Annotated in this window: 51 protein-coding genes and 2 pseudogenes (1 of these 53 running past the window's edge); 31 read left to right on the top strand and 22 right to left on the bottom strand. The window is 61.7% G+C overall.

Annotated elements, in window-relative coordinates; all coding sequences use genetic code 11:
* The coding region (locus VR71_RS04630) for a DUF1826 domain-containing protein (RefSeq protein ID WP_045681639.1) at positions 1 to 222 on the bottom strand (222 nt) is incomplete at its 3' end.
* A gap of 3 nt (positions 223 to 225) precedes the next feature.
* The gene (locus VR71_RS04635) at positions 226 to 1,443 is read right to left on the bottom strand and encodes a GTP-binding protein (RefSeq protein ID WP_045681720.1); all 1,218 of its coding nucleotides are present in this window, start codon (positions 1,441 to 1,443) and stop codon (positions 226 to 228) included.
* A 125-nt stretch (positions 1,444 to 1,568) separates the two neighbouring features.
* Between VR71_RS04635 and uvrB the strand changes: the two genes are divergently transcribed.
* On the top strand, positions 1,569 to 3,767 hold the full coding sequence (gene uvrB / locus VR71_RS04640; protein WP_045681723.1) for an excinuclease ABC subunit UvrB: 2,199 nt from the start codon (positions 1,569 to 1,571) through the stop codon (positions 3,765 to 3,767).
* Between the two features lie 231 nt (positions 3,768 to 3,998).
* On the top strand, positions 3,999 to 4,361 hold the full coding sequence (locus VR71_RS04645) for a DUF305 domain-containing protein (RefSeq protein WP_045681641.1): 363 nt from the start codon (positions 3,999 to 4,001) through the stop codon (positions 4,359 to 4,361).
* Between the two features lie 97 nt (positions 4,362 to 4,458).
* Here VR71_RS04645 and VR71_RS04650 read toward each other — a convergent pair whose 3' ends face one another.
* Positions 4,459 to 5,199 (bottom strand): YebC/PmpR family DNA-binding transcriptional regulator, encoded by a 741-nt coding sequence (locus VR71_RS04650; RefSeq protein WP_045681643.1) that lies wholly within the window; start codon positions 5,197 to 5,199, stop codon positions 4,459 to 4,461.
* A gap of 154 nt (positions 5,200 to 5,353) precedes the next feature.
* Here VR71_RS04650 and bchE point away from each other — a divergent pair, with 154 nt between their 5' ends.
* From bchE to VR71_RS04665, 3 genes are all read left to right on the top strand, one after another.
* Positions 5,354 to 7,015, top strand: a complete 1,662-nt coding sequence (bchE, locus tag VR71_RS04655) for a magnesium-protoporphyrin IX monomethyl ester anaerobic oxidative cyclase (protein ID WP_045681645.1) — start codon at positions 5,354 to 5,356, stop codon at positions 7,013 to 7,015.
* On the top strand, positions 7,008 to 7,601 hold the full coding sequence (gene bchJ, locus VR71_RS04660; protein ID WP_045681725.1) for a bacteriochlorophyll 4-vinyl reductase: 594 nt from the start codon (positions 7,008 to 7,010) through the stop codon (positions 7,599 to 7,601). Before bchE ends, bchJ begins: the two co-directional genes overlap by 8 nt.
* 87 nt (positions 7,602 to 7,688) lie before the next feature.
* Positions 7,689 to 7,886 (top strand): CsbD family protein, encoded by a 198-nt coding sequence (locus VR71_RS04665; protein WP_045681727.1) that lies wholly within the window; start codon positions 7,689 to 7,691, stop codon positions 7,884 to 7,886.
* Between the two features lie 152 nt (positions 7,887 to 8,038).
* Here the strand turns inward: VR71_RS04665 and VR71_RS04670 are convergent, their stop codons facing one another.
* The gene (locus tag VR71_RS04670; RefSeq protein ID WP_045681647.1) at positions 8,039 to 8,923 is read right to left on the bottom strand and encodes an HAD-IIA family hydrolase; all 885 of its coding nucleotides are present in this window, start codon (positions 8,921 to 8,923) and stop codon (positions 8,039 to 8,041) included.
* Between the two features lie 299 nt (positions 8,924 to 9,222).
* Here VR71_RS04670 and VR71_RS04675 point away from each other — a divergent pair, with 299 nt between their 5' ends.
* The 6 genes from VR71_RS04675 (at position 9,223) to VR71_RS04700 (ending at position 14,910) form a co-directional block, all read left to right on the top strand.
* Positions 9,223 to 9,999 carry a DeoR/GlpR family DNA-binding transcription regulator gene (locus VR71_RS04675; protein ID WP_045681730.1) on the top strand — a complete coding sequence of 259 codons (777 nt, stop codon included), beginning with the start codon at positions 9,223 to 9,225 and terminating at the stop codon, positions 9,997 to 9,999.
* Positions 9,996 to 11,033 (top strand): ABC transporter ATP-binding protein, encoded by a 1,038-nt coding sequence (locus tag VR71_RS04680; RefSeq protein ID WP_045681649.1) that lies wholly within the window; start codon positions 9,996 to 9,998, stop codon positions 11,031 to 11,033. The genes VR71_RS04675 and VR71_RS04680 overlap by 4 nt, the downstream gene beginning before the upstream one ends.
* Before the next feature lie 42 nt (positions 11,034 to 11,075).
* The gene (locus VR71_RS04685) at positions 11,076 to 12,332 is read left to right on the top strand and encodes an ABC transporter substrate-binding protein (protein ID WP_045681651.1); all 1,257 of its coding nucleotides are present in this window, start codon (positions 11,076 to 11,078) and stop codon (positions 12,330 to 12,332) included.
* 77 nt (positions 12,333 to 12,409) lie between these two features.
* The gene (locus VR71_RS04690) at positions 12,410 to 13,303 is read left to right on the top strand and encodes a carbohydrate ABC transporter permease (RefSeq protein WP_009818023.1); all 894 of its coding nucleotides are present in this window, start codon (positions 12,410 to 12,412) and stop codon (positions 13,301 to 13,303) included.
* Entirely contained in the window at positions 13,300 to 14,109 is an 810-nt protein-coding gene (locus VR71_RS04695; protein ID WP_045681653.1) for a carbohydrate ABC transporter permease, read from the top strand. The genes VR71_RS04690 and VR71_RS04695 overlap by 4 nt, the downstream gene beginning before the upstream one ends.
* Before the next feature lie 3 nt (positions 14,110 to 14,112).
* Entirely contained in the window at positions 14,113 to 14,910 is a 798-nt protein-coding gene (locus tag VR71_RS04700; protein ID WP_045681655.1) for a phosphodiesterase, read from the top strand.
* 184 nt (positions 14,911 to 15,094) lie between these two features.
* Here the strand turns inward: VR71_RS04700 and VR71_RS24635 are convergent, their stop codons facing one another.
* The 4 genes and pseudogenes from VR71_RS24635 to VR71_RS24640 all read right to left on the bottom strand — a co-directional run.
* Positions 15,095 to 19,771: a cadherin-like domain-containing protein gene (locus VR71_RS24635; protein ID WP_296429873.1), complete on the bottom strand. Its 4,677-nt coding sequence runs from the start codon at positions 19,769 to 19,771 to the stop codon at positions 15,095 to 15,097.
* Positions 19,772 to 20,261: 490 nt separating this feature from the next.
* Complete coding sequence (locus VR71_RS04710; protein WP_040651403.1) at positions 20,262 to 22,040, bottom strand: SLC13 family permease; 1,779 nt, start codon at positions 22,038 to 22,040, stop codon at positions 20,262 to 20,264.
* A 147-nt stretch (positions 22,041 to 22,187) separates the two neighbouring features.
* Positions 22,188 to 23,000, bottom strand: coding sequence for a TIGR00282 family metallophosphoesterase (locus VR71_RS04715; protein WP_040650563.1), 813 nt, complete (start codon positions 22,998 to 23,000; stop codon positions 22,188 to 22,190).
* Between the two features lie 53 nt (positions 23,001 to 23,053).
* Positions 23,054 to 23,137, bottom strand: a pseudogene (locus VR71_RS24640) (hydroxyisourate hydrolase); the annotation flags it as partial.
* Between VR71_RS24640 and VR71_RS24645 the strand changes: the two are divergent.
* Positions 23,125 to 23,280 (top strand): annotated as a pseudogene (locus tag VR71_RS24645) (ureidoglycolate lyase); the annotation flags it as partial. The pseudogenes VR71_RS24640 and VR71_RS24645 sit on opposite strands and share 13 nt — an antisense overlap.
* On the opposite strand, the gene VR71_RS04720 reads toward VR71_RS24645, so the two are convergent.
* The 4 genes from VR71_RS04720 to VR71_RS04735 form a co-directional block, all read right to left on the bottom strand.
* Positions 23,281 to 24,315, bottom strand: a complete 1,035-nt coding sequence (locus VR71_RS04720) for a hypothetical protein (protein ID WP_045681661.1) — start codon at positions 24,313 to 24,315, stop codon at positions 23,281 to 23,283. It abuts the pseudogene before it with no gap.
* Positions 24,316 to 24,392: 77 nt separating this feature from the next.
* Positions 24,393 to 25,946, bottom strand: coding sequence for a trimethylamine methyltransferase family protein (locus tag VR71_RS04725; RefSeq protein ID WP_045681663.1), 1,554 nt, complete (start codon positions 25,944 to 25,946; stop codon positions 24,393 to 24,395).
* A gap of 90 nt (positions 25,947 to 26,036) precedes the next feature.
* Positions 26,037 to 26,741 (bottom strand): GntR family transcriptional regulator, encoded by a 705-nt coding sequence (locus VR71_RS04730; RefSeq protein WP_296429874.1) that lies wholly within the window; start codon positions 26,739 to 26,741, stop codon positions 26,037 to 26,039.
* Positions 26,738 to 28,105 carry a formimidoylglutamate deiminase gene (locus tag VR71_RS04735; RefSeq protein ID WP_045681665.1) on the bottom strand — a complete coding sequence of 456 codons (1,368 nt, stop codon included), beginning with the start codon at positions 28,103 to 28,105 and terminating at the stop codon, positions 26,738 to 26,740. Before VR71_RS04735 ends, VR71_RS04730 begins: the two co-directional genes overlap by 4 nt.
* 112 nt (positions 28,106 to 28,217) lie before the next feature.
* On the opposite strand from VR71_RS04735, the gene hutG reads away from it, so the two are divergent.
* The 11 genes from hutG to VR71_RS04790 all read left to right on the top strand — a co-directional run bounded on the left by hutG (position 28,218) and on the right by VR71_RS04790 (position 40,095).
* A complete protein-coding gene (gene hutG, locus VR71_RS04740; RefSeq protein ID WP_045681738.1) occupies positions 28,218 to 29,015 on the top strand; it encodes an N-formylglutamate deformylase in 798 nt (265 codons plus the stop codon).
* Positions 29,016 to 29,034: 19 nt separating this feature from the next.
* On the top strand, positions 29,035 to 30,003 hold the full coding sequence (locus VR71_RS04745; protein ID WP_045681668.1) for a TAXI family TRAP transporter solute-binding subunit: 969 nt from the start codon (positions 29,035 to 29,037) through the stop codon (positions 30,001 to 30,003).
* Positions 30,000 to 30,467, top strand: coding sequence for a DUF1850 domain-containing protein (locus tag VR71_RS04750; RefSeq protein ID WP_296429875.1), 468 nt, complete (start codon positions 30,000 to 30,002; stop codon positions 30,465 to 30,467). Before VR71_RS04745 ends, VR71_RS04750 begins: the two co-directional genes overlap by 4 nt.
* Positions 30,468 to 30,469: 2 nt before the next feature.
* Positions 30,470 to 32,686, top strand: coding sequence for a TRAP transporter permease (locus tag VR71_RS04755; protein ID WP_045681672.1), 2,217 nt, complete (start codon positions 30,470 to 30,472; stop codon positions 32,684 to 32,686).
* A 143-nt stretch (positions 32,687 to 32,829) separates the two neighbouring features.
* Positions 32,830 to 33,843: a TAXI family TRAP transporter solute-binding subunit gene (locus tag VR71_RS04760; RefSeq protein WP_045681674.1), complete on the top strand. Its 1,014-nt coding sequence runs from the start codon at positions 32,830 to 32,832 to the stop codon at positions 33,841 to 33,843.
* A gap of 79 nt (positions 33,844 to 33,922) precedes the next feature.
* Positions 33,923 to 35,956, top strand: a complete 2,034-nt coding sequence (locus VR71_RS04765) for a TRAP transporter permease (RefSeq protein WP_045681676.1) — start codon at positions 33,923 to 33,925, stop codon at positions 35,954 to 35,956.
* Complete coding sequence (locus VR71_RS04770; RefSeq protein WP_296429876.1) at positions 35,953 to 36,624, top strand: class I SAM-dependent methyltransferase; 672 nt, start codon at positions 35,953 to 35,955, stop codon at positions 36,622 to 36,624. Before VR71_RS04765 ends, VR71_RS04770 begins: the two co-directional genes overlap by 4 nt.
* 83 nt (positions 36,625 to 36,707) lie before the next feature.
* Positions 36,708 to 37,415 (top strand): DUF484 family protein, encoded by a 708-nt coding sequence (locus VR71_RS04775; RefSeq protein WP_045681680.1) that lies wholly within the window; start codon positions 36,708 to 36,710, stop codon positions 37,413 to 37,415.
* Positions 37,412 to 38,332, top strand: a complete 921-nt coding sequence (locus VR71_RS04780) for a tyrosine recombinase XerC (protein ID WP_045681682.1) — start codon at positions 37,412 to 37,414, stop codon at positions 38,330 to 38,332. The genes VR71_RS04775 and VR71_RS04780 overlap by 4 nt, the downstream gene beginning before the upstream one ends.
* A 381-nt stretch (positions 38,333 to 38,713) precedes the next feature.
* On the top strand, positions 38,714 to 39,301 hold the full coding sequence (locus VR71_RS04785; RefSeq protein ID WP_009818003.1) for a cytochrome P460 family protein: 588 nt from the start codon (positions 38,714 to 38,716) through the stop codon (positions 39,299 to 39,301).
* Between the two features lie 86 nt (positions 39,302 to 39,387).
* Entirely contained in the window at positions 39,388 to 40,095 is a 708-nt protein-coding gene (locus tag VR71_RS04790) for a CDP-alcohol phosphatidyltransferase family protein (RefSeq protein WP_045681683.1), read from the top strand.
* 251 nt (positions 40,096 to 40,346) lie between these two features.
* Here the strand turns inward: VR71_RS04790 and VR71_RS04795 are convergent, their stop codons facing one another.
* From VR71_RS04795 to ilvD, 4 genes are all read right to left on the bottom strand, one after another.
* Positions 40,347 to 40,724, bottom strand: coding sequence for a hypothetical protein (locus VR71_RS04795; protein ID WP_045681686.1), 378 nt, complete (start codon positions 40,722 to 40,724; stop codon positions 40,347 to 40,349).
* A gap of 13 nt (positions 40,725 to 40,737) precedes the next feature.
* Positions 40,738 to 41,496, bottom strand: coding sequence for a DUF6478 family protein (locus tag VR71_RS04800; RefSeq protein ID WP_045681688.1), 759 nt, complete (start codon positions 41,494 to 41,496; stop codon positions 40,738 to 40,740).
* Positions 41,497 to 41,616: 120 nt separating this feature from the next.
* Positions 41,617 to 42,243: a hypothetical protein gene (locus tag VR71_RS04805; RefSeq protein WP_296429877.1), complete on the bottom strand. Its 627-nt coding sequence runs from the start codon at positions 42,241 to 42,243 to the stop codon at positions 41,617 to 41,619.
* Entirely contained in the window at positions 42,224 to 43,981 is a 1,758-nt protein-coding gene (ilvD, locus tag VR71_RS04810; RefSeq protein WP_009817998.1) for a dihydroxy-acid dehydratase, read from the bottom strand. The genes VR71_RS04805 and ilvD overlap by 20 nt, the downstream gene beginning before the upstream one ends.
* 97 nt (positions 43,982 to 44,078) lie before the next feature.
* Here ilvD and VR71_RS04815 point away from each other — a divergent pair, with 97 nt between their 5' ends.
* From VR71_RS04815 to VR71_RS04830, 4 genes are all read left to right on the top strand, one after another.
* Positions 44,079 to 44,966, top strand: coding sequence for a CPBP family intramembrane glutamic endopeptidase (locus VR71_RS04815; RefSeq protein WP_045681690.1), 888 nt, complete (start codon positions 44,079 to 44,081; stop codon positions 44,964 to 44,966).
* 62 nt (positions 44,967 to 45,028) lie between these two features.
* Positions 45,029 to 45,964, top strand: a complete 936-nt coding sequence (gene accD, locus VR71_RS04820) for an acetyl-CoA carboxylase, carboxyltransferase subunit beta (protein ID WP_045681692.1) — start codon at positions 45,029 to 45,031, stop codon at positions 45,962 to 45,964.
* On the top strand, positions 45,961 to 47,235 hold the full coding sequence (locus VR71_RS04825; protein WP_045681694.1) for a folylpolyglutamate synthase/dihydrofolate synthase family protein: 1,275 nt from the start codon (positions 45,961 to 45,963) through the stop codon (positions 47,233 to 47,235). Before accD ends, VR71_RS04825 begins: the two co-directional genes overlap by 4 nt.
* A 335-nt stretch (positions 47,236 to 47,570) precedes the next feature.
* On the top strand, positions 47,571 to 48,185 hold the full coding sequence (locus tag VR71_RS04830; protein WP_045681696.1) for a LysM peptidoglycan-binding domain-containing protein: 615 nt from the start codon (positions 47,571 to 47,573) through the stop codon (positions 48,183 to 48,185).
* An 82-nt stretch (positions 48,186 to 48,267) separates the two neighbouring features.
* On the opposite strand, the gene VR71_RS04835 is transcribed toward VR71_RS04830, so the two are convergent.
* Positions 48,268 to 48,711: an Lrp/AsnC family transcriptional regulator gene (locus VR71_RS04835; RefSeq protein WP_045681698.1), complete on the bottom strand. Its 444-nt coding sequence runs from the start codon at positions 48,709 to 48,711 to the stop codon at positions 48,268 to 48,270.
* An 81-nt stretch (positions 48,712 to 48,792) separates the two neighbouring features.
* Between VR71_RS04835 and VR71_RS04840 the strand changes: the two genes are divergently transcribed.
* Genes VR71_RS04840 through VR71_RS04850 form a run of 3 tightly spaced genes read left to right on the top strand, consistent with a single transcriptional unit; the run spans position 48,793 to position 51,026 of the window.
* Entirely contained in the window at positions 48,793 to 49,389 is a 597-nt protein-coding gene (locus tag VR71_RS04840) for a LysE family translocator (RefSeq protein WP_045681700.1), read from the top strand.
* The gene (locus VR71_RS04845; RefSeq protein WP_296429879.1) at positions 49,377 to 50,003 is read left to right on the top strand and encodes a hypothetical protein; all 627 of its coding nucleotides are present in this window, start codon (positions 49,377 to 49,379) and stop codon (positions 50,001 to 50,003) included. Before VR71_RS04840 ends, VR71_RS04845 begins: the two co-directional genes overlap by 13 nt.
* Before the next feature lie 60 nt (positions 50,004 to 50,063).
* Positions 50,064 to 51,026: an acetyl-CoA carboxylase carboxyltransferase subunit alpha gene (locus tag VR71_RS04850; protein WP_040650559.1), complete on the top strand. Its 963-nt coding sequence runs from the start codon at positions 50,064 to 50,066 to the stop codon at positions 51,024 to 51,026.
* A gap of 23 nt (positions 51,027 to 51,049) precedes the next feature.
* Here VR71_RS04850 and VR71_RS04855 read toward each other — a convergent pair whose 3' ends face one another.
* A complete protein-coding gene (locus tag VR71_RS04855) occupies positions 51,050 to 52,102 on the bottom strand; it encodes a ketopantoate reductase family protein (protein WP_009817989.1) in 1,053 nt (350 codons plus the stop codon).
* Between the two features lie 141 nt (positions 52,103 to 52,243).
* On the opposite strand from VR71_RS04855, the gene VR71_RS04860 reads away from it, so the two are divergent.
* On the top strand, positions 52,244 to 53,650 hold the full coding sequence (locus VR71_RS04860) for a short-chain fatty acyl-CoA regulator family protein (protein ID WP_045681703.1): 1,407 nt from the start codon (positions 52,244 to 52,246) through the stop codon (positions 53,648 to 53,650).
* Positions 53,651 to 53,697: 47 nt separating this feature from the next.
* Here the strand turns inward: VR71_RS04860 and VR71_RS04865 are convergent, their stop codons facing one another.
* From VR71_RS04865 to VR71_RS04880, 4 genes are all read right to left on the bottom strand, one after another.
* Entirely contained in the window at positions 53,698 to 55,209 is a 1,512-nt protein-coding gene (locus VR71_RS04865) for a tripartite tricarboxylate transporter permease (RefSeq protein ID WP_045681705.1), read from the bottom strand.
* A 39-nt stretch (positions 55,210 to 55,248) separates the two neighbouring features.
* Positions 55,249 to 55,752 (bottom strand): tripartite tricarboxylate transporter TctB family protein, encoded by a 504-nt coding sequence (locus tag VR71_RS04870; protein WP_045681713.1) that lies wholly within the window; start codon positions 55,750 to 55,752, stop codon positions 55,249 to 55,251.
* Positions 55,753 to 55,787: 35 nt separating this feature from the next.
* Positions 55,788 to 56,744 carry a tripartite tricarboxylate transporter substrate binding protein gene (locus VR71_RS04875; protein WP_045681714.1) on the bottom strand — a complete coding sequence of 319 codons (957 nt, stop codon included), beginning with the start codon at positions 56,742 to 56,744 and terminating at the stop codon, positions 55,788 to 55,790.
* 162 nt (positions 56,745 to 56,906) lie between these two features.
* Positions 56,907 to 57,671: the 3' portion of a universal stress protein gene (locus tag VR71_RS04880; protein ID WP_045681716.1), read on the bottom strand. Its footprint extends 99 nt past the window's final position; 765 of the gene's 864 nt are visible here — the last part of the coding sequence; the start codon falls outside the window, past its right edge; it ends in the stop codon at positions 56,907 to 56,909.

Consider the following 57,671-nt stretch of genomic DNA (forward strand, 5'->3'; position numbering starts at 1 on the left):
GCAGGCCGCCTGCGCCACCTCGCGGGCGCGCGCGGCGATGCAATAGCATCGCGTCTGCGGCAGGCTCTCCGGGGCCAGCCCGTCAATCCAGTCCGCAAATCCCGGATCACGCGGGCGCTGCCAGATCGCCGCCGCCTGTCCCGGCGCCGTCACATGATGCAGGATCGCAGGCCTGTCCCCCCGCGCCACTCCGCTGGCCAGCGTCATACCATGATCGCGCATCGCTCAGGCCGCCTCTGCCCGCCGCCACGCCGGAAAGGGATCGGGCAGATCGCGAAACGCCAGCGGATCGAATGCCGTCTCGCTCCCCACCAGCCCCGCATCAAGCGCCGCCGTGATCGCCGCCCGGTCCATGCCCGCGCCGATAAAAACCAGTTCCTGCCGACGATCGCCGAACGGCTCCGCCCAATGGCGTTTGACATAGTCGCGCGCCTGCGGATGACTGGGCCAGCGCGCCTCCGGCACCGAAGCCCACCATGTCCCCAACGGCCCGACCTTGCTCAGCGCCCCCGCAAGGCTGAATTCCGCCACCCATTCGGGCCGCGTCGCCAGCCAGAAATGCCCCTTGGCCCGGATCACACCGGGCAGAGGCCCATTCAGCACCGCATGCACCTTGGCCGGATCAAACGGCCTGCGCGCGCGATAGACAAAGGAACTGACGCCGTATTCCTCGGTCTCCGGCACATGATCGGCAAACCCGTAGAGTTCCTTGGCCCAGAGCGGATGCTCATGCGCGGTCTCGAAATCAAACAGCCCGGTGTCAAAGATCCGCATCGGATCGACCTGCGCATAATCCGTCTCGATCACCTGCGCATCCGGGTTGAGCGCGGCAATCACGCTGCCCGCGGCGTCCCGCCGGGTCGGCCCGGCATCGCTCACCTTGTTGAGCACGATCACATCGGCAAACTCGATCTGATCGACCAGCAAATCCACCAGCGTCCGGTCATCGCCCTGCCCGGCAACCTCACCCCGGTCCGACAGGAAATCATGGCTCGCATAATTCTCCAGCAGGTTGACGGCATCCACCACCGTGACCATCGTATCCAGCCGCGCGACATCCGACAGACTCGCCCCGCCCTCGTCGCGAAACTCAAAGGTCGTCGCCACCGGCAAAGGCTCTGACACGCCGGTCGATTCGATCAACAGATAGTCAAACCGCCCCTCTCCGGCCAACCTGCGCACCTCCTGCAAGAGATCGTCGCGCAGGGTGCAGCAGATGCAGCCATTCGACATCTCGACCAGCGTCTCATCGGTGTGGCTCAGATCCGCGCCACCTTCGCGCACCAGATCGGCATCAATATTCACTTCGGACATATCATTGACGATGACGGCCACCCGGCGGCCCTCGCGGTTGTTCAGCACGGCATTCAACAGCGTGGTCTTGCCCGCGCCGAGAAAGCCCGAGAGCACGGTCACAGGCAGGCGGGTATCGGTGGGGTGCATTTTGGCCTCCATGGTTTAATATGTTATATCATTACATCTACTGTTGACCCGCATGCAACCCGCTTTGGGGCTTGAACCCCGCGAAAAAGAGAACAAATGTGGACATCGAGCCAGAGGAACCGCCCATGCCCTATGCCCATTCCGACAAAACACCCTCGGTGCTGACCCATCCCGCGCCGGATGTGAAAAGCCGTGAGAAACTTGAAGGCGGCAGGCGGTTCACCCTCGCCACCACATTCGAGCCCGCAGGCGATCAGCCCACCGCCATTGCCGAACTGTCGCAAGGCATCACGGAAGGCGAGCGCAATCAGGTGCTCTTGGGTGCGACCGGCACCGGCAAGACCTTTACAATGGCCAAGATCATCGAGGCGACGCAGCGCCCCGCCATCATCCTTGCCCCCAATAAAACGCTGGCAGCGCAGCTTTACGGGGAATTCAAAGGATTTTTCCCCGAAAACGCGGTCGAATACTTCGTCAGCTACTATGACTACTATCAGCCCGAGGCCTATGTCGCCCGCTCCGACACCTATATCGAGAAGGAATCCCAGATCAACGAACAGATCGACCGGATGCGCCACTCGGCCACCCGCGCGCTTCTGGAACGGGACGACGTGATCATCGTGGCCTCTGTCTCGTGCATCTACGGGATCGGCTCGGTCGAGACCTATGGCGCGATGACCCAGGATCTCAAACTCGGCGAGAGCTATGACCAGCGCGCCATCATGGCCGATCTGGTGGCCCAGCAATACAAGCGCAACGATCACGCCTTCCAGAGAGGCAGCTTCCGGGTGCGCGGCGACAGCGTCGAAATCTTTCCCGCCCACCTCGAGGACCGCGCCTGGCGGCTGTCGTTCTTTGGCGAAGAGTTGGAGGCGATCACCGAATTCGACCCCCTCACCGGCGAGAAAACCGACACATTCGAGAAAATCCGCATCTACGCCAATTCGCATTACGTGACGCCCAAGCCCACGATGCAGCAGGCGATTATCGGCATCAAACGCGAATTGCGCCAACGGCTTGACCAGTTGGTGAACGACGGCAAGCTGCTGGAAGCGCAGCGGCTGGAACAACGGACCAACTTTGATCTCGAAATGCTCGAGGCCACCGGCGTCTGCAACGGCATCGAGAATTACTCCCGCTACCTCACCGGTCGCGCCCCCGGAGAGCCGCCCCCCACCCTCTTCGAATTCATCCCCGACAACGCCATCGTCTTTGCCGATGAATCCCACGTCTCGGTGCCCCAGATCGGCGGCATGTATAAAGGCGACTACCGGCGCAAGTTCACCCTCGCCGAACACGGCTTTCGCCTGCCCTCCTGCATGGACAACCGCCCTCTGAAGTTCGAGGAATGGGACGCCATGCGCCCGCAATCGGTCTTTGTCTCGGCCACTCCCGCCAAATGGGAGATCGAGCAGACCGGCGGCGTCTTTACCGAACAGGTGATCCGCCCCACCGGTCTCTTGGATCCGCAGGTCGAAATCCGACCCGTCGACATGCAGGTCGATGACCTGCTGGATGAGGTGCGCCGCGTTGCCGCCGATGGCTACCGCAGTCTCGTCACCACCCTGACCAAACGGATGGCCGAGGATCTGACCGAATACATGCACGAACAGGGCATCCGCGTGCGCTACATGCACAGCGACATCGACACGATCGAGCGCATCGAAATCCTGCGTGACCTGCGCCTTGGCGCCTTTGACGTGCTCATCGGCATCAACCTCTTGCGCGAGGGGTTGGACATTCCCGAATGTGGGCTGGTGGCCATTCTTGATGCCGACAAGGAAGGCTTCCTGCGCTCGGAAACCTCACTGATCCAGACCATCGGCCGCGCCGCCCGCAACGCCGAAGGCCGCGTGATCATGTATGCCGACCGCATCACCGGCTCGATGGAGCGGGCCTTGGGGGAAACCAACCGCCGCCGCGACAAGCAGATCGCCTATAATCAGGCACACGGCATCACCCCCGCGACGATCAAGAAGAATGTCGATGATATCCTGCAAGGGCTCTACAAGGGTGACGTCGACATGGCCCGCGTGACGGCCAAGGTGGACAAACCCCTCGCCGGGGCCAATCTCCAAGCGGTTCTGGACGGGTTGCGCCGCGACATGCGCAAGGCCGCCGAGAATCTGGAGTTCGAAGAGGCCGCCCGCCTGCGCGATGAGGTGAAGCGGCTGGAGGCGGTGGACCTGCTCATCTCCGACGACCCCTTGGCGCGGCAATCCGCAGTCGAAGCCGCGAGCGCCGAGGCCGTCAAAGGGCGCGGCCGCTCGACGGCGGGCAGGCCGGGACAAAGAGGCGGGAATGTGAAGCGAAAGGGACGGTAGGGTGCGCATTCATAGCGCACCAACCGACCTCACCCCCCGCCAAACCGGTGCGCCATAAATGCGCACCCTACGCCCCTGAACCACCCGCTCTCACCACCGTAGGGTGCGCATTCATCGCGCACCACCCGACCTCGCCCCCAACAAACCGCTGATCCGCTCGCATCTGCTCTTGCCTTCCAGCAGGGGGATGCTCGTATCTCACCCTCAGACACAACAACCGAGGATACGCCCATGCGTCTTGCCGCCCTGACCGCCGCTCTTATGGCCCTTGCCCTCTCGCCCGCCCTCGCCGACAGCCACGACCACAGCGGCCATACGATGCAGATGACCCACGACCTGCCCGCCTCGACGCAGGCCTATATGGAGGCGAACGCCGCCATGCATGGCGCGATGGATCTGGACTATACCGGCGACGCCGATGTCGATTTTCTGCGCGGCATGATCCCGCACCATGAGGGTGCCGTCGCCATGGCACGGATCGCCCTTGAACATGGCCAAGACCCAGAGGTCCGCAAACTGGCCGAAGCGGTGATTGCCGCGCAAGAGGCCGAAATCATCTGGATGCGCGAGCGCCTCACCCGAATGGGATACTGATCCCAGCCTATGAGAAAGAGGGCCAACCGGCCCTCTTTGCCGTAACCACGCTCTTGTGTCCCGAAACCGGGTACGGTTTGTACGCCCTGTACACAGCTCAGAGCTGCTCCATCACCGCATCCGAGGCCTCGAAATTGGTGGTGACGCGCTGCACGTCGTCATCATCCTCAAGCGCCTCGATCAGCTTCATCAGCTTTTGCATGCTCTCAAGGTCCATTTCGGTCGTGGTGGTCGGTTTCCACACCAGCTTGGTCGAGTTGCTCTCGCCCAAGGCCTCCTCCAGCGCCGAGGCGGCCTCACTCAGATCCGTGTCAGCACACCAGATAGTGTGGCCATCATCGCCCGACTCCACATCTTCTGCCCCTGCCTCAAGCGCGGCCATCATCACCGTATCCGCATCACCGACACTGGCGGGATAGGTAACCTCGCCCTTGCGCTCGAACATGAACGCAACGCTACCGGTCTCACCCAGATTGCCGCCGTTCTTGGTAAAGGTCGAGCGCACGTTGGACGCGGTGCGATTGCGGTTGTCGGTCATCGCCTCGACAATGATCGCCACCCCATTGGGGCCGTACCCTTCATAGCGGATTTCTTCATAATCCTCTGCATCGCCGCCCATCGCCTTTTTGATGGCGCGCTCGATATTGTCCTTGGGCATGGATTGCGCCTTGGCTTCCTTGATTGCCAGACGCAGACGCGGGTTCTTGTCCGGGTCCGGATCACCCATCTTGGCCGCGACCGTTATCTCTTTGGAAAACTTGGAAAATAACTTCGCCCGCACGGCATCCTGCCGTCCCTTGCGGTGTTGAATATTCGCCCATTTGGAATGGCCGGCCATGATGCCTTCTCCTGCATATCCGGGAATTTGACGCCTTTTATACGCTTGGCGCGCACAGGGCAACGCCCTGCCCCATCTCATCGCAGTTTGATTTACGTCAAGTTAAGTTGACACTTAGAAGTGTACATTAAATCATCAAACAGGGAGCCATATTATGCGCATCGTCTTGATCCACCCCAATTATCACTCTGGAGGGGCCGAGATTGCCGGAAGTTGGCCCCCCGCTTGGGTCGCCTATCTGGCGGGGCACCTGCGGAACGTGGGCTATACCGACGTCACCTTTATCGACGCCATGACCAACCATCTTGACGATGATAGCCTGCGCGACCGACTGCGCGACCTGAACCCCGATGTTGTGGGTGTCACCGCCATTACCCCATCGATCTATGTTGCTGAAAACATTCTCAAACTTGCGCAAGAGGTGGTGCCCGGTGCGCTCCGGGTGCTGGGCGGTGTGCACGCGACCTTCATGTACAAACAAGTCCTCTCCGAGGCGCCTTGGGTGGATGTCATCGTGCGCGGCGAGGGCGAGGAGATTTTCCTCAATCTGATCCGGGCTGCGGACAGTGGGAAATGGCTTGAAACACGTAAATCTATCAAGGGCTTGGCCTATTTCGACGGCGATACCATTACCGCCACCCCCGCCGCGCCAACGGTCAAGGATCTCGATGCGATCGACCCCGACTGGTCGCTTCTGGAATGGGAAAAGTACATCTACGTACCGCTCGGCAAACGGGTCGCCATCCCCAACATGGCGCGCGGCTGCCCGTTTACCTGTTCCTTTTGCAGCCAATGGAAATTCTGGCGCGATTACCGCGTGCGTGATCCAAAAAAAGTGGTGGATGAGATCGAGAATCTCGTCAACAACCACGGCGTCGGATTCTTCATCCTCACGGATGAGGAACCCACTATAAACAAAAAGAAATTCGTCCAGTTCTGCGAGGAACTGATCGCCCGCGACCTGCCGCGCCGGGTGCAATGGGGCATCAACACCCGCGTCACCGACATCTACCGCGACCGCGACCTCTTGAAATTTTACCGCAAGGCCGGTCTGGTGCATGTCTCCTTGGGCACCGAGGCGGCGGCGCAACTGAAACTCGATCAGTTCAACAAGGAAACCACCGTCGCCCAGAACAAGAAGGCGATTCAGCTTCTGCGCGAGGCGGATATCTTTACCGAGGCGCAGTTCATCGTGGGGCTCGACAACGAAACCCCCGAGACGCTTGAGGAAACCTTTCAGATGGCCTGGGACTGGCAACCAGATCTGGCCAATTGGGCGATGTATACGCCCTGGCCCTTTACGCCGCTCTTTCAAGACCTCCGCGATCAGGTCGAAGTCTTTGATTTCTCAAAATATAACTTTGTCACACCGATCATGAAACCCGCCGCCATGACGCGCGGCGAGCTGCTGGACGGGGTGATGAAGAACTACCGCCGCTTCTATATGCGCAAGGCGCTCTTTCACTATCCCTGGCGCGGCACCGGCTATCGGCGACGCTATCTGCTGGGCTGTCTCAAGGCGTTTCTCAAGGCCGGCTTTGCCCGCACCTTCTACGATCTGGGCAAGGCCGGGTATTGGGGGCCACAGACCAAGAACAAGGTGCATTTCGACTTTGACGAAACCCGCACTATCGCCGAGGCACAGATGGAGGATTGGGAGGCCAGCGCCGACCGTGCCGCCCGCGCGGCAGAGCGCCGTGAAGCGGTGCGCGCCCAGATGAAAGACCGCGCCATAGACCGCAACGAGGGCTTCAAGATGCCCAATGGCGCCGATGTCCGCGCCTGCGGCGGCAGCACGCAGCAGATGGATGCCTGACGGCAGTCATATGACCGCCCGCATCGGCCCCAATGCGGTGCTGCAACTGGCCCCCGCGATGGACCGTATCGCGGGTGAGGGCGCGCGCCGCGCGCTCTTTGCCCCCCTGGGATTTGACCCCCTGCCCGACCCGACGGCGATGATCGACGAGGCCCGCGTCGCGGCGCTGCACAGCGCGCTGCGACGGTATCACCCTGAAAACGCGCGCGAAATCGCCATTGCCGCAGGTCAGGGCACCGGAGATTATATCCTCGCCCACCGCATCCCGCACGCCGCGCAAACCCTGCTGCGTGCCCTGCCTGCGCGTGTCGCGGCGCCGATCCTGACCCGTGCCATTCTCGCCCATGGCTGGACCTTCTGCGGCACCGGCACACTGTCTGCAAGATCCGGCCCACCGGTGGTCTTTACCCTCGCCGACAACCCGATCATTCGCGGCGACCACGCCCCGGCCCCGCTCTGCGATTGGCACGCCGCCGTCTTCGAGCGGCTCTTTGCCGGGCTGGTTCATCCACGCGCCCATGCGATCGAATCCGCCTGCTGTGCCACCGGCGCGCCCGCCTGCCGTTTCGAGATCGACTGGCGCTGATGCACCGACGTTGATCTGGAGAGGAAGGGAACCATGCGCGCGGCGCTGCGTTATTCCATCACGCGTCAACCAAAGATGGAGAAACCGATGAACTGGGATATTATCAAAGGCAAATGGAAACAAGCCTCAGGTGCAGCCAAGTCCAAATGGGGCGAACTCACCGACGACGACCTGCAACAGATTGCCGGTGAGCGCGAGCAACTGGTCGGCAAGATTCAGGAAAAATACGGCATATCCAAGGACCAAGCCGAAAAAGAGGTGGATGACTGGTCGAGAAGCGTCTGACGCCTTCAGCATGTTACACTACCCAAAAGCGGTCGACATCGAGTCGGCCGCTTTTGTACTGTCTGGCGGACCGGAGCCTGCGTTCAAAGGAGTTGGTCGTCCTGCGCTCTCTGAGCAACTCACCGATTTACGGCAACGCGCCCCACGATGCGTCAGATGCGCGACAGTCTCCAGGTTGGAAAGAGCTTGGCTTGATTGAAATAGGCACAGGTGTCTTGGCCGGAGAAAAGGCCGTCGTGCTCAACAAGAACTGTCTGCCAGCCCCGCGCCGTTGCGCCCAGAATATCCGTGTGAAGCGTATCTCCGCACATGACTATCCGACCCGGTGAAATACCGGGCAATGAGGCTTCGATCATCTCGTAGACTGCGGGAAATGGCTTGCCGACAAACCGGATGTCGGGGATGCCGCGATCTGCGAGCCGATGACCAAAATAACCCGGCTCGAGAGAGAACCCGTGTTCGCGCGGGGCAACAAGATCTGCATTGGCGATGATCAGGGGTCTTGGCCGCTTGAGCAGCGACGCCTCCAAAAGCGCCTGTCGTTCCAGTGACCAGACCTCGGTCGATAGAAACAGGAATCCCTCGGCCTGATCATAGCTCGCAGGATCATCGACAAGGCGACGTGTGGGGACCGCGATGTCTGACAGATTGTCCTGTGGTGCGGCGATACATCCCCAGACTCTGCTGTCCAGATGTGCCAGCGTCGCGTCGCGGCTGGTGATGATCTCGTGATCCCTGACCCCCATGCCGAGGGTCCGAAATTTGGACACGGCCCCTGCATGGGTGTAACTGGCCGCGTTCGAGAGAATGCGGATCTGACAGCCGATGTCGCGCAATTCTCTCAGCCGTTGCGCGGCACCGGGAATCGCGGCCTCACCGATATTCAGCACACCATAGGCGTCAAAGACAAAGGCATCCGCATGTGCGGCAATGTCATGCAGTGAGCTGATTTCCGATGTTCCGTCTCGAGATCTGGCCAAAGGCAGGCGATGGCGCACAGCCTCGTAGCGGTCGAATATGGTCGCGACAGTATCCATCAGCTTGGCTGGTTCCCTGATTAGGTCGAACTGCGGGTGCCGCAGAACTGGAGATTACATCCAGCTTGGGGAAAACTTACAGTGCAGATAGAAAATTGAAAGTCCAAAACAACAAAACGACATTTCATACGGCTGTCACAATCGTAGGATAACGCTTTATTAGCTTGAACCCGGAGAAATACGCCAGTTTTCAGAATTGAGCGGATCTTGCTACCGCAAAACTGTACGCAAACTGCGCAAATAAATGTTGCTTTGTTGTATTTCGTGACCAACAATCGGGCAAAACCATGGAAACTGATATGGCGTCCAAGAAAAGCAGGCGACACGATCTGATCCAGCAGGTCGTTCAGGAACAGGGAGGAGTGAGCGTAGGCGCGCTCGCCGAGATGTTCGGCGTGTCGATGCAGACGATTCGCCGCGACCTCGATATCCTGTGCGATGGCGACACGCTGCAACGCTCACATGGACGCATCGAACTGGCGGAAGGACGGCGTAACACGCCGTTTGACCAACGCGCCGGCACAAATCTTGTGGGCAAGCGCGCCATTGCCAATGCTGCGGCGGCGCTGATCCCGAACGGGGCCACTGTCTTTATCTCCATCGGGTCCACCGTGCTCAGCGTGGCGCGGGCGCTGCATCGCAAGAAGGAACTGACCATCGTCACCAATAATCTCAGCGCGGCGATGGCGCTCAGCGAAGAGATTTCCAATCGCATCATCCTGCCGGGTGGGGAGCTTCGCCTGCCGGACCGCGATTTCGTGGGCGAGGAGGTGGTCGAGTTTTTTGACCGTTACCGCGCCGAATTCGCCCTCTTTGGAACGGCTGGTATCGGCTCGGAGGGCGAGTTGCTGGAGTTTCATCAGGCCGAGGTGCGCGCAACTCATCGTATGTGGCATCACGCGCGGAAATCCATTCTGGTCATAGACCACAGCAAGTTCGGGCGTCTGGCCCCCGCCGTTGGCGGCAAGATCACCCAGATTGACCACATCATCTGCGACCGCCCGCCCGCAGCGCCCTTTGACCGACTCGTCGAGCAGCTTGGGGACCGGATTACCTTTGCAGAGGATGCCGAATGATGTCGGATGCATTCGTCGAGGTTCAGAATGTCGCCAAGCGCTGGAATGGGCAGCTTGGGGTCGCGGACGTTTCCCTGTCGATCCCGCGCGGGTCCTTTGTGGCGCTGCTCGGCCCGTCCGGTTGCGGAAAATCGACCACGCTGCGGCTTCTCTCGGGATTGGAATTGCCAGATGAAGGGCGGATCATCATTGACGGCAAGGACGTGACCACGGCGGCACCCTCCGAGCGCAATCTGTCGATGGTGTTTCAGTCCTATGCGCTCTTTCCACATCTCAGCGTGGCGGAAAATGTGGTGTTCGGCCTCAAGGTGCGCCGGGTGCCCGCCGCCGAGCGGCGCGCGAAGCTGGCGCGCGCGCTCGAAATCACCGGGCTCTTGGGCTATGAGGCGCGCAAGCCGGGCGCGTTGTCAGGGGGGCAACGGCAGCGCGTGGCCCTCGCCCGCGCCATCGTGGCAAATCAGCCGCTTTGCTTGATGGATGAGCCGCTGTCGAACCTTGATGCCAAGCTGCGCGCGTCTGTGCGCAAGGATATCAAGAAGCTGCAACTCGATCTTGGGATCACCGTCGTCTACGTGACCCATGATCAAACCGAAGCCATGAGCATGGCCGATATCGTCGTGTTGATGAAGGACGGGCGCATCCAGCAGACCGGCGCGCCCGAGGATCTGTACTACCGCGCCGCCAATACCTTTGTCGCCGAATTCGTGGGCGCGCCGCCGATGGCGCTGATTGACGGCGCAGCGCTGCCCGGTTTCGAGCAGGCGACCAAGATCGGCCTGCGCGCAGAGAGCCTGCGTTTGGCTGCGCCGGGCAAGGGGCGTCTGACGTGCCGCGTTTCCGAATGTGAATTCTTGGGGTCCGAGACCTTCGTGGGGCTGACCCATCCCGGTGCGAATGGGTTGGTGATCGCAATGCCGGGATTGCGGAACATTCCGGCCGGAGACACGCTCGACATAGATTTCGCCGATGATGACCTGCATTTCTTTGACGTAGAGGGAAACAGGCTTCGGCATCCGAATGGCGTGACGGTGTGACGTCACGTTGGAAAGACCGTCTTTAATTCTTGGGAGAAAATCATGAATACTATCAGAAAGATCACTCTGGCAACCGCTTTGGCGACGCTGACCGCCGCGCCGGTGGCCGCGCAAACCGAGTTGACGATGTATTACCCGATTGCGGTGGGCGGTGCGCTGACCGAGGTTGTTGATGGCATCGCCGCCAAATTCGAAGAGGCCAACCCAGACATCAAGGTCAATGCGATCTATTCGGGCAATTACGATGACACGCGCGTGCGCGCGCTTTCGGCCCTTGCCTCGGGAGAGCCTGCGCAATTGGCGGTGATGTTTTCCATCGACGCCTATGACCTGATCGAGCAGGAAAAGATTGTGGCCTTCGAGGATATCGAAGGCGTGGACCAAGGCTGGCTCGACAGCTTCTATCCCGCGCTGATGGCCAATGGCCGGATCGAGGGCAAGACGTGGGGCATCCCGTTCCAACGCTCGACCATCGTGGCCTATTACAACAAGGACATGTTCCGCGCCGCGGGCCTTGATCCTGAGGCCCCACCGGCGAGCTGGGACGAGATGGTCAGCATGGGCAAAGCCCTGACCAAGGATGGCACCTACGGGCTGATGATCCCCTCGACCGGCTATCCCTATTGGATGTTTCAGGCGCTCGCCATCCAGAACGGCAAGGAGCTGATGTCCGGCGACGGGCTCGAAACCTATTTCGACGATCCGGCCGTCGTCGAGACACTGGAATTCTGGAAATCGCTCTCGACCGAGCATGGCATCATGCCCGAAGGCACGGTTGAATGGGGCACGCTGCGTCAGGCCTTTCTCGAAGGGCAGACCGCGATGATGTGGCATTCCACCGGCAACCTGACGGCGGTCAAGAACGAAGCCAAATTTGATTTCGGGGTGTCGGTGCTTCCGGCGAATGAGCGGCCCGGTTCGCCCACCGGCGGGGGCAATTTCTATGTCTTCGAGGACACCACAGACGAAGAGCGCGCCGCAGCCCTCAAGCTGATCGCGTTCATGACAGCGCCCGAACAGGCCGCCGAATGGTCGATCGCGACCGGCTATATGGGCGTGTCGCCTGCGTCCTATGAAACGGACGCGCTCAAGGCCTATACCGCAGAGTTCCCGCCCGCACTGGTGGCGCGCAACCAGCTTGAAAACGCCGTTGCCGAATTCTCGACCTTCGAAACAGCGCGCGTGCGCGATGGGCTCAACAACGCCATTCAGGCGGCCTTGACGGGCAGCAAATCGCCCGCCGATGCACTGGCCGAGGCGCAGGACGCCGCCGAGCGGCTATTAAAAGACTACCGCTGATCCGTCGACCGCTCCGGCGGTTCGCCGGCGTCGGGCATCCGCCCGGCGCCGGCATATGACAAGGTAAAAGGCCGAACATGGCAAGTCACGTGAACACCGAACGCCGCAGACAGGCGATATACGGATGGCTCATGCTGTCGCCTGCCGCGATCCTGCTCGCGACATTTGCCTTTTATCCGTCCTTGGCGACGCTCTGGACCAGCATTTTCAGCCGGGACACGCGGCGCAAGCCCAGTGAATTCGTGGGCACAGAGAATTACACCGACCTCTTCGCCGATCCAACCTTTTGGAAGGTGGTGACGAACAACCTGATCTATGCGGGTGCTACGATTCCCATTTCCATCGCGATTGCCCTTGGCATGGCGCTTTGGGCCAATTCCAAGATCCCCGCACGCGGCTTTGTGCGCACCGCCTATTTCACGCCCACCGTGCTGCCGATGATCGCCGCCGCAAATCTGTGGCTGTTCTTCTACACGCCGGGATTGGGTGTTCTGGATCAGATCGGCGCGCTCTTTGGTCTGCCGTCTGTCAATTGGCTGGGCCAGCCGGAAACCGCACTTTGGGCGGTGATCATCGTGACGATCTGGAAAGAGGCGGGGTTTTTCATGATCTTCTATCTCGCCGCCCTTCAGACCATTCCCGAAGACCTCAAAGAGGCCGCCGATATCGAGGGGGCGAGCCGCTTTACCTACACGCGGCGGATCGTGCTACCGCTCCTGATGCCGACCACGCTCTTCATCATGGTCAACGCCCTGATCAACTCGGTCAAGCTGATCGACCACCTCTTTATTCTGACCAAGGGCGGCCCGAACGACGCCTCAAAACTGATCCTCTATTACATCTGGGAAATGGCATTCGCCTTTTTCGATGCACCGCAGGCAGCGGCGATGACAATCCTTGTGCTGTTGGTGCTTGGCCTCGTGGCGGGGATCAAGTTCACCATTCTCGATAAACGGACCCATTACCAATGAGCGGCCTGTCCCGACATCTCGAGACCTTTGGCGCGCTGCTTCTGGCCGTAATCTGGATCTCGCCGCTGGTATTCGCCTTCTGGGCCGCGTTTCACACGACCTCGGACGCGGTGAATTTCAACGTCGCCGCCCCATGGACGATGGACAATTTCCGCACCGCTTGGGCCGGTGCGCCGTGGCTCAAGTATTTCCTCAACACGTTCCTTCTGGTGACGGTCATCCTGATCGGACAGTTCTTTGTCACGACGCTGGCCGGGTTCGCCTTTGCTCAGGTGCGGTTTCCGGGGCGCGATGTCGTGTTCATTCTGGTGTTGATGCAGCTTTTCATTCTGCCCGAAGTGCTGATCGTCGAGAATTACGTGATGATCTCGCGCCTTGGTCTCTTCGATACGATCCTCGGGGTGGGCATGCCCTATATGGCGTCTGCCTTTGGCATTTTCCTGATGCGTCAGGCCTTCAAGGGCGTGCCGATTGAATTGCACGATGCGGCCCGTGTCGAGGGCTGCGGCTGGTTCGGCATCCTTTGGCGGGTCTATGTGCCCCTCGCGCGGCCCACCTATCTCGCCTATGCGTTGGTGTCGGTCTCGACCCATTGGAACAACTTTCTCTGGCCGCTCATTGTCACCAACTCACCCGACACAAGGCCCCTGACCGTGGGGCTGTCGATCTTTGGTGCGCCCGAGAATGGCGTGAACATCAGCGTGATCTCGGCGGCAACACTCATGTCCGTGGCCCCCTTGTTGGTCGCCTTCCTCGTCTTTCAACGACAGTTTGTGCAGGCATTTCTGCGCACTGGGATCAAATAGAGCATGGCGCGTTTTCTCCACCTGTCGGATCTTCATGTTGTCCCCGAGGGTCAGTTGGTCTCCAGTCAGCTCGACACAGCCCGCCTGTTGCGCCTGGCCATAGACACGCTCACCACACGGCTTGATGCGATTGGGCCAGTTGATGCGGTTCTTGTGACCGGGGATATCAGCGATGATGGCAGCACCGAGAGCTACGAGATTGCGCGCCGGGACTTAATGCGACTGGGACACAGGCTGCTTGTGGTGCCGGGCAATCACGATGGTCGAGAGACATTCAGAGCCGCGTTTTCCGACCTGCCCGAGATGCGGCCAACCGGCCTGATCGACTGGATCGCCGATATCGGGGACACGCGCGTCATCGGCCTTGATACGCTGATCGAAGGCAAGGGCGGCGGCGTTTTGCGCGACGAAAGCCTCGCGCTCTTGTCCGAGGCTCTGTCCACGGCAGGAGGCAGACAGACACTGGTTGCGCTGCATCATCCACCGCTGCAGACCGGACTCCGGTTCATGGATGCTATCGGTCTTGAAAATCCCAACGCTCTAAGGATTGTTCTGGATCAGCATGATGCGCCGGTCCGGGTGCTCGCGGGTCATGTGCACGGCGTCTATCATGGGCTTCTGGGACGACATCCGGTTGTGACGGCCCCGTCCTGCTGTAGTGCATTCGCTCTGGACCTGCGCGAGGATGCGCCGGTTGGGTTCATGACAGGTCCGACGGGATGCGCGCTGATCGACACGGGTGCCGGTGGGGTTTGGACCGAATTGCCGTTGCGCCATGGCGAGGGCCCGTTTCGGTTCTGAGATGGCGCGGTCGCAGACCGGCATCGGCTCTATCGATGCGGCCGACACCTCAAGCGGATATGTAACGTCCCCCTGAACGAAGACGTGGCAAGAGAGGTTTCCGGGCGGCGTGCGCAAATCAAAGGATAAGAGCTTTCCGGTCGTTCAACGAAAACCGGAAAGCTCAAAGAGGGTTGCCGAACGATCAGAACAAGAAATCTGCGGCGTCGATTTGGTCCGCATCAAGGCCTGCAAGCAGGATGCTGCCCCCGGTGCCAGTGATCACAGCCCCCTCGCCGGTGTCCGTAATTGTGAGATCCGAGAAACTCAGCCCCCCCTCGAAGACCAGCAGATCAACCCCGTCCTGAAAGTCGCTCACTGTATCGGCACCATCAGAACTGGCAAAGACAAACACATCCGCGCCAAATCCTCCGGTCAGCACATCGTTGCCCTCACCGCCGCGCAACGTGTCCGCTCCGGCTCCACCGTCCAGGGTATCGTTGGCCCCGCCCCCAAACAGGAGGTCATCACCAAGACCGCCCTGAAGCAGGTCAGCACCCAGTCCTCCGTCAATACTGTCGTCGCCTGCCCCACCGTCGATGTCGTCCCGGCCTGCGCCACCGTTGAGTGCGTCTTGTCCGTCTCCACCCAGAATCGTGTCATGGCCGATGCCGCCGTTGACGCTATCGTCACCACCGCCAGCGGCAATCACGTCGTCCCCAGAGCCGGCATGTATCGAATCCACTCCAACTCCGCCGCCAATCGTGTCGTTACCGCTGGCACCAAAGATTGTATCGGCCCCGGCTCCGCCTGCGATCCAATCGTCACCCGCCCCGCCCTTCAAAAGATCGTCGCCTTGTCCGCCAGCCACGCCGTCATTGCCGTCACCGCCGTAGAGACTGTCGTTGCCCGAGCCTCCCCGGAGAACATCGTCCCCCTCACCGCCACCGATCACATCGTTCCCGGTGTCCGCCGTTAGGACATCGTCACCGCTGCCCCCAGCAAGGAAATCATCATCCAGTCCGCCGCCAAGCGTATCGTTCCCGGTCCCGCCATTGAGCGTGTCCGATCCAGACCCACCACCGAGACTGTCATTACCGTCCTCGCCCAGCACCATATCATTGCCTGAGCCGCCGCCCAGCGTGTCATCCCCGTTGCCACCGAACATGGTATCGTCACCGGCGAGACCGTTGAAAATATCTGCTCCAACGCCCCCGACGATCGAGTCAGGACCCGGTGTAGCGATGGGTTGCGAGGTGTCGTTCTCCTCGACATCGGTGATGGTCAACAACAGCCCCACCGTATCTTCTACACCTGTTCCGAGTGTGGGGTCGTTCACCGTAACACTGACCTGCAACTCTGCATCACTCTCGAAATCCAGCGCTGCACCAGCCGCCAGAAAGAGCTCTGCACCTTCGATTTCAAACAGCGCCGCATCTGCGCCCAAGAGGCCCAAAACCGCCTCGCCAAGGCTATCATCGGTCACGATGATATCGGCCACCTTGATCCGATTGGATGTGTCGGCATCTTCCGGCAGGCTCATCAACACGTTGTTGAGCGCAACCGTCGGCGCATCGTTGACCGCCGTCACTGTCAGGCTGGCCGTGACCGCCTCGGTGGTCGCGGTGCCGTCAGTCACCGTGTAGGTGAATTCCGCCGCCCCGTTGAAATCCGCATCGGGCGTGAAGGTGACCGTGCCGTCGCCGTTGAGCACTGCCGTGCCGCCGGTGCCCGAGGTCACGCTGGCGATGCTCAGGGTGTCGCCGTCGACATCGCTGTCATTGCCAAGCAGATCCGCCGCCGCATAGGTGATCGCAGTATCCTCGGCCGTCGCGGTCAGCGTCTCGCCACTGGCAACCGGCGCATCGTTGACCGCCGTCACGTTGAGGCTGGCCGTGACCGCCCCGGTGGTCGCGGTGCCGTCGGTCACCGTGTAGGTGAACTCCGCCGCGCCGTTGAAATCCGCATCGGGCGTGAAGGTGACCGTGCCGTCGCCGTTGAGCACAGCCGTGCCACCGGTGCCCGAGGCCACGCTGGCGATGCTCAGCGTATCAACGTCGACATCGCTGTCATTGCCAAGCAGATCCGCCGCCGCATAGGTGATCGCGGTATCCTCTGCCGTTGCGGTCAGCACTTCGCCTGCCACCACCGGCGCATCGTTGACCGCCGTCACTGTCAGGCTGGCCGTGACCGCCTCGGTGGTCGCGGTGCCGTCAGTCACTGTGTAGGTGAACTCCGCCGCGCCGTTGAAATCCGCATCGGGCGTGAAGGTGACCGTGCCGTCGCCGTTGAGCACAGCCGTGCCGCCAGTGCCCGAGGTCACGCTGGCGATGCTCAGCGTATCAACGTCGACATCGCTGTCATTGCCAAGCAGGTCCGCCGCCGCATAGGTGATCGCAGTATCTTCGTTGGTGGCGGTCAGCGTCTCGCCGGTTGCCACCGGCGCGTCGTTGAGGCCGTTGAGTGTGATGGTGACTGTGGCGGTGTCGGTGCCATTGAGCGTATAGGTAAAGCTGTCCGTGCCCTGCGGAGTGGCACCGCCAGCCCCGCTCAAGGCTTCGAATGCACCGTTCGGATCATAAGAGAACGTGCCGTCGTCATTGACAAGCAAAAGAGCACCAGACGCAAGGGTCACCTGCGTTCCGACATCCGCAGCCTCTCCGTTGACCGCAGTAATGAGCAGTGAATCGTTTCCATCGACATCCGCCGTTGTGGGATTGGCATCGAACAGGCTGAGCCCGGCCCCGATTGCCGTCGCTTCGTCGGTCGTGAATGCGTCATCGGCTGCATCGGACAAGGTAAACTCGACCGCACCGGCCTCTAGCCCGCTACCGAGCAGCCGCACACCGCCATCAGCAGCAATCGAAAGGGTCTCGGCTCGATCCCCGTCGGCATCGGCATCCGCCGTATCAAGCGGCAGATAGGCGACATCGCCAGCATTGATCAGCACCGAGCCAATCTGCGGCGCAAGGGTTTGGACCGGACCGCCATTGTCGGCCAACGCCCCAAGACCGAGATCGGCAACATTCGTCAGGTTGCCCGCACCATTGGTAATACTCGGAGCGTCCTTGAAAACGCTGTTATAGGCAGAGGCCAGAGAGCCGCCAACAATTCCATCAACCGCCGAATTGTAGATGTTGACTGTACCGGCGGCGAACACCGCCGTATCACCCTGCAGGGTACTGTTCGTAATCGACAACTGACCGGCGATGGCCCCGACACCGTTCAAGCCAACACCGCCGGTTTCGGTGTTCCCGGTCACCGTGACATTGAACAGGGTTCCGATACCATCGGCACCCGAAACTTCAAGGGCAGTGACGTATTGCGACGCGTTGCCAGTGAAGGTCGAATTGACGACGTTGGCGGTGCCGTAAATCGTCATGCCACCCGCGGCAAGGTATGATGCCGAGTCGCGGACCGTGGAATTCACCAAGGTCATGCTTGTGTCCGCGCCCGAAAATATGGCACCGCCGCGGTCTTCAGCCGTGAAGCCGTTGGTGATGTCGAGGCTTCGCAATTCCGCGCTGTTGCCCGCCCCAGAGATCATAAAGACCCGGCTGGCATCGTTGCCGCTGATCGTAATGTCGGCGGCCAGATCCCCGTCAATATCCCCATTGATTATGACACCATCGGCGTCGGTCAACTCGAGGACGCCTTGCGTCAAGACAAGCGTGCCCCCAGCCAGCGACGCGTCGAATGTGACGGTGTTTTCTCCCGCCAGACTGTCGGCAAAGGCGATGGCTTCGCGCAGCGAGATAACACCGTCGAACTCGTCAACGACATCGTCGAGCGTGGTGACAACCAACTTGGACAGATCCGGTGTAAGTTCAAACGCGCCAAGATCGCGCGCGCTGCCGTTGGTGTTCACAAAATTCGAATCGTCAAAGGCTTCAATGCCGCGCGCGTCCGTTGTCGGCGCACCCGCAGTCGCTTGGTCAATTGCGGGGTTGGTCGGATCATCGAGAAGAGCGACCGTTTCAAGACCGCCGCCATTGTCCGCGAGCAGACCGCCGCCCGTGACAGGGTCAACGGCAGCAAAGATCTCCGCAGATGAAAAGCCGCTGACGATAGAGTTGACGGTGTTGGTGGTTGCTCCGGCCTCGGTGACAATGTCACCGCCGCTGTTGCCGATCACGATCGAATCCGTGATCGTGAGAGTCCCGTCATAATTTTGGATCCCGCCTCCGGTCGTGGCCGAGTTTCCAGTAATCGTGACATTCGTCAGCGTTGAGGGGCCATAGCTGTACATCCCACCGCCGCCAGCATTGCTGGTATTGCCACTGATCGTGACATTGGTAAGCGTTGCCTCGCCGATGCTCGTCAATCCACCTGCGGAAAATCTGGTGCTGTTGGAAACGTTATTGGAAATTGTGGCATTCGAGAGAATGATGGTCCCAAAGCTGAAAATACCGCCGCCATATTCCGCAAAATTGTCACTGATCGTCCCGTTCCGAAAGTCGAACGTGCCGCTCGACACATAAACAGCGCCCCCGGCGTTGTCTGGACCACTGGTGCCCGGCGGGTTCCCGTTCACCAGGTTAACGCCGTTGATGATGGCCGTGCTGTCATCCTGCCAGAAAATGCGGCTCTGATTGTTCCCATCGAGCGTCACATCCGCTGTGCCATCCCCATCAACGTCCCCGTCGATTGTCACATCTGATGTCAGAACCAGATGCGTTCCAGCGAGCGTGATCGTTCCGCCGGTCTCAAACGCGTCCCCCGTTTCGGATGCGAAAACAATGGTATCTGCGCCGGGATTTGCCCCTTCGTCATTGGCAAGAGCCAAAGCTTCGCGCAGGGATAGCCCGGTGCCACCAGGTGTACCAACGCTCGCACCGACGTCATTTTCGTCCTCAAGAGTCGTGACTGTAAAGGTGGCCATGGGTAATTCTCTTTCTTAATTTTAGGCAACGCGCGCGCGAGCGCGTGTCGGGTATTGCGATTGGGATGTGATGCACAAAAAAGCAGAACTCGAGAGACTGTCACTAAAATAAAGAGACAAAGTCTCTACTCAATCTGATGTCAGAAAGCTGCGGCGCGGTTGCGCCGTCACCTTTGCAGGACCGGTATGAAGCGTGGCAAAGCCGAGTGCAATAGGATATCCATATCTCGATCCAAACCAAAATCTCGCTAAACCTACATCATTAAAATGGATGCGCAATACTATCTAAAGTGAGTATCCTGAGCATTCGTATTGGATATAAACCGATCAGAAACTGAGGCGCGCATAGTCCAATGCTTGCGCTTTTCCGAACGGGATGTGGCGGGTAAACCTTACTGTCTTAATCTTCCGCGACGGAGTTTTGCCACGTGACCGCAGACCGCGTGCCGCGCCTATCGTGACGCCTGCCAGACGGCGTGCCGCTCCGCCCTCAGAGTGGCCAGAGGAGCGGGATCAAGGCGCTCGCTAAAAGCCCGACACTCAGGTTGAGCGGAATGCCCACCCGCAGGAAATCCGTGAATTTATAGCCGCCGGGGCCGTACACAAGCGTATTGGTCTGATAGCCGATCGGCGTGGCAAAACTGGCGCTCGCCGCCACCATCACCGCCACCACGAGGGGGCGCGCATCGACCCCCATTGCATCCGCCAGCCCGATGGCAATCGGCGTGACCACCACCGCCACGGCATTGTTGCTGATGAGTTCCGTCAGAAACGAGGTCATGAGATACATCGCCCAGACCACAAAGAACCCCGGCAGCACCGACAACGTGGGCGCAATCCCCCCAACCAGCAATTCCACCGCACCCGAGGCTTGCAAGGCTGCGCCAATCGCCAGCATGGCAAAGATCAGCGCCAATAATTGACCGTCGATAAAGGAAAACGCCTCGTCGGCATCAATGCAGCGCGCCAAGAGCACGAGCGCCACCGCGATCACCGCAAGCGCCAGAATGGGCGCCACGCCCAGCGCAGCCAGCACCACGATGCCCCCCAGCGCCAGCACTGCCAGCGGCGCGTGACCACGCCGGAACGCCCGCGCCGACGGGTGCGAGACATCGACCATCTCCATCTCGCGCGAGAGGCGCTGAATATCCTCAGGCGCGCCCTCCAGCAGCAGCGTATCGCCCACCCGCACCACCAGTTCATCCAGTTGCCGCCCGATGTTCTGATTGCGGCGATGCACCGCCAGCGGATAGACACCAAAGCGTCGCCGTAACCGCAACGCGCCCAAGGACCGCCCGACCATCTTGCAGCCCGGCGTGATCAGCACCTCGACCGTCGTCGTTTCGACCGCCGAGACCTGATCGACCCGCTTCAGGCTCTTGTTGCGCTGCAGGCTCAAAAGCTCGGTCATCTGCGTGCGCAGCACCACCCGGTCGCCCACCTGCAAAGTCACCCCCACCAGATTGCGACGCAGCGATTGATCGCCCCGAATCACGTCAATGAGCCGCACACCATCGCGCTTAAAGAGCTGCACCCCGGTGACTTCACGGCCAATCAGGTTGCTTTCGGGCGGGATCACCGCTTCGGTAAAAAATTTCATCTTGGAGCGGTCCGACAAGAGATCGGCCATGCTGTCACGCGCAGGCAAGAGAAACGGACCGAAAAAGCGCAGATAGATCGCCCCCCAGAGCACCAGCACGATACCGAGCGGCGTCACCTCAAAAATCGTGAATGGGGCCATGCCCGCCGCACGGGCCACACCATCGACCAAGAGGTTGGTCGAGGTGCCGATCAGCGTCGTGGTGCCCCCAAGGATCGCGGCATAGCTCAGCGGAATTAGCAACTTGGAAGCAGGCATCTTGAGACTGCGCGCCAATTGGACAAAGACCGGGATCATCACCACAACCACCGGCGTGTTGTTCATAAAGGCCGAGCCGACGACAACCGCCAGCAAAAGCATCCCGATGGCCAGACGCGGGCTATCCTTGGCCTGCCGTTCTGCCAGCGACGTAAAGGCATCCAGCGCGCCAGTGCGCACCAACGCCCCCATGACGATGAACATCGCTGCAATCGTCCAGGGCGCAGGGTTTGAGAAGACATCAAGCGCCGTGCCATAGGGCAGGACACCCAGCGCCAAAAGCACCGCCACCCCAGCGATGGCCACAACTTCGGTTGGATAGACCTCGCGGACAAAGAGCACGAACATCGCCAGTACGACGACCAGCGTCAACACCGCCTGTCCGGTCTGGGAGACGCCTAAAATCTCAATCACTTACTATGCCCTCTTCTGGTCCCGCACCAGTTTCCACGATCCCGAATGACGCGGCAAGCGTGATCTGTCAGGCACGCGCAAGAGAGGAACAACAGGATCGGTAGCTGTGGTCGTTTGCCTGCATTTGTTGCGCATGCCGCCCGATCAGGGGCCCGCCTGTTCCAACCGCCCGCCTTGGCGCACCATTTCGATCCGCGTGGCATGCCCAGTGGCATCATCGGTTTCGATATAGACGCCCGACACCGTCACGGCCCCCAATGCGGGGGTAAAGCGCTCTTTGGTCATGCCGGTGACAAAGCGGCGCATCGGTTCGGCCTTGTCCATGCCGATCACGCTCAGGTAATCGCCGCACATGCCCGCATCACCCTGAAACGCGGTGCCGCCGGGCAGGATCTGCGCATCCGCCGTGGGAATATGCGTGTGCGTGCCCACCACAAGGCTCGCGCGCCCATCGCAGAAATGGCCCATCGCCATTTTCTCGGATGTCGCCTCGCAATGCATGTCGACAATCGCGGCCTGCACGGCACCGCCCAAAGGGTGCATGCGCAGGATCGGATCAATCGCCGAAAACGGATCGTCATAGGCCCGACGCATAAAGACATTTCCCAACACCTGCGCCACCAGCACCTTGCGCCCGCGCCCGTCGGTGAAAACGCGGTGTCCCCGCCCCGGTGCCGCTTTGGCATAGTTGAGCGGGCGGATGATCCCGCCTTCACGCTCTGCCGCCTGCATCATGTCCTTTTGGTCAAACGCATGATCGCCCAGCGTCACGCAATCCGCGCCCGCCGCGAAAATATCCTTGGCATGCGCCGCCGTCAGCCCCATGCCGCCCGAGGCATTCTCACCATTGACGACCACGAAATCGAGTTTCCACGCTGCGCGCAGCTTGGGCAGTCGATCCGCCACCGCTGCACGCCCCGCGCGCCCCATTACATCACCGAGAAACAGTATTTTCATGGAAATCGGTGTTAGGCCGCTGCCACGCCAAGGGCAAGAGCCAATGCGCGGCCTCACCTGCCGCGATAGGTCGCACAGCCAAACGGCGAGAGCAACAGCGGCACATGGTAATGCGACGCCTCGGTCACCCGGACAGGCGATCACCCTGCATCGCGGCACTTGGCACGGAGTGCTGACGCCGCTCTCTGACCCCGGTCTCTTTGCCGTTCTGGATCGGATCCGACCGGGCGCAAATCTCGAAGAATACTGGTTCGACGCGCCCTATACCGTGTCCGCGTGATCAGCCGCCGCATATCTCCTGCAGGCGCAGCCAATCGGCATCGCTGAGCAGAGGCGGCGGTGGCGCGGTGCCGGCATAGGGGTCCGCCTCGATCAATTCGACTGTGGACTCCCCTGTGATATCAACCGCATAGGCATAGGGCCGTGCGCGCACTTGCCAGTGGGCAAACCCGGCCAGCATCGCCTCTGTTGCGACCGGCTCGGGCGGTTCGGTCATCAACCGCTCGGCATGCGCGCGCAACAGATCATCGGGCAACACGCCCGTCGCCAAGAGCCGCAGCGACGCCGACAGTCCGCCCTCCTCAAGGATCTTTGCCAGTGGATCATGCGCCTCGGCGCGCAGATGGGCGGCGATGATATGGCCCGCGACCACATCCGGCTCAGTATGGTCCTCAACCAGATTGGCATTGATCAGGACCACACCCCCCGGCACCCGCAACGCCCCCTCGATGCCGCCGCGCACCATCAAGAACCGCGCCTCACCGCGTCGGGGCGGCAACCGCCGCGCCAGTTGCGCCAAGGCGGCCTCCCCACCCGGACCATCGCAGACCGGGCCCGTCACCCGTTGCAGATGCCCCAGCAGCGCCTGACCGATTTCAACCCGCTTGACCATCGGCACCACGCCCAACGCATGGTCCCGCGCCGCACCGGGCAACCAAAACAGCACGAGCGCCGCCACCGCCGCAAGGCTCGTCAGCACGCCGACAAACCGCAACCGTCCCGGCCGTGGCCGCTGACGCTCCACGACGCCGCGCAGCTTTTCGATGGCCGCGATCATCTCGTCTTCATTCTCGGCCAGCTCCAGTGTCTCACCGGGGTCGCCATCGGGATGATAAATCGCGGGCCGATGCCCCGGATTGGCGCGCGCAACCGCCGCAATCGACCAATGTGCCTGCACCCGGTCGCGCATATCGGTGATGGTCAGCGTCGCCTCGCCGACTGACACGACCACATCGACCCGCTGCGCTGTCGGCTCTGCCCGCCACAGGCCCGCCGCCTCAAGCCGCTGATATTTGGTCAGTGCCGTCTTTTTCATGGTCCGGGGGCTGCCTGCCTCTATTTTCGGCACGCTAGCACGTCGGAGCCAAGGCGGGCAATCGCAAGAGTGCGGCGTCAATACTCCTGATTGAGCGCGTCAGCAGCGGGAATTTCCCGTTCCCTCCGGGCGATATACTCCAACAGCGCCTCATTCACACCGGGATCAAGCCGCGGCTCGACATAGCCCTCCAACATCCGCCGCGCATGGATCAGCGCCCGCTCTGTCGTGTCCTTGGACCCATCCGCCACCCATTGCTCGATCGAGTTGTTGTCAAAGAGGTCCGGCATAAAGAACGCCGTCTGGAAGTTCTCCTGCGTATGCGGATGTCCCAGATAATGCCCCCCCGGTCCGACATCGGGGATTGCGGCCAGCGCCGCGTCGAAATCGCCCCATTGCGGCCCCTCGGCCATGCGATACGCCATGGCGCATTGTTCGGCATCGACCACGAATTTCGCCACCGAACAATGCATCCCCGCCTCATTCCAGCCCGCCGAATGCCAGATGTAATTCGCCCCGGCATGGATCACCGCCGAGAGGGTCGTGGCCGATTCATAGCCCGCCTGCGCGTCTAGCGTCTTGGCCCCGCCCAACGTGTTAGACGTGCGCCACGGGACGCCGTAGAACCGCGCCATCTGACCGATCATGAAATTCATCAGACTGATCTCTGGCGTCCCCGCCATCGGCGCGCCGGATTTCATCGACACCGTGGACAGGTAATGCCCATAGATCGCGGGACAGCCCCGGCGGATGATCTGCGTATAGGCCAGCGCACTCAGCGCCTCGGCATTGAGCTGCGCCACGGTGGCGGGCACGCTCGCGGGCGTATTCGCCCCGCCAAGGACAAAGGGCGAGCAGAGCACCGGCTGGTTGCGGCGGCAAAAAGCCCGCATCGCCCCCAACATGGTTTCGTCCCACACCAGCGGCGAATTGCCGTTGCAATTGCCCGTCGTCACCGGGTTCTGCTCCATGAACTCCGCCCCAAACAGGATGGCGCACATCTCCATCACATCTTCGGCGTTCTTGGGGCTGGTGGTCATGCCCATAAAGGTCTTGTCCGAGTATTTCATCGACGAATAGGTGATGCGCAAATGCCGCTGGCTGATCGGGTGATCATAGGGCTCCACGATATGGTGCGCGCTCGAATGCAGCGCGGGCATCATGTGGCTCAGCTTGTGAAACATCGCCAGATCCGCCAGCATCGGGTTGCGGCGCACATCGTCAAGATCACGCAAGTAGGGCGCCCCCGTCATCGGCACAAAGATCGAATGCGGCCCGCCAAGGCGCACGTTCTTGCCCGGATCACGGGCGTGATAGGTGAAATCCGACGGGATCGTGGCAATCAGGTCGCGGATCAGGCCGCGGTCGGGATAGACCATCTCGCCCACCACCTTGGCCCCAACCCTGCGCCAATCCTCCAGCGCGATGGGATCGCGGAACTGCACCCCGACGTTCTCGAGAATATCCATCGAGGCGGCGTCGATCCGTTCAACCTGCGATCCGTCCATCACCTCACAGACGGGGATAGTCCGGGTCAGGCCGGGCAGCATCTCGACCTTGGGGGCGCTGCGAATGGCGCGCCGGGCACTGCGTCCACCGATGCGCATACGGGGGGCTGTTTCTAGGGTCATCTGCGATCTCCTTTGAGAGAGATCGTCGGTCATCCACAGCCGCGCGGCCTGCAGTTTTGCGAAACCCTTTTGCAGAAAGCGACATAAACCTTATATCGCAGTAGAGAGCTTGACCCCCGGCGCATGATAGAGCTGCAGCAATCCGATGACTTGCGCCTGCCTCCAACTTTGGCGCGTGACCAAAAGTGCCGCCCCTCCCACCGGCATCTGCAACGCATCGGCGACCGCCTTTGGGGCATCTATCGCCTCAATCTCGATCGTGGCCCGCGTCAAAGGGGCATTATGCAATAGCCATTCATCGACCGGGGTCCGTTCCAAGACCTCCGCCTCCAGCCCCGGCATCGCCGCTGGCACAAGCCAGCGATGCTCCAACTGGTGCGGCACGCCATCGGCAAGATAGAGCGCCGCGACGAACATAACCGCACCCGCTGGGCCCAATCCCAAACGCGCACTTACCACCCTCGGCGGCATCCCGATGTGACACGTCAACAACCGGTAGCTCGCGACTTTACCACTCTTGCGGATCGCATCGGCGATGATCGGCACCTCCAACGGGGCCTTGCGCACCGGATTGGCGGAAACGGTCGTTCCCCCCTTGCGTCGCCGCTCCAGAAATCCCGCCGTCGCCAGGTCGCGCAGCGCCCGCCCCACGGTGGAACGGGTGCAGCCATACTGCGTCGCAAGTTCCACCTCGCGCGGGATGCTGTCGCCGGGTTTCCAGACGCCCGTCTGAATCCGCGCCAAAAGATCGCGGCGAATATCCGTCCATTCCAGCCGGGAACCAGGTCCGCTCACATCAGCGCCTGCAATTGCTGCTGGACAGCGCGGAACCGTGCAACAATCGCGTCGCGGTTGACATGCGCCCCCTCTCGGACAACATGCCGTCCCGCCGCCCAGACCTCGCGGATGGCGCGGTGATCGCCGGCAAAAATCAGCGTATCAAGCGTCATATCGCCCACGCGCCCCGCCAGATCGGGCTGCTGCCCATCCAGCGCCACCAAATCCGCCCAAAGCCCCGGCGCAATCGCACCGCTTGCGCGCCCGGCCGCCTGCGCGCCCCCGGTCGCGGCCCCCTCCCACAGCACACGACCCGTCGACTGTGCCTGTGTGGCCAGAACCGCGCGCCCACGGTCGCGCAGACGCTGCGAATACTCAAACCCCCGCAATTCCTCGACCAGCGAAATGCGGATATTGGAATCGCTTCCCACACCGAATCGTCCGCCCTGCGCCAGATACCGCGCCCCGTCGAAAATCCCATCGCCCAGACTGGCCTCGGTGATCGGGCAGAGACCCGCCACAGCCCCGGTCTGCGCTAATCCCGTCGTTTCCTCCGGGGTCATCTGCGTGCAATGGATCAGACACCACCGCTCGGACACCGGCGCGTTTTCCAAAAGCCACGTCACCGGGCGTGCGCCCAGCGCCGCCTCAACCTCGACCACCTCTTCGTCCTGCTCGGCCAGATGCATATGGATCACCCGGTCGCCCGCCAATTCTGCGCAAAACGCCAGATCCTCGGGCTGCACCGCGCGCAGGGAATGGGGCGCAACGCCAATACCGCTATCGGCGCTGAGGCCCGCCACCGCCTTGACCGAGGCGTCAAAGAGCGCGGCGAATCGGTCCGGATCATTGCCGAACCGCCGCTGTCCCGGCGCCAGCGCGCGCCGGTCAAGCCCGCCATAGCGATAGAGCACCGGCAACAGCGTAAGACCGATGCCGGTCTCTTCCGCCGCCGCACAATGCCCCTGCGCCATTTCCGCCAGATCGTCATAGGGCGTGCCATCCGGCTGATGGTGCAGGTAATGAAACTCTGCAATGGCGGCATATCCCGCCTCGAGCATTTCCATCTGCACCATCGCGGCAATCGCGCGCGCATGCTCGGGTGTCAGGTGCTCCAGAAACCGGAACATCAACCGCCGCCACGTCCAGAACGTGTCGCGCGGATCAGGCCCGCGCGCCTCTGTCATCCCCGCCATGGCGCGTTGAAACGCATGCGAATGCAGATTGACCGGCGCAGGCAAGAGCGTATCCACCTGCTGCCCCTGCGGCGCGGCATCGGGTGTGACAGAGGCGATCCGCCCCTCCGCATCCAGCCTGAGACATACGTTCTTCGCCCATCCGTCGGGCAAGAGCGCCTGCCGCGCCCAAATGATCCGCTCCATCGCTATCTTCGCCTTGACTCTGTTAATATGCTTAATCATATTTTTGGCACGGGTAGCTCAAAAAGGAAAGAACCAAGTGCAGGACAGCGTCACGAGCACAGCAGAGACCAGCATTGTCTCGGTCCAGTCGGGCGACAGCCCGCTCGTGCTGGCGATTCCGCATGCGGGCACCGACCTGCCCCCAGAAATTTCGGCGCAGCTCAACGAGACCGGGCGCGGCCTCAGCGATACGGATTGGCATATCGACCGGCTCTATGCTGACCTCGTGCCGGGGGCGAGCGTGGTCTCGGCCCGTTTTCATCGCTATGTCATCGACGCCAACCGCGACCCCTCGGGTGCCAGCCTCTATCCCGGTCAGAACACCACAACGCTGGTGCCGCTCACGGATTTCGACGGCACGCCCCTCTGGACCACGCCCCCGACCGAGGCCGACACCGCCCAGCGCCTCGCGCAGTTTCACGCGCCCTATCACGCCGCCCTCAGCGCCGAGATTGCGCGCATCCATGCGCTATATGGATTTGTCTTTATCTATGATTGCCACTCGATAAGATCGGAAATTCCCTTTCTTTTCGACGGACGCTTGCCGGATTTCAACATCGGCACCAATAACGGGACAACCTGCGCACCGGCCCTCGCCGCTCTGGCAGAGCGCCACTGCACCGCCGCCTCCGGCTACACGACCATCACCAACGGACGGTTCCGCGGCGGCTGGACCACGCGGCATTATGGCCGCCCCGAGGCTGGATTTCACGCCATCCAGATGGAACTGGCGCAAGCCACCTACATGCACGAAGCGCCCCCTTGGGCCTATGACCCGGACCGCGCCACGCGGCTGCGCGCCGTGCTGGGACCGATGCTGCGCGACATCGCAGCGCTCGATCCCACCGATACGACCCTCACGACCGATTAACCAACAAGGAGCGATCCGAATGAAACTCACCAAATCCCTCTGCGCCCTCGCGCTGTCGGCTGTGGCCCTCGCGGCCCCGGCCACGGCACAGGACCGCGTCTTTGTCGGCATCGCCACAGGCGGCACCGGCGGCACCTATTATCCGCTGGGCGGCATGCTGGCACAGCTGATCTCGAACACCGCCGAACTCGAAGGCCGCCGCATCTCAGCCACCGCCGAAACCGGCAATGCCTCGGTCGCCAACGCGGGTCTCTTGGCCAAATCCGAGATCGAGACCGCCTTTGTCGCCGCCGACATCCTCGACGCCGCCTACAAGGGCACCAACCAGTTCGAAGGCAATGGCGCCGACAATCTGCGCGCCCTCGGCTCGCTCTATCCCGAAACCGTGCAGCTTGTGGCCCGCAAAGAGGCCAATATCGCGAGCTTTGCCGATCTGGCGGGCAAATCCGTGTCCTCCGGCTCACCCGGCTCTGGCCAGTGGCAGCTCTTGGGCGATCTGCTCGCCGCGCATGACATGACGCGCGAGTCGGTGTCCGAGGATTTCTCGTCCTTTGCCCAGTCGGCGGACAAGATCAAGGACGGCAATCTCGACGCCTCGCTGATCACCGCAGGCACGCCCACCTCGTCGATCACCGAACTGGCCAACGGCCATGACATCACCGTCGTGCCGCTGACCGGCCCGTCGATTGCCAAACTGCAAGAGGTGCAACCCTACTACGCCAGCGCGATCCTGCCCGCAGGCTCGTATCGCGGCATTGACGCGGATGTCGAAACCCTCGCCGTGCGCGCGATCTGGGCCACCCATGCCGATCTCGACGAGGATATCGCCTATGCGATGGTCAAGGCGCTCTATGAGAACACCGAGACACTGGCGCAGGTGCATGTGATGGGCGGGCAAATCTCGCTGGAAACGGCGCTGGAATCGATCTCGATCCCGCTGCATCCGGGTGCAGAACGTTACTACCGCGAACAAGGCCTGATCAAGTGACACGGACCGGCTGGCGCGGACTGACCGCGCTGGCAGCGGTCATATTATGTGCGGGGGGCTCGCAAGCCCCCCGCGCCTGTTCCAACGGAATGCTCGCGGTGGTCGGGGTGCGCGATGGCCAAACCCGGATCGACCTGCCCGCGCAGGCCTTTACCCTCAAATGGCGGCATTCCGTCAGCCTGACCCCGGTCGAGGCGGATTACATCATAACTCCGGATGGCGGGATCGTGCAGACCGAGGAACGCTTTGTCGCGCATGGCCCCGGTATGGCCTATGACGGCAAAGGCTGGGTTCAGCGGGACGGGGCCATGGTCCTGCCGCTGGACCGCCCGGTGCCCCGGCTGATCCTGCGCACCGCGCCCGAACACGAAAACCGCCTGATTGTGGGCGACCAAATGATTGACCTGACCCGGTGGCCCGCCACCCCGCTCGAAATCCTGTCGCCCGACTGCAAGGAAGACTGACCATGACACACCCCGCACCCGACACCGGCCTCTCCAAAGCAGAGATGGAGGCGCTGGTTCGCAAATATGACAACGAGACCAATTTTCGCAATCTCGGCGGGATCACCGGACAGGTGGTGGCGCTCGCCTGCATCGTGCTCAGCCTGTTCCATATCTACACCTCGGGCTTTGGCCTTCTGAACGAGGTGATGCACCGCTCGGTGCACATGAGCTTTATCATGCCGCTGGTGTTCCTGCTCTTCCCGCGCATGCGCCCCGAGCGGCCGCTGCGCGCCTGGGGCTTCGGGCTGGCCTTTGCGGCGTTCTACGTCTTTCTCGGACTGCAACTCGCCAATGCGCTGTCAGACCAGATTCCGGGTGCCGCCCGCTGGGGTCTGATCGGTCTCAGCCTCTTGCTTGGCCTCACAGCCCTGCCCATCGACGGGCTGGGCGGACATGGCGACCGGCCTTCCATCGTGGACTGGCCGCTCGCCATCATCGGCTGCGCCTCCTCGCTCTATCTGATCGTCTTTTTCGACACGATCTTCATTCAGAACGTCGGCTTTCCACAGCCGCTCGATTACATCCTCGGGCTGTTCGCCATCATCATCGTGCTCGAGGCCGCGCGCCGCACCATGGGCGAAGTGCTGCCCGTGATCGGCACGCTGGCGCTGCTCTACGCGGTGTTTGGCCCCTACCTGCCGGGGGATCTGGCGCATCGCGGCTACAACATCATCCGTCTGGTCAATCACCTCTATCTCGGCACCGAAGGCATCTACGGCATCGCCATCGGCGTGGTTGCGACCTTTGTCTTTCACTTCGTGCTCTTCGGCGTTCTGGCGCAGAAATCGGGGCTGGGGCAACTCTTCATCGACCTCGCCTCGATCGTCGCCGGGCGCTATTCCGGCGGGCCGGCCAAGGTGGCGGTGGTGTCCTCGGGCTTTTTCGGCATGATCTCCGGCTCGCCCATCGCCAATACCGTGACCACCGGTGCCTTCACCATCCCGATGATGAAATCCAAGGGCTTTTCGCCACAGTTTGCCGCCGCGACCGAGGCCTCAGCCAGTTGCGGCGGACAGGTGACGCCGCCGATCATGGGGGCTGCGGCTTTCGTGATGACGGAAATGCTGGGCGTGCCCTATAACGAACTGATCTTGATTGCCATAATCCCGGCCTGTTTCCACTACCTCTCGACCCTCTTCATGGTGCATCTCGAGGCCAAGCGCCTCAATCTCGAAGGGATTGAGCCGGACAAACTGCCGCAATTTCTCGATGTGCTGGTGCGATCCTGGCACCTTTTCATCCCGCTGGTGACGATGGTCACGCTCCTGTTGATGAAATTCACCCCCTTCCTCGCGGCCTTCTGGGGCATCATCCTGACCATCGGCTGCTCCTTCATCCCACTGATCCTGCAAACCGTGGGCTTGGGGAAACGCATGGATGCCAGCAGCGCGCTGACCCCGCGCAAGCTCAAGGACTCGCTCGAAAGCGGGGCCCAGCAGTCCATCGCCATCACGGCGGCCTGCGCCTGCGTCGGCTTCATTCTCGGCGTGACGACCCTCACCGGCATGGGGTTCAAATTCTCGGGCGCTGTGCTCGATGCGGCGGCATGGATGGGCACGGCCGTGGCGCTGCTCGATCCGCTGGGCTTCTTGTCCGAGAGCGGCACAACCCTGTTTTTCGCCCTGATCTTTGTGGCGATTGCCTGTATCATCATGGGCGCGGGGATCCCCACCACTCCCACCTATATCATCCTCGCGGCGATCGCAGCGCCAGCGCTTCAGGAGTTGGGCGTTCCTCTTCTGGCCACGCATTTCTTTGTCTTCTACTACGGCGTTCTGGCCGACATCACGCCACCTGTGGCATTGGCGGCCTATGCGGGGGCGGGCATCGCCGGGTCGGACCCGATGCGCACAGGCATGACCGCGTTCCGCCTCTCTATGGGCAAGGCGCTGGTTCCAATGATGTTCATCTATGCGCCCTCGCTGCTCTTCATCGACTTCACATGGTGGGATTTCTCCCTCGCGCTGTCTTCTGGCGTGCTCTCGATCATCGCACTCTCTGTAGCCTATATCGGGTTCTTCAAAACCAGCATCGCCCGCTGGCAGAAATGGGTGCTGAGCATTGCCGGGCTGATGCTGGTGGCGCATGACGTGACCGTGATCGCCATTGGCTCGACGATCGTTCTGGGCATCCTCTGGAGCAACGCACAAAAGGCACGACATCTGGCCAGCGCCTGACGCGCGCCCCTGAAACCGATCCGCAGCACGGCCTTGCCTTGGCGGATCGGTTTGCATAGCCTCATCGCAGGCATCCCACGCGAATGCCGGATCAAAAGCGGGGCACTCGCAGAATTGCGCCCTGCCAACACAGGGAGATAGTCATGCAACACCTTGCCAGAGGGGCGCGCAGCCTCTTCGTCGGGGCTGCTCTCGTGGTCGGATTGGCCACGGGCAGCGTCGCGCAGGATCTCAAGTTCTTTACCATCGGCACCGGCGGCACCGCCTATACCTATTACCCGGTGGGCGGTGTCATCGCCAATGCCATCTCCAAACCCCCCGGATCGCGCCCCTGCGAAGAGGGCGGAAGCTGCGGCGTCGAGGGCCTGATCGCCTCTGCCGTGTCATCACGCGGATCGGTGGACAACGTCAACGCAATCATGTCTGGCCTGCGCAACTCCGGCTTTGCCCAGTCGGACGTGGCCTATTGGGCCTATACCGGCACCGGCACGATGGAGGGCCAGCCCCCCGCCGAGAAACTGCGCACCATCGCGGCGCTCTTTGACGAGCATATCCACCTCGTCGCCCTCGCCGACAGCGGCATCGAAAGCGTCAAGGATCTGGCGGGCAAGCGCGTCTCGCTCGACGAACCGGGCTCTGGCACCTATGTCGATGCCGGTCTCATCCTCGAGGCCAATGGCCTCTCGGTCGATGACGTGACCGCCGAGGCGCTCAAGGGCGATGCCGCCTCCGAGGCCCTGCGCAACGGCAAGATCGACGCCTTCTTTGTCGTCGCAGGCTATCCGGCAGGCTCCCTTGTGGAACTGGCCTCTGCGGCTGACATCAAGCTCGTCCCCATCGCAGGCGACGGCGCGGCGGAACTGACCGGCAAATACAACTTCTTCTCGCAAAGCGCGATCCCCGAAGGTGTCTACGAAGGGATCGGGGCCACCGACACCGTCTCGGTCGGCGCCCAGTGGTTCACCTCTGCCGATGAAGACCCGGATCTGATCTATGAAATCACCAAGGCGCTCTGGAATGAAAATTCGCGCATCCTGCTCGACGTCGGCCATGCCAAGGGCACGACGATCACCCTCGACACCGCAATCAGCGGCGTGGGCGTGCCGTTGCACGACGGGGCCGAACGCTTCTACAAAGAGGCCGGACTGATCAAGTGACCCGCCCCGCCTGACATACAATCCCGGTCGCCGCATCTCGGTGGCCGGGCTTTTTGCTTTCCAGAGCAGGACAGACCCCATGGCCGATCCCGAACTCACCGCCGAAGAGCTGCACGAGATCGAACGCAAATACGATCCCGAACTGGCGTTTCGCCCCACCGGACGTAGCATCGCCATTCTGGTCTCGATCTGCCTTGTGGCGATGTCGGCCTATCATTTCTACGCATCGGGCTTTGGCCTTGTGCGCGAATTGCTGCACCGGGGGATTCACCTCTCCTTCGTGCTGGGCCTCGTGTTTCTGCTCTTTTCGTGGCGGCGTAGCACCAGCACCAACCTGCCCCCGGCCACCTGGTATCGGCTGTCGGGCGTGCCGCTCCTCGATCTGATCTTTGCCAGTCTCGCGGTGGCTGCGGCGATGTATCTGCCACTGCTGCCGCCCGCAGCGGTCTCGGTCCGGGTCGGCAACCCCTCCGACCTCGACGTGCTGATGGGCTCGGCGCTCTTTCTGCTGACGCTCGAGGCCACACGCCGATCGGTCGGGCCGACCCTGCCGATCATCGCGCTCATATTCGTGGCCTTCGCCATTTTCGGCCCCTACGCCCCCGGCGCGCTCAAACATGGCGGGGCCAGTTGGGAAGGGTTGATCAATCACCTCTACATGACCAACCAAGGTATCTACGGCATCGCCATCGGCGTCATGGCGCAATATGTGTTCCTCTTCATCCTCTTTGGCGTGCTGGCCACGCGCATCGGCCTTGGCCAGCTTTTCATCGACCTCGCCATGGTCATCGCAGGGCGCTACGCGGGCGGCCCGGCCAAGGTGGCGATCTTTTCCTCGGCCTTCATGGGGACCATCTCGGGCTCCTCCATCGCCAATACCGTGACCACCGGCGCACTCACCATCCCGGCGATGAAGCGCGTGGGCTATCCAGCCCATTTTGCAGGCGCAGTCGAGGCGACCGCGTCAACGGGCGGCCAGATCACCCCACCGATCCTCGGGGCTGCGGCCTTTATCATGGTGGAGTATCTGGAAATCCCGTTGCGCGACATTCTCGCGGCGGCGCTTTTCCCGGCCCTGCTGCACTACTTCGGCATCTTCATCATGGTGCATCTTGAGGCGCGCAAGCTGGGCCTGCGCGGGCTGCGCGCCGATGAACTGCCCAAGGCCGGGCTGGTGCTGCGCCAGCACTGGCTGTCGATCATCCCGCTTGGCATCCTTGTCTACCTCATCCTCAGCGGCAAGACCCCCGATTTCGCCGCGGTCTATGGCATCATCGCCTGCGTCGTGGTGGGCTTTCTCAACCCGGTCAACCGGCTGAAGCTGCGCGATCTGTGGCAGGCACTGGCAGATGGCGCGCGCAACACGCTGGCAGTGGGGGCCGCCGCCGCCACTGTGGGCGTTGTCGTAGGCGTTGTCACCCTGACCGGCGTCGGCTTTCGTCTGGGCTATGTGGTCGTGCAGACCGCGACCGACATGGGCGCGATGCTCAGCGAAATCTGGCTCCTGAGTTACTTCACCCTGCAACAATGGGCGCTTTTCGTTTCGCTGATCCTGATCGCCGTCTCCTGTATCATCATGGGCGCGGGCATCCCCACGACTGCGACCTATATCATCCTCGTCGCCGTCGCAGCGCCCGCCCTTGCCCAATTGCAGGTCGAACCGATCGTCGCGCATTTCTTTGTCTTCTACTACGGCGTTCTGGCCGACATCACGCCACCTGTGGCGCTCGCAGCCTATGCGGCGGCGGGCATCGCCGGGGCCAATCCGTTTCGCACCGGCAACACCGCCTTTCGCCTCGGTATCGCCAAGGCGCTGGTGCCCTTCGTCTTTGTCTATTCCCCGGCCCTCCTATTGGTGACAGACGGATTCACATGGTCCGCCTTTAGCATCACCCTTGCGGGCGCGATGCTGGGGATTGGCGGGCTGGGGGCGGCCTTTTCCGGCTATCTGCTCGCCCCGATGCGCGGATGGGAGCGGTGGGCGGTGGGGCTGACCTCGCTCCTCTTCATCGCGCCCGGGCTGATCACCATGGCGATCGGCCTCTTGCTCTGGTCACCCATCCTCTTCTTGCAATGGCGCAAGGCGCGCCTTGGCGCGGCCCTGCCTCGATGAAGACCCCGCAGAACCCCTATGATGTCGCCGGCTTTCACGCCGAGGCGATAGCCGCCGGGCGGCACCGCGACGTGGTGGGCGGTCGGTGGGACGAAACCGGGCGGGTCCAGATGTCCCTGCTGCGCGATGCGGGCCTCTTGCCGCACCATCACTTGCTGGACATCGGCGCGGGATCATTGCGCCTTGGATGCAAGGCCGTGCCCTATCTCGATCCGGGGCATTACTGGGCCACCGATGCGTCGCGCGCGCTCTTGCTCGCGGGCCATGCCGCAGAACTGACCGACCCCGCGCGCCTCAGCCCCGATCACCTGATCGAGGACGCCCGCTTTGACTATCCCGGCGTGCCGGGGTGCATCACCCACGCCATCGCCTTCGCGGTCTTTCCGCATCTGCCCATGGCGCATCTGCGCCGCGCCCTCACCAACCTGCGCCGTTTTGATCGGCTCGAGGGGTTGTTCTTCACCGTCTTCCTCGCCCCCGACGCCGCACAGGCCGCCACCGCTTATCGCCAGCCCGACGGGGTCGTCACCCACGACATCCGCCCGCCCTATCACCTCTTGCCCGAGGATGTGGACCATATGGCCCGCATGACCGGTTGGCAGGCCGCGCGCAACCCGCTGCGCCTGCCGCGCGGTCAGGTGCTCTACACCGCCCAGCCGATCCGCTGACCCGCCACCCGCCACCCGCGCATTTTCTTGCGGCATAATAATTCTGCATCTGCTAAGGTGCCACAAACCCGCAAGAGGCAAGAATGAGTAGCAAGCCTGAGATGAACGACACGCTGCGCGAACATATCATCGCGCAACCCGATCTTATCCTTGAGGATCAGGATCTTATGCGCGCCTTGATCGCCGCCAACGAGCGGGCGATGGGCGGCAATATCGTCGACCTGCGCGGCATCGCGATGGACCGTCTTGAGGCGCGTCTGGACCGGCTCGAGGACACGCATCGCTCGGTGATCGCCGCCGCCTATGAGAACCTCGCCGGCACCAATCAGGTCCACCGCGCCATCCTGCGGATGCTCGATCCCATCGAGTTTGAGACCTTCCTTCGGGATCTCGGCGGCGAAGTGGCGCATATCCTGCGCGTTGACGCGGTGCGCCTTGTGCTCGAATCGGTGCAAAACGACAATGACCCTGCGGTCCGCCGCTTGGGCGATGTGCTTTCGGTCGCGGAACCCGGTTTCATCAAAACCTACCTCACCGGCAGCCGCAACGTGCCCACCCGCCAAGTCACCCTGCGCCAGATCGACGAGGGCGACATGCGCGTTTATGGTCGCGAAGCGCCTTATCTGCGCTCCGAGGCCTGCCTTCTGCTCGATTTCGGCGCAGACCGCCTGCCCGGCATGCTCGCCATGGGGGCCGAAGACCCACATCAGTTCAGCCCGCAACAGGGCACTGATCTCTTGGCCTTTTTCGCAGGAGTTTTCGAGCGCACCATGCGCCGCTGGCTGTCATGATCTCGCCCGCCGCCCGCGACGCCCTTGCGGCGTGGCTGGCCGCGCAAAAGGCGCTCAAGGGGGCCGCCGCCAATACGATTGACGCCTACGCCCGCGATGTCGGCGACTTCCTGCGTTTCATGACGCAGCATCACGGCGAAACCCAAGGCTTGGGCGCTCTGTCTCGCATCACCACCTCCGACATGCGCGCATGGATGGCCCATACCCGTGGCGGCGATGTCGGACCCCGCTCGCTCGCGCGCAAACTCTCTGCGGTCAAGAGTTTCTACCGCTGGCTGTCCGAGCGCGAGGGGTTTGAACCCACCGCCGTCCTCTCGACCCGCTCGCCGAAGTTTCAGCGCAAACTGCCCCGCCCCCTCTCGCCCGAGGCCGCCTCCGAGATGATCGACAGGCTGGAGGTGCAAAGCCTCACGCCATGGATCGCCGCTCGGGATCAGGCGGTCGTGACCCTCCTCTATGGCTGCGGTCTGCGCATCTCCGAAGCGCTCGGCCTCACCGGGGCCGACCTGCCCATCGGCACCGTGCTGCGCATCCTCGGCAAAGGCGGCAAGGAACGGCTGGTGCCGGTGATCGAGCCTGCCCGCGCGGCGGTGACGCAATATGCCCGCCTCTGCCCCTATGACATCCCGCGCAATGGCCCGCTTTTCCTAGGCGCGCGCGGCGGCGCACTCAGCCCGCGCCTGATCCAGAAGGTGATGGAACAGACCCGAGCCCAGCTTGGCTTGCCCGCCACCGCCACCCCCCATGCCATGCGCCACAGCTTTGCCACGCATCTGCTGAATGCCGGGGGCGATCTGCGCGCGATACAGGAACTCCTGGGCCATGCCTCGCTCTCGACCACCCAGGCCTACACGGGCGTCGACACCGCCCGCCTGATGGAGGTCTACGCCCGCACCCATCCACAGGGACGCGGCTAGGGTGAGGCGATGATGGCTGGCGGGGTTTGGCCTGTTGCTGTCGTTAGCCTCATTCTCCAATGCGCGGAATCAAGGCGCGGAGCGCCGCCGCGCAGCGCCCGTCCGCCCCACCGGGCGGGCGCTTTTGCAACGTCGTAATCCCTTGATAACGCCAAAGTATTGGGCAGGCATATAAGTGCCAGCCGGTGCCGTTACAGCGCCCACCCGGCAGACGGGCGCCGCGCGGCTCCTCACTCGGGGCCAATGTCCGCAACCAGCCCCAAACCAGCCACGACAACTCACCCCGCCTCACGCAATAGTTAAGTTCAATTACAGCGGAATCATGCGAGGCTCCGCGCGGATAACCCGCGTGTCTCGTGAATGAAATGGAGAATTTTAACTATGAAACGCCAGCTTTTCGCCGCAGCGACCCTTATGGCCAGCCTGACACTTGGTCAAACCGCCCATGCCGCCGACTGCCCGGTCGATGTCGAGGATCCTTTTGCCCTCGAGGCCGCCGCCATCGAAGAGATTTACGCCTGCATCAAGGATGACTTGGCCGCAGGCTATGCCAAAGAAGGCAACGCGGTGGCGGCTGCCTATCGCGGTTGGACCGTATCCTCGACCCGTCCCGCCGTTGCGGGGGCTCATGGCAACCGCCTGCTCTATACCTTCGCCAATGACATCGCGGCCGAGCAATATCTGAAATACGCAGACGAGGGCGTCACCATGCCCGTAGGCTCCGTGCTGGCCAAGGAAAGCATCACCATCAGCGCCAAGAAAAAGGCCGCCGTTCCCGGCCCGCTCTTCATCATGACCAAGGGCGAGGCCGGCAGCGTGCCCGAGACCAATGATTGGGTTTATGGCGGCCTTCAGCCGGACGGCAAGCCGATGAAATTCAAGCAGAGCTTCTGCCACGATTGCCACGTCGCATGGGAGGCGCAGGACATGTTGGCCTATCCGCTCGAAGAGGTACGGCTCGCAAACTGAGCAAGGCCTGGAAAAATGCGCCCGGTCCCCGCGTGGGGCCGGGCTTTTTCTTTGCAAATCCGCAATCTCTGCGTCATTAGAACCGCATGACACCTCAGATGCGCGCCCTTCTTGTTCACCTTTTCACAGCCACCGGCGCGGTGTTCGCGATGCTCGCTATGTTGGCGGCCATCGACCTGAAATGGGAACTGATGTTCCTCTGGTTGGTGGTAGCCTTTGCGGTGGACGGCATCGACGGTCCACTGGCGCGCAAATATGACGTTCAGCAAAATGCACCAGAGTTTGACGGTGTCTTGCTTGACCTCATCATCGACTATCTGACCTATGTCTTCATCCCAGCCTTCGCGCTTTTCAAATCCGATCTCCTTCCAGGGTGGACCGGCTGGGTGGCGATCATCGTGATCACCTTTGCCAGTGCGATGTATTTCGCGGACACACGGATGAAGACCAAGGACAATTCCTTTTCCGGCTTCCCCGGTTGCTGGAACATGCTCGTGCTGGTGCTCTTCGCGCTGGAGCCGAATTTCTGGGTCATTCTGGCCCTCGTCGTGGTGCTGGCGGTGGCAATGTTCCTGCCGCTCAAATTCGTGCATCCGGTGCGCACCGAACGCTGGCGCTGGCTGACCCTGCCGATGGCGCTGGCCTGGACGTTCTTCGCGGGCTGGGCGGCATGGGTGCATTTCGATCCGCAAAGCTGGGCGCATTGGGGACTTGTCGTCACCAGCGTCTACCTGCTCTTTGCCGGCATCGCGCAGCAAGTCTTTCCACGCAAAGGCGACCTTGACCGGGTTTGAGCGGTTGATGTTGGGCCAGTTGCAGACGTTGGTCCCAAGCGCCTACGCGCGGAATCAAGCCCGAAGGGCGCCGCGCGATCGCTGGGCCATCCCGCGGCCTAGCGATTCTGAAAAGCCGTGTAACGCTTTGAACTTATACGGGCTTTGCAGGCATAAAGTGGCAGTTGCCGCCGTTGCATCGCTCGTCCCCGGCCCAGCAATCGCGCGGCTCACCCCTTGCGAACAACGCCATCTAAAGCCAAAACCGCCCCCTACATCGTATCCAGACAATGCCGCCGAAACGCCCGCTTGAGCAGATCCAACTCCTCACGCAACAGCGCCATTTCGGCGCGGATGTCATAGCTCAGCACATCCCCCGCCAAGAGCGCAAAACTTTCGAGGACTTCACCGCTCTTCCGGTCGCGGATCACGAATGTCTGAACCCCGTCAGCAATCTTCTCAAGCGGAACCGGCACCCGCACCACCCAGAGCTGCTCGTCCGGCTTGGACGTCACCTCGACGCCCGCCACCGGCTCTTGCTGATGCGTGACCTCGATGTCAGGCGTGAAATCACCCTCGCCTGCCCGCGTCAGCACCCCTTCCCAAACCCCTTCAAAGAGCCGCGTCTTGGTCAGTGTCACCTCGTTCATCGCTGCTTCCCTGTTACAGATCCGCGCGCGGGCGGCGGCTGAAAGTGACATCGCGCAGCACAAGCTGGCTCATCTGTGGATTCTCGAAAATAAGGTCGACCCAGGCCCGCTCCACCCGCTTTTCATTGAGATTGGAATAGGCCAGATCGAACTCGACCATGATTTCCTCGGCATTCAGCGGCAGTTCCCGCACGATCTGTTCGGTATTCGGCCCGTGTTTGATATTCAACCGGGCAAAGATCTCCAGCGGCTTTTCCAGCTCCACAATCGTATCCATCCGCAAGAGATGTCGCTTGGTCAGCCCGTTCACCGCCTGCTGTGGGAAATCCAGCACCACCGACAGAAACGATCCGTCAAAGGCAAACACATCCATCCGCAGACCGTAGGGGGCCAGATCCGCCTCGCGGCTGTTGCGCAACTGCCGCAGACACAGCTCCGATCGCGCGCAATCGTGAAACAACGTCACCTCGCGCCCCAGCATCGACTTGGACCGGACCGAGGCCATGCCCGGCACCGGCAACGGTTCGCGCCACAACTCGGGCCGCCACGCCCAATCCGTGCCATGCGGGCGGGAAAAGGAATTCGAGCCGATCATCGGCAGCGCCAGCCGGTTGTCGGCAATCGAAATCACCTCATTGAGCGAGTAGATAAGTTTGCGCGCACGGGCCCGGGCCCGTCGCAATTCGGCCAACCCCATCATCGGGGCATTGCGCGCCGCCTGCCGCCATTTGCGCAGGCTGTGCCGATGTGTCAACACATCCAGTAATTTCATGCAGAGCGCACCCTTGCCAAACTTCGCACGCGAAACAGTGCCGAATTCTATGTCCCGGATCTTTGCATAGCATTAATTCAAAACAGGAAACAATCCACTCAAAAGGCGAGGGTACTCAGGTCAGGACGCCGCCTTGGGCGCACTCACCTGCTCCGGGCTTGCCCCGCGCAGCGCCTCTCCGAGGTCGCGCAGCATCTCGCGTCCCGCCGGCCCCGTCACGACACTTCCCGCAGGGCCATAGATCGCGAGCCCCACGAGATGCCCGTTGATCACCATACCAGCCCGCCAATGCACCGGGTCGCCCCCCGGCAGGACCTCTTGTCCACCCTGCATCACCTGCACCAGAGAAATCCCGTCGCGATCCTCGGCACGCCGAACCTCAGCCGGGGCCAAGGCCCGCGCCATTGTCTGCGCGTCCGGCTGCTGCACCGGTCCCGTGCGCGGCAAGACAGAGACCGTCATTATCGCAGGTTCGACATAGACGCCCGCCGTTCCGGTCAGGCTCTCGCAACTGGCAATCAAGGCAAAACTACCCGATGCGCCACGTCGCAGGCTGGCCCCGTCCACGCAATAGCCGCGCGGCCCCGTCACCACCACCTCAGCGTCGTAGAACGCCACCTTGCTCAACGCTTGGGATTTACCCGCAGGCACGGCGAGACAGCCCGCAAGGGCCATCATCCCCAGCCCGAGCAAGGTCCGGGCGGCCAGCGCCCGGACCCGGCCCTGCTCAGAGGTCCATATAGACATGCCGCTCGAACGCCGCACCGGGATGGGTCACAGCGCCCTTGTAGGTCTCGCCCACCAATTGCGCATATTTCCACAACGCCCCGCTGGCATAGATCGTCTCGCGCGGACCGGCCCACGCGGCCTTGCGCGCGGCCAGATCCTCGTCACTCAGATCCACCGACAACTCACCCTTGATCGCGTCAATCGTGATCATGTCACCGGTGGCAATCAGGGCAATCGGCCCACCATGCGCCGCCTCGGGGCCGACATGGCCCACGCAGAAGCCACGCGTCGCGCCCGAGAACCGGCCATCGGTGATCAGCGCCACCTTCTTGCCCATGCCCTGACCGCTGAGCGCCGCCGTGGTCGACAGCATTTCACGCATGCCGGGGCCGCCTGCCGGACCCTCGTTGCGGATGACGATCACCTCGCCCTCCTTGTAATTGCGCGCCTTGACCGCCTCGAACGCATCCTCTTCGCACTCAAACACCCGCGCCGGGCCGGTAAAGACCTGATGCTCGGGCGCAATCCCCGCGACCTTCACAATCGCACCCGTCGGGGCCAGATTGCCCTTGAGGCCGACAACGCCGCCGGTCTTGGTGATCGGCGTTTCAATCGGATAGATCACCTTGCCATCGGCCACACGCTCGATCAGATCCAGCTCTTCGCCGATGCTGCGCCCGCTCGCGGTCATGCAATCCTCATGGATCAGCCCCGCCTTGCGCAATTCCTTCATCACCACCGGGATGCCGCCCGCGTCATAAAGGTCTTTGGCCACATAGGCCCCGCCCGGCTTAAGATCGACGAAATAGGGCGTGTCGCGGAAGATGTCGCAGACATCCTCAAGAAAGAAATCAATCCCCGCCTCATGGGCAATGGCGGGCAGGTGCAGACCAGCATTGGTGCTGCCGCCGGTGCAGGCCACGACCCGCGCCGCATTCTGCAAACTCTTGAGCGTCACCACATCGCGCGCCCGGATGTTCTTTTCCAGGAGCTGCATCACCGCCCGGCCAGAGGCCTCGGCATATTGATCACGGCTCTCATAGGGCGCGGGCATGCCCGAGGAATTCATCAGCGCCAGACCGATCGCCTCGGACACACAGGCCATGGTATTGGCAGTAAATTGCCCACCACAGGCTCCCGCCGACGGGCAGGCCACCCGCTCCAGCATATCGAGCGCCTTGTCGGACATCTCGGCGTTCTGATGCCGCCCCACGGCCTCGAACATATCCTGCACGGTCAGATCGCGACTGCGGAAATCCGCCGGGATTTCCTCGACCTGCGGCGCCTTGCCCGGCAGGATCGACCCGCCATAGATGAACACCGACGGCACATTCAGACGCACCATCGCCATCATCATCCCCGGCAGGGATTTGTCACAGCCCGCCAGCCCCACCAGCGCATCATAGCAATGGCCGCGCATGGTCAATTCCACCGTATCGGCAATCGCCTCGCGGCTCGCCAGAGAACTGCGCATGCCCTCATGCCCCATCGCGATGCCGTCCGTCACCGTGATTGTGGTGAACTCGCGCGGGCTGCCATGCGCCTCTTTCACGCCGCCCTTGACGGCCTGCGCCTGACGGTTGAGCGAGATATTGCAGGGGGCCGCCTCGTTCCAGCAGGTCGCCACTCCGACCAAGGGCTGATGGATCTCCGCCTCGGTCATGCCCATGGCATAGTAATAGGACCGATGCGGCGCGCGCTCCGGTCCTTCGGTCACATGGCGGCTGGGCAGTTTGGCTTTGTCGAACTTGGTCATGAGGGGCCTCCCGAAATTTGCTGAAATCGGTCTAGGCCAGCGGCGCGGCGGGGGCAAGCCGATTGCAACGCCTGAGCCCTGCCTATAGCTTGCGCGCATGAGATATGCCGCCCATGAACTCCTCGTTGGTCCCGCCCGCGCGACGTCCCATCCCGCCCGCCTTCTGGCGGGCATCGCCCTCGGCGTGCCGGTGTTTGTGGCGCTCAGCTTTGGCTATGCGTCGCTGCTGCCCCTACTCTTTGGCCCCGAGGCATGGGCCCAGATCGCACCGGGAATTGAAACCGCCTCCAACCCCCAAGGCGTGCTGATCAACCTCTTTGTCTTTGGCCTCCTGATCGTGGCGCTTGGCCTTACCCTGCGCCTCGTTCACCGGCGCGGAATCTGGAGCATCATCGGCCCCCGCACCCTCGCGCTGCATCAATTCAGCCGCGCCATGGGTGTCATGCTGCTCCTCTACGGCGCGCTGCTCTTTCTGCCCATGCCCGAGGGGATGGACCCGGTTGCCAACCTCACGCCGCGTCATTGGCTGATGCTCTTGCCGCTCGCGCTCTTGGGCCTCTTCCTTCAGGTCTTTGCCGAGGAACTGGTGTTTCGCGGCTATCTCCAGACCCAGCTTGCCGCACGCTTCTCCTCGCCCCTGATCTGGATGGTGCTGCCCTCACTCTGCTTTGCCATGCTGCATTTCGATCCCGTCAGCTTTGGTCCCAACGCCTGGATCGTCGTCGCCTGGGCGGCGGCTTTCGGTCTCGCCGCCGCTGACCTCACGGCCCGCTCAGGCACACTCGGCCCAGCCACGGCCCTGCATTTCATCAATAATTTCAGCGCCATCATGATCGCCGCCCCGCGCGGCCAATTCGACGGTCTGGCGCTCTATGCCTATCCCTTCGGCGTGGACAATATCGACGCCCTCTGGGCGATGATGCCGCTCGATCTCCTGATCCTTGTCTGCGGTTGGCTCGCCATCCGCGTCACCCTGCGCCGCTGATTGCATTTCACCCGCGCCCCGCTTATGTCAGGGCGCAACCGCCACCAGAGGGACCGGACCGAATGAACTGGATCACAAACTACGTGCGCCCCCGGATCAACTCGATCTTCTCGCGCCGCGAGATTCCCGAGAACCTCTGGACCAAATGCGACGAGTGCGGCACCATGCTGTTTCACCGCGAACTCTCGGACAATCTCAACGTCTGCACCAATTGCAGCCACCATATGGGCATCACCCCGCGCGCCCGCTTTGCCGCCCTCTTTGACGGCGGCATCTTCTCCGAGGTGGACGTCCCCGCCCCCACCCCCGACCCTTTGCATTTCCGCGACCAAAAGAAATACCCCGACCGCCTGCGCGCCGCCCAGAAACTGACCGGCGAGAAAGAGGCGATGCTGGTCGCCACCGGCGAAATGGGCCGCACGCCCATCGTGGCCGCAGCACAGGATTTCAGCTTCATGGCAGGCTCCATGGGCATGTATGTCGGCAATGCCATCATCGCCGCCGCCGAAACAGCCGTGAAACTCAAACGCCCGCTCATCCTCTTTTCCGCAGCCGGTGGCGCACGCATGCAAGAGGGTATCCTGAGCCTGATGCAAATGCCCCGCACCACCGTCGCGGTGCAGATGCTCAAAGAGGCGAACCTGCCCTATATCGTCGTGCTCACGCATCCCACCACCGGCGGCGTCACCGCCTCCTATGCGATGCTGGGCGATGTCCAGATTGCCGAACCGGGCGCGCTCATCTGCTTTGCCGGTCCGCGCGTCATCGAACAGACCATCCGCGAAAAACTGCCCGAAGGCTTCCAGCGCGCCGAATACCTGCTCGATCACGGCATGCTCGACCGCGTAACGCCCCGCACCCAGATGCGCGACGAGTTGATCACCATCACCCGCATGCTGATGGGCCTGCCCCCCGCGATCAAGGGCGACCTGCCCGCCCCCGCTGCGGCAGAGCCGGTCAAGGCCGAGGCAAAGCCCAAGGACGCCCCCAAGAAATGACCGCCCCCACATCGGACGCCATCCTTGCCCGGATGATGGCGCTACACCCCAAGATCATCGACCTCACGCTCGATCGCGTCTGGCGTTTGCTGGACGCTTTGGGCAATCCCCAGAACGGCTTGCCACCCGTTATCCATATCGCGGGCACCAATGGCAAAGGCAGCACACAGGCGATGATCCGCGCCGGACTTGAGGCGGCGGGCAAGACCGTGCACGCCTATACCTCGCCCCATCTCGCGCGGTTTCACGAACGCATCCGGCTGGCGGGCGATCTGATTTCAGAGGATCACCTGACCGCCATTCTCGATGAATGCTACGCTGCCAATGGCGCAGACCCGATCACCTATTTCGAGATCACCACCTGTGCCGCCCTCCTCGCCATGGCCCGAACCCCGGCCAACTACACCCTGCTCGAGGTCGGTCTTGGCGGGCGGCTCGATGCCACGAATGTGATCGACCAACCGGCGCTCACCATCATCACCCCCATTTCCATCGACCACGAACAATATCTCGGCGACACGCTGGCCAAGATCGCGGGCGAAAAGGCCGGGATCATCAAGCGCCGCGTGCCCTGCGTCGTCGGCCCGCAACCGGACGAGGCTTTGACCGTGATCGAGGCCATCGCCGCCCGCCACGGCGCGCCCCTCTTGGCGCAGGGTCAACACTGGCACGCCTATTCAGAACGTGGTCGCCTGATCTTTCAGGACGAAACCGGCCTCTTGGACCTCCCCCTGCCCAACCTGCCGGGCGCGCATCAGATCGAGAACGCAGGCGCGGCCCTCGCTGCCCTGCGCCACCTGCACATGGGCGATGCCGCCTATGAGGCCGCCGTCACCCACGCCTTCTGGCCCGCGCGCATGCAACGCCTGCACACCGGCCCGCTGATCGAGGCCGCTCCTCATGCCGAGCTTTGGCTCGACGGCGGTCACAACCCCGCCGCGGGCCAAGCGCTCTCGCGGCATCTGTCCACCCTGCCCGCGCGTCCCACGCATCTGATCTGCGGCATGCTGAATACCAAGGACATCGCAGGCTATCTCATGCCCCTCGCCGCCCATGCCGCGTCGCTCACCGCCCTCTCGATCCCCGGCGAGGCCAACACCCTGCCCGCCGAGGTCACAGCCGAGGCTGCCCGCGCGGCGGGCCTGCCCGCACGAACCGCCGAGACTGCGCTCGATGCCGTCACCGCCATCGCCGCCCATAGCCCCGAGGCGCGGATTTTGATCTGCGGTTCGCTCTATCTCGCGGGCGGCATTCTGCGCGAAAACGGCTGAGCCGCCCAAAGCGCAGGACCACACGATCTTTGCGTACAAAACCCGCGTACAATGCGTACAGGGTGTACGCTGTCGCCCTCATGGTCGAATCCCACGAAAAATCTGCGGTTTTTAAGGCTTTTCAAGGCTTTTGCGAATCACCCCATATTGACGGAATTGCGATAACCAGACTATATATTGATCCATAAACTCCGGCATCCGTGCCCGCCGGACCCAAAAATTCAAAGGGGGAAGCGCCGTGTTCAACCACGTCACAGGCCGTCAATCGGCCGAATTTGCCCCGATCACCCTTTCAATCTTCACGACCATGTCATTGATTTATTTGGGGTATTAGAATGTTGCGTGCCACCCTGATCGCGGCAGGATTTTTTGCGATCACCCTTGCGCTGATCCTTGTTCAACCCGGCAAACCGCGCCCATCGGTGGACGCCCTGCCCCTGACCGATACCTATGTCACCCGCGCCGCACCGGACCTCTCAACAGTAAACGCCCCGGCACGTCAGCCCGATCCAGAGGTTACCAACGCGCCCCTTGCCGAGCAGCCAGTCCAACCCACCAAAGAAGCACCGGCTGCCGTCGCCTCCGCACCGGCCGCGACAACGCTTGACTCGATGGTGCTTGGCGCGCTGCAGCAGGGCCAATCCGAGACCTATATCGACGCCCTCGTGAATGACGCTGCCCAGAAGGGCCGTGTCGAGGTGCCACAAGGGCTAGTCACAGCCGAAGGGCGTGTCGATACGGCACTTCTTCTCAGCGCCCTGTCCCAACCGGCCCGCCCCCGCGTGCCCAGCACCTATACCGTCGCCACCGGCGACAGCCTTGCCTCGATCGCCTATCGCTTTTACGGCGACCTCGCAAAACAATCCGATATTTTTGCCGCCAATAGCGACAGCATGCAGCCCACGGACCGGCTCCACGTCGGTCAGGTGCTCAACCTTCCAACGCCCTGATTTTTCAGGGCAAACCCGTTACGATGGCAGGAGTGATTGAGGGGCCGAACCAGCGGCCCCCTTTCATTTTCAATGGCACAAATTATCCACGCCCATCCTTGGGTGAGCCCATCACCACATAGGATGTGATCGCGTTGACCTGCGGCAGCGTGCCGAGAACATCGGTGTGAAACCGCTTGTAGGCCACCAGATCAGGCACTTCGACCCGCAAGAGATACTCCACCGCGCCGGTGATATTGTGGCATTCCACCACCTCCGGCGCGCGGCTCATCGCCTGCTCAAAGGCCACCTGACTGGCCTTGGTGTGGCTGTTCAGCCCGACCGTGATATAGGCCAGAAACCCAATGCCAAGCGCGCCACGATTCAGCACCGCGCGATAGCCCGCAATCACGCCCCGCCGCTCCAGATCCTGTACCCGTCGCAGGCAGGCGGACGGTGACAGGCCCACCCGTTCGGCCAACTCCAGATTGCTGATCCGCCCATCGCGGCTTAACTCTTGCAATATACGTTCACTGATCTTGTCCATGAGCGAATTATATTGCAGAGAATGTGCACAATCACAACAAAACACAATTCCACACCACGAAAAATCGCATAGAATTGTGCCATGACACTCGAATTGCTCACCGCCCTCGCCACGTTTTGCTTTGTCACGGTCATGACTCCGGGACCGAACAACCTCATGCTCATGGCCTCGGGGACGAACTTCGGTTTTGCCCGCTCCATCCCCCATATGCTGGGGATCGGCCTTGGGTTTCCCCTAATGGTAGCATGTGTGGGCCTCGGCGTGATGCAGGTCTTCGACCTATGGCCGCTCAGCTACACCCTGCTCAAGATCGGCTCCGTCGCCTATCTCCTCTATCTCGCGTGGAAAATCGCCCACGCCGCCCCACCCCGCGACGCCGAAACCTCCGGTAAGCCATTGACTTTCCTACAGTCTGCGGCATTCCAATGGGTCAATCCAAAGGCATGGAGCATGGCGCTCTCTGCCATCACCCTCTATGCCACCGGGCGCGATCTGGCCTCGGTCCTCTGGGTCTCTGGCGTATATGTTGTGGTCTCATCCGTCAGCACCACAAGCTGGACCCTGCTCGGCCAACAACTCCGCCGCCTGCTCAAGAACCAAACCCGCCTGCGTGTCTTCAACTGGCTCATGGCTGCCCTCTTGGTCGCGACACTGATCCCTGTGCTATGGCCCGCATGACGCTGACCTTGCTGCATACCGCAGAGGTCCACCGCGCCACTTTTGACGCGCTGCGCGATCGCATCGCACCGGATGTGACGCTTCATCATATCCTGCGCCCGGATTTCCTGAGCCGTGCCCAAGAGGCCATGACAGAGGATTTGATCTCTGAAATCAAAAAAGAAATTCATAAACACCCCACCCCTGTTCTTTGCACCTGCACCACGATCGGTCCCATAGCCGAGTCCGCAGGCGCGCTGCGGATCGACGCACCAATGATGCAGGTGGCGGCGGACTCCGGTGGCCCGGTGCTCATGGTCTATTGCCTCGACAGCACCCGAGCGCCCAGCCTCGCCCTCCTCACCCGCGCCCTGCACTGCACCGCCAATCCGCACCCCATACACGCCCTCCCTCTCTTGTCTCTCTGGCCGCTTTTCGCTGCGGACAACCACGATGATTTCGCCCGCGCCATCGCCAGAGAAACCCGGATCTATATCGCGCAACATCCTGATATCACAGCAATCGTTCTGGCTCAGGTTTCGATGGCTGGGGCGGCCCGGTATCTCACCGACCTCGCACAGCCAGTGCTGACCTCACCAGAGCCGGCCCTACGCGCCGCCCTCGCCCGGTTGTGATTGCAAATCACCCCTCTTCCAGCCATATAACCCCACGGCAACCGTGGAGACATGACAGCAATGACCAACTACCTCGACTTTGAAAAGCCGCTGGCCGAGATTGAAGGCAAGGCCGAGGAACTGCGCGCGCTTGCCCGCGGTAATGCCGAAATGAACGTCGATGCCGAGGCTGCAGCTCTTGATGCCAAGGCCGCCGAGATGCTGCATGACCTCTATAGAACGCTGACCCCGTGGCGGAAATGTCAGGTGGCGCGTCACCCCGACCGCCCGCATTGCCGCGACTATATCGAGGCGTTGTTTTCCGATTATACCCCGCTCGCCGGGGACCGCGTCTTTGGCGAAGATCATGCCGTCATGGGCGGGCTTGCGCGGCTGAAGGACCGCCCCGTGATGGTCATAGGCCATGAAAAAGGCAACGATACCAAGAGCCGGATCGCCCGCAACTTTGGCATGGCCCGTCCCGAGGGGTATCGCAAGGCCGTGCGCCTGATGCAGATGGCCGACCGTTTCGGCCTGCCGGTGATCACGCTGGTGGACACGCCCGGTGCTTATCCGGGCAAGGGCGCCGAAGAGCGGGGGCAAAGCGAGGCGATTGCCCGCTCCACCGAGACCTGTCTTGCCATCGGCGTGCCGCTGGTGTCGGTCATCATCGGCGAAGGCGGATCAGGCGGGGCTGTGGCCTTTGCCTCGGCCAACCGCGTGGCCATGCTGGAGCATTCGGTCTATTCCGTGATCTCACCCGAAGGCTGCGCCTCGATCCTGTGGAAGGATGCCGAAAAGATGCGCGAAGCCGCCGAAGCGCTGCGCCTCACGGCACAGGATCTGACCCGGCTTGGCGTCGCGGACCGCGTCATTGACGAACCCTTGGGAGGGGCGCACCGCGATTCGGCCCGCACCATCGCTGCCGTGGGCAAGACGATTGAGGCAATGCTGTCAGAACTTGCGAAGAAAGATCGCGCCGCCCTTATCAAGGATCGGCGCGAGAAATTTCTGCGGATGGGAACCAAGGGGCTCGCGGCCTGAGCCGCGAGCGCTGATACTTCGCCTCAGGCCGCGTCGCGCCGGTTCGCCTTGAGCCGCGCGTTCACTGTCTCGACGATTCCCGAGAACTCAGCCGACTCGATGCCTTGCTGCTCGGCGATGAGTTTCACCAGCATATCGACCCGCTCGATCCGGTCCGCCCCGCCTTCAATCGCGCGTGCAGCCGAGGACGGTTTGAGCAAGCCATTGGCCGCGTTTGCATATTTGGCAAAAGGCACGGCGTCGTCCGCATCCGCCCCAAGACGGCGCACCACATCATCGACGGTGCTGTAGATCTTCTCGGACAAGGCCACATCGCCATGCACCGCCTCTTTGATCGGGCGCGCACCTTCCGGCAGGACACAGCGGTAATTGCCCGTGAGCAGCATGCTCCACTTGGCAAAGGGCACATAGATCGAGTCGAAGACACGCAGTTTGACCGGTACATCCTTGCCATCGACCGTCACCGCGTCAATCGCGGCCTCAAGGTCACGCAGGATGCGATTATGGGCCTCATCCTCGAAAATCGCGGCCTTGAAATTGGTCGGCAGCCCGACATGCAGCGTATTCGCGCCATCCTCGGCTACGCGGTAGGCCTGCGGATCGGGGCTGCACAGGGTCACGGTGCCGGGCTTGAACGCCGCCCAGGCCCGCGGACAGGTATAGGCCGCCTCAAGTTTCGAGGTATCCAGCCCCGGAACCCGGCGCAAATAGGGCAGCGGCGGCATGTTCATGATCGACAGGCACGGCGTGCCCGCCGCCGCGATCCGACCCAAGAGGTCGACGATATTGTCGGCGCAATATTGCGGCTCTGACATGGCAAGCGCCACCATGTCATACTCGGCGGGGTTCACATCCTCGGGTGTCAGCGCGTTGAGCGTGCCGGGCAGGTCATGCGACCGGAACGAGCGATGCTCTGCTTCGTCACGCAGCTTGATGCGCACGTCGGTGCCCTCGGCATTGATCAGATCGGCGGTGGACTGACGGCAGACCAACGTCACATCCTGCCCGGCCATCAGCAACTTGGTGCCAAGCAGAGAGCCATAAGAGGCCCCGAGGATTACGATACGATAAGCCATGTCCGTCCTTTCGATAGAATCTTGCTACTGTGATTGATCCCTCGACTATATAGAACCCCGCCGATTTCACTACGAAATTAATGTCAATGTGTGTATGGTAAACATTACAAATCTAATTTCTGTAATGTTGTAAGGATTCCCATGGCAAAGACGCTCATTGGCCCCCGGCTCCGTCAGTTGAGACGCGACCGGGGCCAGACTCAGGCCGATATGGCCCGGATGCTGAATGTCAGCCCCTCCTACATCAACCTGCTCGAAAACAATCAGCGCAGCTTGTCGGTGCAGATGCTGATGTCACTGGCGGATGCCTATGCCGTCGATTGGCGCGACCTGACCCGCGACGAGACCGCGCGCCGGGTGGCGGATCTGCGCCTTGCGGTGCGCGACCCGGTCTTTGCCTCAGACCGCCCCGATCTTCAGGAATTGCGCGGCGCGGTGGATCACGCGCCACGCGTCGTCGATCTCTTTCTCGAATTGCACGGCGCATATCGCACTGCACTGGAAAAGATCCTGAGCCTTGCCGGCGACAACGCCGCCGATGAATTGCTGCGCAGCTCGCCCGAGACCGTCATCCACAATTTCTTTCGCGACCACGGCAACCATTTCCCAGAGCTCGAGCACGCCTCAGAAAGCGCACGCGAAGGAGAGTTCACCTCGCCCGAAGACCGCTATTTCGATCTGCGCGAGCGGCTTCGGACGCGGCATGGCATCACCGTGCGAGTCCGGCGGATCGGGGATCTGGGCGATGCGCTGCGGTATTATGACGAGGCCGCCGGCGTGGTGCATCTGTCTCAGGCGCTCGACACCTCCAACCGCGCCTTTCAACTCGCCCATGTTCTCTGCCTCGTGGCCTATCCTGACGTGCTGTCGGGGATCGTCAACCGCAGCGGGCTCGATTCACAGCACGCTCTGGCCCGGCTGCGGGTGGAACTTGCCAATTACTTCGCCGCCGCCTTTCTCATGCCCTATGACGCCTTCCTGCGCGAAGCAGAGGCGGCCGCCTATGACATCGACCGGATCGCTGCGGTGTTCAGCACCTCGTTCGAACAGGTCTGCCAGCGCCTGACCACCTTGCAGCGCGAGGGCGCGCGCGGCGTGCCGTTCTTCTTTTTGCGCATCGACAAGGCCGGGAATGTCACCAAACGTTTCAATTCCACCTCATTTCACCTTGCGGAATATGGCGGCTCCTGTCCGGTCTGGAACATTCACACGGCTTTTTACCAACCCGGCGTGATGATGCCGCAATTCGTCGAAATGCCCGATGGCGCGCGCTATTTCACCGTGAGCCGCACGGTGCATCGCCCGGTTTTCAGTGAGGAAACGCAGGACCGCCGCCTGACTCTTGCCTTGGGTTGCGAGGCGAAATACGCACACCGCTTGCGCTATGCGTCGAGCTACAATTTCGACGACCCCAAGCTTTATGCGCCCATCGGCCTCAACTGTAACCTCTGCCCGCGCCAGGCCTGTTCGCAGCGCGCGCATCAGCCCTTGTTGATGGAACTGCCGATTGACGAGAACCGGCGCGGCAGCACCCGCTATGAAAGCTGAAAGGGGGGCCGATTGGCCCCCCTTCCCGATTTTCTCTCGCTAAGGTCTTATTCCGCCGGTTTGGCCCGCCGCGGACGCAGATACTTGAACGCGGGCATCAGGATCAGGATGATCGCCACGATCATGATCGGTGCCGAAATCGGCCGGTTAAAGAAGATCGCCGGATCGCCCGAGGACAGAAGCAACGATTGGCGCAGCGTCGGTTCGGCAATCGGACCCAGCACGATGGCCAGAACCGCAGGCGCCACCGGATAGTCAAACTTGCGCAGGAAGAACGCGCCAAAGCCAAAGATCAGCAGCAGCCAGATGTCGAACATATCCTGCATCGCCGCATAGCCACCGACAACCGAGAGCACAAAGATCAGCGGTGCCAGCACGGTAAAGGGCATGCGCAGCATCCAGATAAACAGCGGGATGAAGGCAAGGTTCACGATCACGGCAAAGAAGTTGGAGACATAGAACGATCCAATCAGACCCCAGACGAAATCCGACTGTTCCACAAAGAGGCGCGGACCGGGCGTCAGACCCCAGATCACCATACCACCCAGCAGAATGGCGGTGGTGGGAGAGCCGGGAATGCCCAAGGTCAGCATCGGCAGCATGGACCCGGTAGAGGCAGAGTTGTTCGCCGCTTCCGGGGCCGCCACGCCTCCGACATGTCCCTTGCCGAAATCATCGGGACGCTTTGAGATCATCTTGGTCACGCCATAGGACATGAGCGAGGCCGGTGTCGCCCCCGCCGCCGGAAGCACGCCAACGAAGAAGCCAAGGAAAGAGCCGATGGACATGCCTTTCCAACCCTTTGTGAACGTCGTGCCGGAGTCCTCGATGATACCCTTTACCGAAATTTTTGCCTCGGTATTGGTCACTTCGCCCCGTGTCGATTCAATGGTCCAGATCATCTCGCCGATGCCATAGACACCGATGGCGAGAACGAGAAAGCTGATGCCCCCAAGAAATCCGTTCATCTCGAACAGAACCAGTCGCGGTGCGCCGGAAATCTGGTCAAACCCGACCGTGGCCAGAACGAGACCAAAACAGATGGAAAACACCGTCTTGGCTATATCGTCACCGCCAAGGCCCACAAAGGTTGCAAAGGCCAAAAGCATCAGAGCAAAGATCTCAGGCGGACCAAAGCTGAGGGCCACCGTTGCCAAAAGTGGAGCAAAGCCGGTGAAGAGCACGACCGACACCGTTCCCCCGACGAACGAGGCAATCGCTGCCGCCACCAGGGCAAGTCGCGCCTTGCCCTGCAGCGCCAGTGGTCGCCCGTCAAAGGTGGTGGCGACCGCCGTCGATGCCCCGGGAATACCCAAGGTAATCGACGAAATAGCCCCCCCATACATGGCACCATAGTAGATGGCGGCCAAAAAGATGATCGCTGATCCCGGCGGGACAAGGAAGGTGATTGGCAAGAGGATTGCCACACCGTTCACCGATCCCAGACCCGGCATTGCGCCGATAAAGAGCCCGAGAGTCACGCCGACAAAGATGAGCAATAGGTTAAGAGGTTGCACTGCGACAAGTATGCCGTCGCCAAGTAGAGATAGAATTTCCATGGATTGGGTCGCCCTTTTGTCAGCTAGGCCGTGACCGGCTCAGTAGATGATTTCGTAGAGGACATTGAACACCGGCTCGGTGAATCCCATGCCGGTCGGCATCGAGATTTGCATCAGCCCTTCAAAGAAGAAGAACAGCCCAAGCGGGAACAGCAGCACCATCGTAGTGGTCAGGAACCAGCCGTGGCGTCCGAGAACCTTGAGATAGTACAGCATGAAGATGGCCACCGCGCCATACATCGACACGATGTCGATCAGCGCCACAAAGCCAATGATACCACCCCCTACGAGCAACAGCGTCTTGAGCCCATAAGAGTCAAGCACCGGTTCATCCGACTGGGACTGCGGAGACGTGCCCCGCACCCAGTTCAGGGCGATAAAGCCGGTTGAGATCAGCATGCCCAGCGATAGCCAGAATGGCCAGAAGCCGCCCTGTGGTCCGGTCTTGGCAACAAAGCCAATCCCGTTCGCCGATGCCTTGTACATCAGGTAGATGGATAGGAGGGCCAGCACGCCCGCCGTCACTATTTCGCCAACCCGCATGGCTAGCCCTCCTTGTTGTGAGTTAAGTTTTCAGATTACTTCATGCCAGCAAGAAGCTTGGTGTGGTTCTCGACCTGCAACTGCCAGTAGGCGCGCTGCTCTTCCGGGTTCATCCACAGCGGAGACAGCGACTCTGCCTCCAGATAGCCCTGCCATTCTTCAGAGTTGAAGATGTCCTCAAAGAGCTTCTGGTAATAGGCTGCTGCCTCATCCGACATGCCCGGCGCACCAACAACGGCCCGCTGATTGTAATAGCTGAAATCGTGGCCCTTTTCCTTGAGCGTCGGAATGCCCGGATACGCGCTCATCTGCTCGTCAGAGAAGACCAGAAGCGGCCGCACGTCGCCCGACTGGAAGAAGCCACGTGCTTCTGCCGGGTTGTTCACTGTCGCCATGATCTGCTTGCCGGCCAGAGCCGCCGCAACCGCGCCGCCGCCGTCAAATGGGATGTATTTCGACTTCAGGTCGAAGGCGTTGTTCAGGTAGGCAAACACGATGCTGTCTTCCTGACCGGTGCCGGTGCCGCCGGTGGTATACTCACCATCCGCCGCTTTGACCGTCTCGACCCACTGCTCAAAAGTCTCGATTCCGCTGTCTTTCTGAACCCAGAGCGCGAAGGGGTCGACACCCATCATTGCAATCGGGGTAAAGTTCTGGATGTCGATGCCCAGATCGGGCTGACGGATCGGTGTCGAGAAGAACGAGTTGAGCGTCACCAGAATGGTGTGATCCGGATCGCTTGCCGTATTCAGCCAGATCAGCGCTTCTGCACCAGAGCCACCACCCTTGTTGTTGGGGATGAGCGGACGGCTGGTCATGTCCTTTTTCTCAGCCACCGACTGAATAAAGCGTGCGATCTGGTCGGCGCCGCCACCCGGACCCGCCATGATGACAAAGTCGATCGGCTTGCGCGGCTGCCACTCTGCCATTGCCGCCGGAGCAGTCAGCCCCAGCGCGGCGATGCCGAATGCTAAAGTTTTCAGAATATTCATGTCTTCCTCCCATTAATGGCCGCTATCCGGCCAGATGCAGTAAGGTTCTGATGCGCCCTCGGCCCTCCTCGGCCTTGTCTTGGTGCTCACCCAAACCAGTCTTGAGTTTGCTGTCGTCCTCCCGTCCCTGTCCACAAATTTCCGATACTTTTGCTCAACGCCTCAATGCACCATGACCACCGGAATCTTGGCTTCGTCCACAATGGTCGCGGAATTGCCGCCAAGCAGCGACTCCCGCTCGTAACTTTCGTGATAGGCCCCCATGATCAGCATGTTTGCCCCCACTTCGGCGCATTTTTCCAAGAGCGTGCGCCCCACATTGCCGCTGCGCTCGAACGCATGAATTTGCGACGTGATGCCCCGCTGCGCCAGATAATGCCGAAATTCTTCGGGTGTCGCGGTGTGCTCGATTCGCCCTGCCGTCAGGATCGTCACCTGATCCGCACCCTCGATCAGCGGCATCGCCAGCGCCACCGCACGCGATGCCTCGAGCGAGCCATTCCAGCCGATCGCCACATGGCTGCCGATATCGGCCGCAACCTGATCGGTGTCCGGACAGACCAGAACCGGACGTCCCGACGAAAAGAGCGCCGATTTCAACGTGTTGTATCCTAGGTTTTCGTCCTGATTGGGCTTGGCCACGCAGATCAGATCGGCAAGTCGCCCATAGTGACGCACCACCTCCACCTGCTTGCCCTCATATTCCCGGAATGCCGCCGTGGGCTTGCCAACCGCGCGCGGTTCAACACTGATCCCGTGACGCGCGGCATCGGCAACAAACTTGTCGCGCAGATAGTTCTGTTCGTAATCGGCGCGCTTGAGACTCGCCTCTTCCAACTGCTTGCGCAAGAACGACGGGATCACCACGCCATAAGGCATCATATCCTCGGCCTTGGGGTGGCAATGCACCACCCGCACATGCGCATT

Origin of the sequence: Roseovarius sp. BRH_c41 (assembly GCF_000961715.1) — a bacterium.
Lineage (GTDB): Bacteria > Pseudomonadota > Alphaproteobacteria > Rhodobacterales > Rhodobacteraceae > Roseovarius.

Coding starts and splice junctions, on each gene's coding strand:
- VR71_RS04760 (WP_045681674.1), top strand. CDS start 32,830: ATGCAACACCTTGCCAGAGGGGCGCGCAGCCTCTTCGTCGGGGCTGCT.
- VR71_RS04650 (WP_045681643.1), bottom strand. CDS start 5,199: ATGGCCGGCCATTCCAAATGGGCGAATATTCAACACCGCAAGGGACGG.
- bchE (WP_045681645.1), top strand. CDS start 5,354: ATGCGCATCGTCTTGATCCACCCCAATTATCACTCTGGAGGGGCCGAG.
- VR71_RS04790 (WP_045681683.1), top strand. CDS start 39,388: ATGACACCTCAGATGCGCGCCCTTCTTGTTCACCTTTTCACAGCCACC.
- accD (WP_045681692.1), top strand. CDS start 45,029: ATGAACTGGATCACAAACTACGTGCGCCCCCGGATCAACTCGATCTTC.
- VR71_RS04665 (WP_045681727.1), top strand. CDS start 7,689: ATGAACTGGGATATTATCAAAGGCAAATGGAAACAAGCCTCAGGTGCA.
- bchJ (WP_045681725.1), top strand. CDS start 7,008: ATGCCTGACGGCAGTCATATGACCGCCCGCATCGGCCCCAATGCGGTG.
- VR71_RS04775 (WP_045681680.1), top strand. CDS start 36,708: ATGAGTAGCAAGCCTGAGATGAACGACACGCTGCGCGAACATATCATC.
- VR71_RS04830 (WP_045681696.1), top strand. CDS start 47,571: ATGTTGCGTGCCACCCTGATCGCGGCAGGATTTTTTGCGATCACCCTT.
- uvrB (WP_045681723.1), top strand. CDS start 1,569: ATGCCCTATGCCCATTCCGACAAAACACCCTCGGTGCTGACCCATCCC.
- VR71_RS04865 (WP_045681705.1), bottom strand. CDS start 55,209: ATGGAAATTCTATCTCTACTTGGCGACGGCATACTTGTCGCAGTGCAA.
- VR71_RS04645 (WP_045681641.1), top strand. CDS start 3,999: ATGCGTCTTGCCGCCCTGACCGCCGCTCTTATGGCCCTTGCCCTCTCG.
- VR71_RS04720 (WP_045681661.1), bottom strand. CDS start 24,315: ATGAAAAAGACGGCACTGACCAAATATCAGCGGCTTGAGGCGGCGGGC.
- VR71_RS04860 (WP_045681703.1), top strand. CDS start 52,244: ATGGCAAAGACGCTCATTGGCCCCCGGCTCCGTCAGTTGAGACGCGAC.
- VR71_RS04835 (WP_045681698.1), bottom strand. CDS start 48,711: ATGGACAAGATCAGTGAACGTATATTGCAAGAGTTAAGCCGCGATGGG.
- VR71_RS04815 (WP_045681690.1), top strand. CDS start 44,079: ATGAGATATGCCGCCCATGAACTCCTCGTTGGTCCCGCCCGCGCGACG.
- VR71_RS04695 (WP_045681653.1), top strand. CDS start 13,300: ATGAGCGGCCTGTCCCGACATCTCGAGACCTTTGGCGCGCTGCTTCTG.
- VR71_RS04725 (WP_045681663.1), bottom strand. CDS start 25,946: ATGACCCTAGAAACAGCCCCCCGTATGCGCATCGGTGGACGCAGTGCC.
- VR71_RS04855 (WP_009817989.1), bottom strand. CDS start 52,102: ATGGCTTATCGTATCGTAATCCTCGGGGCCTCTTATGGCTCTCTGCTT.
- VR71_RS04670 (WP_045681647.1), bottom strand. CDS start 8,923: ATGGATACTGTCGCGACCATATTCGACCGCTACGAGGCTGTGCGCCAT.
- VR71_RS04800 (WP_045681688.1), bottom strand. CDS start 41,496: ATGAAATTACTGGATGTGTTGACACATCGGCACAGCCTGCGCAAATGG.
- VR71_RS04780 (WP_045681682.1), top strand. CDS start 37,412: ATGATCTCGCCCGCCGCCCGCGACGCCCTTGCGGCGTGGCTGGCCGCG.
- VR71_RS04715 (WP_040650563.1), bottom strand. CDS start 23,000: ATGAAAATACTGTTTCTCGGTGATGTAATGGGGCGCGCGGGGCGTGCA.
- VR71_RS04685 (WP_045681651.1), top strand. CDS start 11,076: ATGAATACTATCAGAAAGATCACTCTGGCAACCGCTTTGGCGACGCTG.
- VR71_RS04805 (WP_296429877.1), bottom strand. CDS start 42,243: ATGTCTATATGGACCTCTGAGCAGGGCCGGGTCCGGGCGCTGGCCGCC.
- VR71_RS04745 (WP_045681668.1), top strand. CDS start 29,035: ATGAAACTCACCAAATCCCTCTGCGCCCTCGCGCTGTCGGCTGTGGCC.
- VR71_RS04680 (WP_045681649.1), top strand. CDS start 9,996: ATGATGTCGGATGCATTCGTCGAGGTTCAGAATGTCGCCAAGCGCTGG.
- VR71_RS04845 (WP_296429879.1), top strand. CDS start 49,377: ATGGCCCGCATGACGCTGACCTTGCTGCATACCGCAGAGGTCCACCGC.
- VR71_RS04785 (WP_009818003.1), top strand. CDS start 38,714: ATGAAACGCCAGCTTTTCGCCGCAGCGACCCTTATGGCCAGCCTGACA.
- VR71_RS24635 (WP_296429873.1), bottom strand. CDS start 19,771: ATGGCCACCTTTACAGTCACGACTCTTGAGGACGAAAATGACGTCGGT.
- VR71_RS04635 (WP_045681720.1), bottom strand. CDS start 1,443: ATGCACCCCACCGATACCCGCCTGCCTGTGACCGTGCTCTCGGGCTTT.
- VR71_RS04825 (WP_045681694.1), top strand. CDS start 45,961: ATGACCGCCCCCACATCGGACGCCATCCTTGCCCGGATGATGGCGCTA.
- VR71_RS04875 (WP_045681714.1), bottom strand. CDS start 56,744: ATGAATATTCTGAAAACTTTAGCATTCGGCATCGCCGCGCTGGGGCTG.
- VR71_RS04700 (WP_045681655.1), top strand. CDS start 14,113: ATGGCGCGTTTTCTCCACCTGTCGGATCTTCATGTTGTCCCCGAGGGT.
- VR71_RS04795 (WP_045681686.1), bottom strand. CDS start 40,724: ATGAACGAGGTGACACTGACCAAGACGCGGCTCTTTGAAGGGGTTTGG.
- VR71_RS04840 (WP_045681700.1), top strand. CDS start 48,793: ATGACACTCGAATTGCTCACCGCCCTCGCCACGTTTTGCTTTGTCACG.
- ilvD (WP_009817998.1), bottom strand. CDS start 43,981: ATGACCAAGTTCGACAAAGCCAAACTGCCCAGCCGCCATGTGACCGAA.
- VR71_RS04770 (WP_296429876.1), top strand. CDS start 35,953: ATGAAGACCCCGCAGAACCCCTATGATGTCGCCGGCTTTCACGCCGAG.
- VR71_RS04765 (WP_045681676.1), top strand. CDS start 33,923: ATGGCCGATCCCGAACTCACCGCCGAAGAGCTGCACGAGATCGAACGC.
- VR71_RS04850 (WP_040650559.1), top strand. CDS start 50,064: ATGACCAACTACCTCGACTTTGAAAAGCCGCTGGCCGAGATTGAAGGC.
- VR71_RS04870 (WP_045681713.1), bottom strand. CDS start 55,752: ATGCGGGTTGGCGAAATAGTGACGGCGGGCGTGCTGGCCCTCCTATCC.
- VR71_RS04735 (WP_045681665.1), bottom strand. CDS start 28,105: ATGGAGCGGATCATTTGGGCGCGGCAGGCGCTCTTGCCCGACGGATGG.
- VR71_RS04690 (WP_009818023.1), top strand. CDS start 12,410: ATGGCAAGTCACGTGAACACCGAACGCCGCAGACAGGCGATATACGGA.
- VR71_RS04675 (WP_045681730.1), top strand. CDS start 9,223: ATGGCGTCCAAGAAAAGCAGGCGACACGATCTGATCCAGCAGGTCGTT.
- VR71_RS04755 (WP_045681672.1), top strand. CDS start 30,470: ATGACACACCCCGCACCCGACACCGGCCTCTCCAAAGCAGAGATGGAG.